Genomic DNA, 56,548 nt, shown 5'->3' on the forward strand with positions numbered 1-56,548 from the left:
GGGTGGGGAAGGGGTGACTGAGGATATTTTTTGCACCGACACCGGGTTACGCCATCGGCGGAAAAGTAAAGTGCACCTAACCGTCAAGCTCGAACTCGTCGAGCATCCTGTATCGCGCGCGGATTTGAAGAGCCTCTTGGCGCAGTTCCTCCCGTGAGGTGAACAGTGTCGACGGATTCAGCGACTTCGCTTCCAGAATACGAGCTCGCAACAACTCGTCTTGCACGGTTGCGGTCCCTGCCTTGGAAAGTTCGCGCAAAGCGCCATCAAAGTCCCTTTGATTCAGCATGATTCTGGCCTCGATGTTATGCGGTTTGAAGCGCTTATCGTGAGCCTGGAGAAAGTCACTGTCGGCACGGGCGGTATGAACGTCATTGGCACCAGCAGCCGCGATAGCGCGCAACCGGCGTACGATGAGGGGGGACGAACCCGCACCTTGCTGCAAGCGCTGGGTCAAGAGAGCTTGCGCGCCGGCATAGTCCTGATCTCGTCTCATCATGATGGTTGCGTTGCGTAGGTCGACAGTTGCCTCTTGCCACGGCAATGAGGAGAGCGTCCGGATCTCCTTCTCCGCCTCCTGAAACGAACCTTGGGCAATCAACATCCCGATACGGACGTTCAGCAAGACAGGGTTGCGACCAATATGTCGCGCCTCTTCCTGCACTAGCCTGTGGAGTTCCGTCCACATGCCAAGATGCTGAAAGCACGAAGCCAGTTCACCGACCACCCGGTGCATATACTTGCGCACCTTACGTGCTTCTAAGAGGAGGGGGATCGCTCCGCGAGTATCCGCTTTGTGAATGCGCAGGTAGAATGCTCGCAAATAGAAACGAGCCCGATAACCTTTGCTGTCCAAAAAATTCAGAAGCTTTTCAGCGCCCACTGCATCGGACAGCCGTGTCTGGGCGCGAACCACATAAGATAGTATCTCTTCTCTCGTTGTCTCGTCCATGCCCATATGCATGGCCGGCAACCCCCAGGACACGACCTGGCGCAGTGCTTCCGGGTTGTCGTGATTGCGATCGTAGGTATCTCTTATTATTTCTTGCAGTGTTGACGGAAGTATTATCGACCTGAACTCTGTCGGCAGGGTGCCGCCCTCAATGGCGGCCATATAGGCGAGCGCGTCGACGAGCTCCAGACTGATCTCTTCTCTCGTTTTAGCGCTCTCCCAAGTTCTTTTTAGCGTGCTTGAAAAGGCCGTCATAAGGTCCTTTGATCCGTATCCATGTAGTCGCCTGAAGAGCGCCCGGACAGGTGACGAGATTGCATAGTTAGATCCGGTGACCTCGACCAAGCAGGCCAGAATGAGTTCGGACAGGGTCTCAGCGAAAGCCTTTCCTGCTATGTTGTGCCGAAGCAGAAGTATTTCCTTGAGAAGGTCGCCTTGTAATTGCGGGACCCAGCTTAGGACAGATAGTGTGTCTTTCTGCAGATCGTCCAAATTTTCAAAGTTCAGGCTCTCGCTCAGAACATCCTCTTGAAGGGCAAACAGGTCGGAAGGGTCGTTGTCGATAACCGCGACACCTTTCCTAGCGATCAACGCTGCAGTGGATTTCGCAATACCGGGATGGCCGCCAATAGAGCGTATGACTTCGGCGCTCGGCAAATCGGGCTTTGCTCCGAGGGCGGTCGCAGAACCTACCATCAAGGTCTTAGTATCCGTGTCCGAGATCGGGGGCACTTGAAGCTGATATAAGTTCGGGTGGTTACGAGCCTCATTGTCGTGGACGAGCCTATTGGTTACCACCACTAGCTTCGTAGACTCCTGCTCCAGACGCCGAAATAGAACAGGCGCCCAAGCCTTAAGATACCCACGATCCTCATAAATTCCGTTTCCGGTTATCAAAGTAACGGCTTGCCCAAGACTCCCAAAGTGCGAAAGCTTAACCGCCACCTCCTCGGCTTGGTCGGCAATGGGCGCAGCGGCGAACCCGGTCACATCCTTTTCCAGTTCGGCGTGGGATACACCGTTTTCCAACTCTTGCCGAAGTGCTCGATATATATCCACAAGATCAGCGAACTGTGGAAGGGGGAGTTCGGGTCCGAAGCTCAAAGTAGGCGACGCAGGATAAGTTTCAACGAGAAACTTTCTAGCAAAAGTTCGGCGCCCAATCCCCCCGTTGCCCGCGAAAATGGTGATGTTAGGGGTGTTTTCGGTGGCAACGATGATACGCGCGATGTCTGCCCGTGCTTGGTCGATGAGCCCGCCGCGGCCGTAAACCTGACTGCCGGGTAGCTCGGCTAGCGGTCCGGAAATCAGAGCGCGCCGAATATACCGTGCAATGTCACGAGCACCAGTCCCTATACTACCCACCCAGTACTCCTGCATCCAGGAAGGCAGGTCTCTGTGGTTCAGATCTCGGTCGAGAAAGATCACCAAAAACCGGGTTTGGGGCTTTTTGATTTTAGCTATTTTTGTCCGATCGATCTCAAAATCAACCCAACAAGATTTCAGCGACTTCTTCGAGACAAAGAATACGAACATGCTGGATTCAGCGGTTCGCTCCTCCATGGCCGAAACCAAGTTTTCGCCATTCTTGAAACTCACTGGGTAGAAGTAGGCCAGCCCGTCTGGGAGGAGGTTATGAACTTGCTCCACCATGCGCTCGTCGCTTCCGTGCAGTGATAGAAACACGGTAGGCAGCTTCATAACAGTATCCTTTTGCTGGCAAACTCGGTCGTGAGGCCTCCCCCAAACGCGAGATGTATCGGATCTTCGACCTAGACAGTACTGGATAACTAGGTCGAAATGCTCCAAACGGGTAAAGCTAAGCGAGACACGTGTCCAACGATCTTTGACACGGTCACCCATTAGGCGTCGGCCATCCTCATCACCGCGTTCCGAAATAACTGATCGAACGAAACCTCAGCTTCAAAAAGGGACGTTCTCCGTCCGCTTTGTTTTCCTGATGCCTGATAGATGACTGACAGATCCCCGTCCCCAAAGTCCGATCTTGCGACACAATAAGCCCATCACGTGGATCGGTCATCCGTTTCGCTGCGGATAACCGATCCCCGATGAAGATTGATCGGGCGGACAGAGATCCTGGGATCGCTTGAACAGGTACGCTCGTTCATGATTCACAAGGGCGTCGGCGGGTACTGTGGTAACGGTTGGATCACTACAGAAACCCACTGCGGCACACTCGATGTCCGATTTCAGGGAAACGGCCGGACCGTCTCAACGTCGACTTCAGGCGCAAAGCGGCCGTCCACGGTAGAGTTTAGGCGTCTCACTCGGTCATTCGGGCCGCAGCAACTAACCGATGCCCACACCCCCTCACCCATAACACCCCCGCTCCACCGCCAGCCTCTTCACCAACGCCAGCACCCCATTGATCGCCGGCGTCGGCTTGCCCGTCAGTCGCCCAAGCTCCTGCACGGCGCCTACCAGCGCGTCGATCTCCATGGGCCTGCCGCGTTCCAGGTCCTGCAACATCGAGGTCTTGTGCTCGCCGACGTCGCCGGCGCCCTTGATGCGGCGGTCGACGTCTATGGGGAAGCGCACGCCGAGGCTTTCGCCGATCGCCTGCGCTTCCAGCATCATGGCGCGGGCGAGCATGCGGGTGCCCTCGTCGGCGACGATCGCGGCAAGCGTCGAGCCGGTCAGCGCCGAGATCGGGTTGAAGGAGAGATTGCCCCACAATTTTATCCATATCTCTGCGCGTATGTCCTCGCGCACCGGCGCCTGCAGGCCGGCCTTGACCATCTCCCCGGCCAGGAGCGTGACCCGTTCGCTCTTCTCGCCCGAGGGTTCGCCGAGCGAGAAGCGTTTTCCTTCGACATGGCGGATCAGGTCGGGCGCATCGACCTCGACGGCGGGGTAGACCACCGAGCCGATGACGCGCCGCGGGCCGAGCCGGTTCCAGATCGTGCCGCCGGGATCGACCTGCTGCAGCCTTGTGCCTTCGAGCGCGCCGCCGGTTTTATGGAAATACCACCAGGGAACGCCGTTCTGCATGGTGACGACCGATGTGTGGTCCCCAAGCAGCGGGGCGATCTGGTCGAGCGCGGGCGCGACGGAATGCGCCTTCAGCGCCAGCACGACATAATCCTGTTCGCCAAGCTCTTCCGCCTTGGCGGTGGCCCTGGCCGGGGCGGTCGTTTCGTGTCCGTCCTCGATCAGGCGCAGGCCATTGGCCTTGATCGCGTCGAGATGCGCGCCGCGGGCGACGATCGACAGCTCGGTGCGGCCGGCAATCGCCAGCTTGGCCGCGAGATAGCCGCCGATGGCGCCGGCGCCGAAGATGGTGATCTTCATGATCAGAGCCCGAGCTTGGCGGCGAGCCCGATGCGCTGCAGCTTGCCGGTCGCGCCTTTGGGGATCTCCTCCAGGATCAGCACCTTGCGCGGCACCTTGAAGTCGGCGAGCCGCATCGCCGCGTGGGCGCGGATATCGCCCTCGCTGGCGCTCATGCCTTCGCGCAGCACCACGGCCGCCGCCACCTCCTCGCCGAGCTTGTCATGCGGCATGGCGAAGGTGACGACCTGCGCCACCGCCGGATGATCCATCAGCACATTGTCGACCTCGAGCGGCGAGATCTTCTCGCCGCCGCGATTTATGATCTCCTTCAGCCGGCCGGTGACCCTGAGATAGCCGCCATCGTCGAGCACGCCCTGGTCGCCGGTGTGGAACCAGCCATGCGCGAAGGCCGTGGCGTTGGCGTCCGGGTTCTTCTCGTAACCTGAGGTGACATTGGGGCCGCGAATGACGATCTCGCCCGTTTCGCCGGCCTGCATTAGCCGGCCGTCCGGCGCCATCACGGCGACTTCGGGTCCGCCGGCGGCACCGACGCTGCCCGGCTTGCGCAGGCCGGGCGGCAGCCGGTTCGACGCCATCTGGTGCGCGGCCTCGGTCATCCCATAGGCTTCGATGACCGGGCAGCCGAAAGTCGCCTCGAGCTCGGCCATCACCTGCGCCGGCAGCGAGGCCGAGGACGAGCGGATGAAACGCAGGCGCGCCGCCGCCAATGCTTCCGGGTTACGCGCCGCGCGCGCCAGGATCGCCTGGTGCATGGTCGGCACGGCCGTGTACCAGCTCGGCCTGGCGTCACTCAGCCACTGGAAGAAGCGCAGCGCGTTGAAGCCTGGCGTGCAGTAGATGCTGCCGCCCGATGCCAGCGACGACAGCACCGCCGCGATCAGCCCATGGATATGGAACAGCGGCATGATGTTGAGGCAGCGATCGCTAGCCGTCAGGCCGAGCGTCGCGCCGATATGGCGGGCGGAGGCCGCGACATTGGCATGGCTGAGCGGCACCAGCTTGGGCCGCGACGTCGTGCCGGAGGTGTGCAGCAAAAGCGCGATGTCATCATCTCCAGCCATGGCGGGAGCCGCTTGCGGTCCGACCGCCGCGCCTTCGATGGTGAAGCTGCCGGCCGGCGCGTCCGGCGGCGCGATGAGCCGCAGCACGCCAATGCCGAGGCGCTCGGCCACAGTCACGGCAGGGCCAGTCTCGGTCTCGGCGACCAGGATCGCCTTGGCGCCGATGTCGGTCAGGTAGAAATCGAGCTCGTCCGCCCGGTAGGCGGGGTTGAGCGGCGCCGTCGAGGCTGTGGCGGCGACAGCGATGAAGGCCGTCGCCATCTCCGGCCCGTTGGGCAGCACAATCGCCACCCGGTCACCCCGGCCGATGCCCAGCGCGTGGAGCTGGGTGGCCGTGGTGGCGATCAGCGCGCGTAGTCCGCCATGGGTCAGCGTCGGCCTGTCGGGCGCCAGGATCGCCGACGCGTCGTCGGCGCCGGCGACGAGGCGGTGGGAAAGGTCTGTGTGGATTTGGGTCATGGTCACCAGCTATGTTTCAAGACTATGGCTTGCGAAAGTCCATCTGATGTCAGCGCCGCCCCTCATTGCCCTGCCGGGCATTTCTCCCCGTATAGGGACGGGGAGAAAGGGGCAGTTTCGGTCTCGGCGCCTGTTCAGCGTGGGCGATTGGCGAAACTGTCGATGACAGTGTCCCCTCTCCCCGTCACTATACGGGGAGAGGATGCCGGCAGGCAGGTGAGGGGCAGCGCCAGCGCCCGGTAGTTGCCCTGCCCATCCCCTCAATACCCCAGCGCCATCCCGTCCTTGCGCGGATCGGATGCCCCCGTCAGCGTTCCCTTTTCCCAGTCGATCAGCACCGCCTGGCCGCCGCCGAGCGGATGGTGCGGCTCGGTGATGGCGTGGCCGCGTCGCCGCAGGCCTTCGACCGCCTCGGCGGGCACGTTGCGCTCCGCCTCCACCATACCGTCATTGTAGAACACGCGCGGCGCGTCGAGCGCTTGCTGCGGGTCCATGCCGAAATCGATCATGTTGGTCAGAAGATGGACATGGCCGAAGGGCTGGTAGCCGCCGCCCATGACGCCGAACGGCATCACCACGCGGCCGTTTTTGGTCGCCATGCCGGGCATGATCGTGTGCATCGGCCGCTTGCTGGGCGCGATGGCGTTGGGGTGGGCCGGATCGAGGCGGAAGCTCGAGCCGCGGTTCTGCAGCACGACGCCGGTCTTGGGACCGACGACGCCGCTGCCGAACGAATAATAGGTCGAGTTGATGAAGGAGACCGCGTTGCGGTCGCGGTCGACGATCGAGATATAGACCGTGTCGCTGCCCGGCAGCTGCACGTCGGGCAAATGGGTCATGGCGCGCTCGCGGTCGATCTCGGCGCGCAGCCGGTCGGCATAGGCGGCCGAGAGAAGCTGCCTCACCGGCACCCGGACATGGTCCTGGTCGCCGACGAAACGGTCGCGGTCGCGATAGGCCAGCCGCCCGGCCTCGATCTCCAGGTGCAGGCGCTCGGCGCCGTTAGGGTCGAGCCCACCGAGCTTGAAGCCCGACAGCACGTTCAGCATCAAAAGCGCCGTCAGCCCCTGGTTGTTCGGCGGCATCTGGTGGATCTCGTGGCCGCCATAGCTGACGCTCACCGGCGCCACATAGTCGCCCCTGGTCGCGGCGAAATCGTCCGCCGTGTGCAGCCCGCCCAGCTCCTTGAGCCGGCGCACCATGTCGTCGGCGACCGCGCCTTCGTAGAACCCGGCGCGGCCCTGTTTGGCGATCACCCGGAGAGTGGCGGCCAACGCGGGCTGCTTGTGCACGTCGCCGGCCTTCGGCGCCATGCCGCCCGGCAGGAAGATGCGCGCGGCATGCTCGTCGGCGGAAAGATCGGTTTCGGGTTCGGCCCAGTCGAAGGCGACGCGGTCGTGCACGACATAGCCGTTCTCGGCGTAGTGGATCGCCGGCGCCAGCACCTCGGCCAGGCTCTTGCTGCCATGGTCCTCCAGCAGCCGGCACCAGGCGTCGATGGCGCCCGGCACGGTCACCGCATGCGGCCCCTGTTTGGGAAGCTCGCTAAAACCCTTGTCGCGATACCAGTCGACGGTCGCGGCCGCCGGCGCACGCCCCGAGCCGTTGAAAGCCAGCACTTCGCTTTGCCCCTTGGGGCAGTAGAGGACAAAGCAATCGCCGCCTATCCCCGTCGATTGCGGCTCGACCACGCCCTGCACGGCGGCGGCGCAGATGGCGGCATCCATGGCATTGCCGCCGGCGCGCAGTATCTCGATGGCCGCAAGCGTCGAGAGCGGATGCGATGTCGCGGCAATCGCTTCCGTGGCACGAACCGGCGAGCGGCCGGGAAACTGGAAATCACGCATCTGGTCTGGGTATCCCCCGGTGTCTTGAAGAAAATGGGCACTTGAAGCGAATGGGTCCGATGAAATCAATGCCGGCGGCCGAAGATCTGCGCCAGCGATAACAGCAGGACAGACAGCGCGATCAGGCAGGTCGAGATGGCGGCGATGGTCGGGTCGATCTGGTCGCGCAGCGCGTTGAACATGCGGCGTGTCAGTGTCGTGGTCTCCCCGCCCGAGATGAACAGCGAGACGACAACTTCGTCGAAGGAGGTGATGAAGGCAAACAGCGCACCCGAGACGATCGAGAAGCGGATCTGCGGCATCGTCACTTGCCAGAAGGCGGCGATGCGCCCCGCACCCAGGCTGCGCGCCACCCGCTCCTGGTTCATGTCGTAGGAGCGCAGGCCCGACAGCACCGTCAGCACCACCAGCGGCAGCGCCTGCACCGTATGCGCGATGACCAGGCCGATCAGCGTGTTGTTGAGGCCGATGCGCGCATAGAGGAAGAAGGTGCCGATGCCGACCAGGATCACCGGGATGATCAGCGACGCCGTCAGCAGCGCGTTGATGGTGCCGTTGAAGCGCAGCGTGCCCCGGTTGATAGCATAGGCGGCGGCAGTGCCGAGCGGCGTCGCCACCAGCGCGGTCATGACCGCGACCTTCATCGACACGATGGTGGCGTCGCGCCATTCCAGCGACTGGAAATAGCTTTCATACCAGCGCAGCGACCATTGCCGCGGCGGGAACTGCAGCAGCGTCGAATCCGAGAACGACATGATGACGATGATGACCGACGGCGCGATCAGGAACAACAGCACGAGGCCGCCGAAGGCGTAGAGCCACAGCCGTTGCCGGTGCGAGATCGGCAATCCGATATCTCCACTCATCGCGAACTCCATACGCCGGTGGCGCGCGCGCCGAGCAGCCACTGGAACAGGCCGAGAAGCGCCAGCGTGACCACCAGCAGCACCACGCCGAGCGCCGCACCGGCGCCCCAGTTGGAATAGAGGCTGGTGGTCTGTTCCATGCGCATCGCCCACATCACCACCTTGCCGCCACCCATCAGCGCCGGCGTCACGAAGAAACCGAGGCACAGCACGAAGACGATGACCACGCCCGAGGCGAGGCCCGGCACCGACAGCGGAAAGAAGATCTGCCGGAAGGTGGCGGCCGGGCCGGCGCCGAGGTTCATGCCGGCGCGCAGGCAGTCGGTGTCGATCGTCTTCATCGAGGCATAGAGCGGCAAAACCAGAAACGGCAGCAATATATGCGTCATGCCGATGACGACGCCCGAAAAATTGTTGGCCAGCGACAGCGGCTGGCTGATCACGCCGAGATCGATCAGCCAGCTGTTGATCAGGCCCTTCCGCTGCAGGATCACCAGCCAGGCATAGGTGCGCACCAGCACCGATGTCCAGAACGGCAGGATGACGAAGATCAGGCAGATCGATGCGGCCCGGCGCGGCAGCTGCGACAACATGTAGGCCAGGGGATAGCCTGTTAGCACGCAGGCGCCGGTGACGATGAAGGCGACCTCGAAGGTGGTGATGAAGGTCCTGATGTAGGAGGCCTGCTCGAAGAAACGCGCATAGTTGGCGGCGCTCAAGGCGCCGGTCTCGTCGAACAGCGACAGCCAGAACAGCCAGCCGATCGGCACGATGATGATCGCGCAGACAAGGAACAGGCTCGGCGCCAGCAGCGCCAGCAGCCGCAATGACTCGCGCCGCGCATCGGCGCGCAGGGCCTGCGCGTTCAGGTCCTGCCCCGCCGGACTGGCGGTCTCCGTCAGGAAGGCGGACTGCGCGCTCATCCCTCGGCCGCCACCAGGATCGTGTCCTTGGCATCGAGGCCGAGCGTGATCGGCTGGCCGGGCGCCGGCAGCCTTGCCAGCACATCGCTGCGGCAATAGTCGCGCAGCGTCAGCTGGCGGCCGTCGCGCAGGCTGGCATAGCAGACGAAACTGTCGCCCTGGTAGATGATGTCGCTGACCGTCGCATCGAGCACATTGACGCCGGTCGACGGGTCGGATGCCGTGACCAGCCGCAGCTTCTCCGGCCGCACCACCATCAGATGCGGACCGGCCGGCGGCGTCGGTGCGCCGGTCTGGATCAGCCTGTCCTCATACCAGACCGAGCCATTGCGGCTTTCGACCGGGATGAAGTTCGATTCGCCGATGAAGCCGGCTACGAATTGCGTCTTCGGCGCGGCATAAAGCGTTTCGGGCCTGTCGAGCTGTTCGATGCGGCCGCCATTCATCACCGCGATACGGTCCGACATGGTGATGGCTTCGCGCTGGTCGTGCGTGACATAGACCGTCGTCATGCCGAGACGGCGATGAAGCGCACGCAATTCGATCTGCATATGCTCGCGCAAACCCTTGTCGAGCGCCGACAGCGGTTCGTCCATCAAGACGATGCGCGGCTCGAAGACGATGGCGCGCGCCAGGGCCACGCGCTGGCGCTGGCCGCCGGAAAGCTGGTCCACCCGGCGCTCGCCCAGGCCCTGCAGCTTCACCAGCTCCAGCGCCTTCTCCACCCGCTGCGCCGTCTCTGTCACGCCGACGCCGCGCTGCTTCAGCGGAAAGGCGATGTTGTGGAAGACGTTCATATGCGGAAACAGCGCATAGTTCTGGAACACCATGCCGATATTGCGCCGGTGCGGCGGCGTGGTGATGATCTCGTCGCCGCCGACCTTGATCGATCCGCCATTGGCTCGCACGAAACCGGCCAGGATCATCAGCAGCGTCGTCTTCCCCGAGCCCGAAGGCCCAAGCAGCGTCAGGAACTCGCCGGCCTCGACATCGAGGTTCAGGTCGCGCAGCACCGGCACGCTGCCAAATCGTTTCTCGATCGCGCGCATGCCGATCGGCAGCGCGGATGGTGCAATGGACAAGATCGTTATCTCCGAGGCAGAGACTGAAGGAGCGGGGCGGCGCTGCTGCCGTCCCGCAATGTCAGGATTCCGGCCTATTGCTGGATCAGGTTGTTGAACTTTTCCGTCGCCTCGACGAGGTTGTCGCGCCAGAACGCGGCATCCTGCGATACCTGCTTCTTGACGTTTTCGGGCGCCGAATTGATGTCCTTGATCCGCTCCGGCGGGATCTTGCCGGTCTCGAAGGCCTTCTCGTTCACCGGTCCATTGTCGACATAGAGCGGCAGGTTGGCCTGCAATTGCGGGCTGACGAACATGGCCAGCGCCTTCATCGCCGCGTCCTTGTTCTTGGCGCCCTTGGGGATGACCATGCAATCGGCGGTGAGCACGCCCTGGTCGAAGGAGAAGCTGACCGGCGCGCCCTCCTTCTTCAAAGTGCCGGCGCGGCCGTTCCAGATGCTCGCCATGTCGACTTCGCCATCCTTCACCAGTTGCATGGCCTGGGCGCCGGAGGTCCACCAGGCGTCGACATGGCCACGGATCTTGTCGACCGATTTCAGCGCGCCGTCGATGTCGACGGGATAGACCTTGTCGATCGGCAGGCCGGAGGCAAGTGCTGCGACGCTCAGCGTCTCCGTCGCCTGGCTGCTGCTCAGCGCACGCCGTCCCGGAAACTTTTCCACGTTCCAGAAGTCGGCCCATGTCTTCGGGCCCTTGTCGCCGAAGACGTCGGTCCGGTAGATCAGCACGACGGACGTGTAGGAAATGCCGACCCAGTCGTCATGCACCAGCTTGGGGTTGATGCCGCTCTTGTCGATGATGCCGTAATCCAGCTTTTCGAACAGCCCTTCCTTCGAGCCGCGCGCGCATTCGTCGGCGCCGAGTTCGGTGATGTCCCATTTCACCGCATTGCCGGTCACCTGCAGGCGTACGTCATCGAGGCCGTTGGTCGTGTCTTCCTTGATGGTGATGCCGAGCGCATCGGCGGTCGGCTTGAAGAAGGCCTTGGTCTGCGCCTCCTGATAGGTGCCGCCCCATGAGGCGACGGTGATCGTGTCGGCGGCGACGGCGGGCACTGCCACGGAGGCAATGAGCCCGGCTGTCGCTAGAGTTCTAAAGCTGGTGGTCCTGTTCATTTCGGTTCTCCGACCGGTGTTCCCGTTTGTTTTTGATTTGGCATGCGATTTTGTATACAATTTAGAATGTAGCCGAGAGATCGGTGTTGTCAACTGCGGCGGGCGCGATCGGTTGGACGGTGGGGACGGCGCCGCGGGGGCGTGGCAAATTACGCCGACTGCGACTACAAACGAGGCGATGTCCGGCTAAAGCGGCCGGAGAACTGGAAACGGACCTTGGCCAAGGAACCAAAAAACACGCTGCGCGACTCGGTCTATTCCGCGCTCAAGGCGATGATCGTGACCGGCCAGATTCCGCCGGGTTCACGCGTCACCGAAAGCGACATCGCGGCGAAACTCAATGTCAGCCGCACCCCCGTGCGCGAAGCCTTCAATCGCCTGGAGCGCGACGGGCTGGTCACCGGCCGGCCGCGCCAGGGCTATGCCGTCACCGAGTTCGACATCAACATGTTCCGCGAGGCCTTCGCCATCCGCGAACTGCTCGACGGTCACGCGACCGAACTGGCGGCGGCCGCTGCGACCGAGAAGGACAAGGCGCGGCTGCGCGCCATGCTGGCCGAATGCGAGCGGCTGGCCGCCATTCCCGACCGCACGACGCGGGAAAAATTCCAGGAGCTGGAGGTCGGCATCGATCTCCACCGCGTCATTGCCGAGATCAGCGGCAATGTCATGCTGCATGGCATGCTGTGCGGCATCCTCGACAAGTGCCAGCATTATGTCTGGACCGAACTCTTGTGGCTCGATGAATGGAAGATCGCCCGCGACGAACACGCCGAGATCGTCGAGGCGATCTGCGCAAATGATATCAGCCGCGCCGGCGCGCTGGCCCGCGCGCATGTGCGCGGTTCGCGCGAGAACGTGCTGCGCCTGCTGCAGGCGAAATCTGATTATCAGAGCTTCCTGGCCAAGGCGTCCTGAGCGGGGCAGCCATTCGTCCTACCAGGTTAAGCCGCCCTTTCCGAGCGTGGCCACCGCGTCGACGATCCGGGTGAAGCTCGCGCGGGCGCGGCCAACGGTATGCCGAGCCCTGAGATAGCCGTGCACCAGGCCGGGCTCCTCGAACCAGGTGGCGCGCCCGCCTGCCGCGACGATGCGATCGCGATAAGCCTCGCCATCGGATGACAGCGGGTCGCACTGGGCGGTGATCAGCATGGTCTGCGGCAGATTGGCGAAATCGGCATCGGCCAGCGGATACAGCGTGATGTCACCGGTCTGGTCCACGCCGCCGGTACGGATGTTCTTGTAGAATTCAAGGTCGCGTACCGTCAGCATCGGCGCCTCGGCATGCGTCACATAGGAGCCGCGCGCGCGATCGCCGCCGAGGCCGGGATAGATCAGCACCTGGCCGATCGGCTTTTTCGCGTGGCCACGTGTCGCGTGCGCAACGGCGGCGCAAAGATTGCCGCCGGCGCTGTCACCGCACAGCAAGACCGGGCGGTCGTAGGTCCCGGCGGCCCATTCGAAGGCGCTCATCGCATCGTCGAAAGCGGCCGGATGCAGATGCTCCGGCGCCAGCCGGTAGTCGACCGAGACCACCTCATAACCGGTGCGGCCGCAAAGCTCGGCGCAGACGTCGTCATGGCTGTCCAGCCCGCCGAGGATGAACCCCCCGCCATGGAGGTAGAGCACCATGGCGGCACGGTCCGGCTTTGCGTTGCGGTAGATGCGGATCGGGATATCGCATGCCGGCCCGGCAATAGCGGTGGTCTCCGCAGTCACCCCCTCGGGATAGCCGGCAAAGAACTCACGGCACATGCGATCGTAGATCTCGCGCTGCTGCGCGATCGTGTAATCGATCGTGTCGGGCGGATAATAGGAATTCGTCCGCTCGATGAAGGCCCAGGTCTCGGTGTCGATGAGTTTGATGTAGTCGGTCATGCTGCTTGGACCGACTTCGAAGATCGAGCCCAGGCACCCCCCTCTGTCCTGCCGGACATCTCCCCCGCAAGGGGGGAGATCGGATGGCGTTTCCGCTTTCGCCAATCGCCAGCACCGCGACAAAAGCACCGCAGGCGAAGCTGCCGATCTCCCCCCTTGCGGGGGAGATGGCCGGCAGGCCAGAGGGGGGTGTGACGGAACATCATCGTCGGCGAGCTATCTCCCCTTCCAAACCGGCTCCCGCTTCTCCGCAAACGCGCGGAAACCCTCCATGCCGTCCTCCGACCCGTACAGCGCATCGACCGTCGGCAGCTGCCGGCGCGTCACCTTGTTCATCGCCTCCTGGAAGGTCAGCGATTCCGCCACCCGCGCGGTCTCCTTGATCGCTGCGAACACCAGCGGCGGGCCGCTGGCGAGCAGCCGGGCGATCTCCCAGACGCGGTCCTCGAGCTTCTCCTTGGGCAGCACCTCGTTGACCAGGCCCCAGCGATGCGCCTCGGCGACATCCATCCAGCGGCCGGTGAGCAAAAGGTCCATGGCGACATGATAGGGGATGCGCTTCGGCAGCTTGATCGTCGCCGCGTCGGCCAGCGTGCCGGCGCGGATTTCGGGCAGCGCGAAGGAGGAGTGGTCGGAGGCGTAGATGAGGTCGCAGGACAGCGCCAGCTCGAAGCCGCCGCCCACCGCCATGCCGTTGACGCAGGCGATGACCGGCTTGTTCAGGTCGCGCAATTCCTGCAGCCCGGCGAAACCGCCGACGCCATAGTCGCCGTCCACCGCGTCGCCGCTCGCGGCGGCCTTGAGGTCCCAGCCGGCGCTGAAGAACTTGTCGCCGGCGGTCTTGACGATGGCGACGCGCAGGTCGGGATCGTCGCGGAACGCCTTGAAGGTTTCGCCCATCAGCCGCGATGTTTTCAGGTCGATGGCATTGGCCTTGGGGCGGTCGAGCGTGACCTCGAGGATCAAGCCTTCGCGGCGGGTCGAAATGACGTCAGACATTCTTGTTTTCTCCCAGTACCAGCAATGCATCGGCGATCCAGGCGCCCTTGCCCTCGGAGCAGACGATCAGTGGATTGATGTCGAGTTCCTCGATCTCGCCGGCATTCTCCTGCACGAAACCGGCAATGCCCGCGATGGCGTCGATGGCGGCCTGGACGTCGGCCTTCGGCCGGCCGCGATAGCCCTGGAGCAGCGGGAACAGTTTCAGGCCGCGCAGTGCGGCCTCGATGTCGTCGCGCGTTGCCGGCAGCATCAGCGTGACGCTGTCGCGCAGCAATTCGACCAGCACGCCGCCAGTGCCCAGTGTCATCACGGCGCCGAACATCGGGTCGCGGGTGAAGCCGACGATCAGTTCGGCGACGCCGTCGCGCACCATGCGCTCGACATAGAGCCCGGTGCCGAGCGGCAACAGGTCATGCGCCGCGGTGCTGACCGATTCGGCGTCCTTGAGGTTCAGCCTGACGGCGCCGACCTCGGACTTGTGGGTGACGCCAAGGGCCTTCAGGGCGACGGGGAAGCCGAGCGCCATGGACGAGATCACCGCTTCGACCGCATTGCCGGCGCGTTCGCCTTTTGGCACTGGAAGCCCGGCCTTGATCAGCCGCGCCTTGGCTTGCGCCTCGTCGGGCGTAACATGATCGCCACCGGCCGCGCCCGACGCCGATGTATCCACCGGCTGCGCCTGCGGCTCGCGCCAGGCCCAGCCGATGAAGGCCGCGGCTTGGGCCGCATCCATCGCTTCGGAAATGCCGAACAGCGGCACCATGCCGCGCGCCATCAGCTCGGCGGTGTATTCCTCCGGCAGGTTCTCCGGCAGCGAGGAGACGATGGCGCCATGCGCCTTGTTGGTCTTCAGCGCCGATTCGAAAGCGCGCAGCGTCGCCCACCAGTCGGTCACCGAGCAGCGATCGGGACGCGGGAAGTCGAGCACCAGCATGTTGAGGTCGAAGCCGCCCGACACCATGGCGGTGAAGGTGGCGGTCATCGCCGGCTCGTTGTTCCAGATGAAGGTGTGATAGTCCAGGGGATTGGCCACCGCGACCAGCGGCCCGAGCGTCGATTTGACATGGGCGCGATGGGTGTCGTTCAGGACCGGGAAGTTGACCCATCGGCCTTCGGCGCTGTCGGCCATGACCGATGCCTCGCCGCCCGAACAACTCAGCGACGACAAGGTATATCCAGGCAGCGGGCCGGTGATGTGCAGCAGCTTCAGCGCCTCGATGAAGGAGGGGATGGAATCGACGCGAGCGATGCCAAGCCGCTTCAGGAAGGCGCCGGAAGCAGCGTCCGAGCCGGCAAGCGAAGCGGTGTGCGAGACGGTTGCCTGCCGCGCCTGTTCGGAGCGGCCGACCTTCATGGCGATGATCGGCTTCTTGAGCTCACGTGCCCTTGCCGCCAAGCGCTCGAAGCCGGCTACCGAATCGAACGCCTCGATGTGCAGGCCAAGCGAGGTGACGCGCTCGTCCTCGATCAGGCCGAGCGCCATTTCGGACAGGCCGGTCTGCGCCTGATTGCCTGCGGTCATCAGGAAGGCGATCGGTAGGCCGCGCTTCTGCATCGTCATGTTGATGGCGATGTTGGACGATTGGGTGATGATGGCGACACCCTTGCCGCCCTCTTCCAACCTGATGCCGCCATGCTGGTCTGGCCACAAAAGCGCGCCGTCGGCATAGTTGATCAGGCCGTAGCAGTTCGGTCCGATGATCGGCATCTGGCCGGCGGCGGCCACCAGTTCGGCCTGCAGCCGCTCGCCGTCCTCGTCATAGGCCTCGGTCTCGAGGAAGCCGGCGGCAAAGCAGACGGCGCCGCCGGCGCCGCGTTCGGCCAGCGCCTTGATCACCTCGATGGTGAGGTGCCGGTTGACGCCGACAAAGGCCGCGTCCGGCGCGCCGGGCAAATCGGCGACGGATCGGTAGGCCTTGCGTCCGGCAACTTCGTCCTTGGTTGGGTGCACCGGCCAGATCTCGCCGGCAAAGCCCATCTTGATCGATTGCGCGACGACGGCGGCGGCCTGCACGCCGCCGAACACGGCGATCGATTTGGGGCGCAGGAGGCGTTCAAGTTTATGCATCGATCAAGCCCCGAACGGGCGCAGCAGCGCCCGCGAAATAATATGTCGCTGAATCTCCGACGTGCCTTCCCAGATGCGTTCGACGCGGGCGTCGCGCCAGATGCGCTCCAGCGGCAGGTCATCCATCAGCCCCATGCCACCATGGATCTGGATGGCCTCGTCGGCAACGAAGGCGAGCATTTCGGTGGCCTTCAGCTTGGCCATGGCCATGTCCTGGTCGGTGACGGTTCCCTGATCGTACTTCCAGCCGGCTTCGAACACCATCAGGTCGGCGGCCTTGAGTTCCGTCGCCATGTCGGCGAGCTTGAACGACACGCCCTGGAATTTGCCGATCTGCTGGCCGAACTGCTGGCGCTGCGCGGCATATTCGACCGCATGCCCAAGCGCCCGCTCGGCACGGCCGAGGCAGGTGGCGCCGACCTGCAGGCGCGTGGCGCCGAGCCAGGAATTGGCGACGTCGAAGCCCTTGTGCACCTCGCCCAGAACCTGGGATGCCGGCAGCCGGCAGTCGTCGAATTCGAGAATGGCGTTGGTGTAGCCGCGATGCGAGACGTTGCGATAGCCGTCGCGCACCGTGAATCCCTTGGTGCCCTTGTCGACGAAGAAGGCGGTGATCTTCTTGCGCTTTCCGCGCGGTGAATCCTCTTCGCCCGAGGCCATGAAGACGATGGCGAAATCGGCGAGATCGGCGTGGGAGATAAAATGCTTGGTGCCGTTCAGCACCCAGTCGTCGCCATCCTGCACGGCGGTCGCCTTCATGCCGCGCAGGTCGGAGCCGGCGCCCGGCTCGGTCATCGCCAGGCAGTCCCATTTCTCGCCGCGGATGCAGGGGAAAAGATACTTTTCGCGCTGCTCCGGCGTGCCGGCGAGCAGGATGTTGGAAGGGCGCGCCACGCAGGTCCAGTGCAGCGCGTAATTGGCGCGGCCGAGTTCCTTCTCGTAGAGCAGCCAGGTCACCGTATCGAGCCCCGCGCCGCCGACATCGGCAGGCATGTTGGCGGCATAGAGGCCCGCCTCGATCGCCTTCGCCTTGATCTCCTCGATCAGCTCGCGGCGCAGCACGCCAGTGCGCTCGACCTCGCGCTCGTGCGGATAAAGCTCGTTCTCGACGAAGGCGCGCGTCGTCTCGACAATGAGTTTCTGCTCTTCCGAAAGACCGAAATCCATGGTGTCAGCCCTTCTTCTTTTTCTTCGGCTTTTCGGCTTTCTTCACTGGCTTGGCGGCCCTGGCCCTTTCCGCTGCCTTTGAGGCCACGGGCTTCTTCGCCGCCAGCTTGGCGAGCTGTCTTGTGTAATCCTTGTGCAGCGCGCCGGCGCCCCAGCCCTTGCCCTTGTTCTGCTTCGACAGCGCATCCATGATCGCGACCAGATTGTCGTCGCGGATCTTTTCCAGTTCGCGGATCGACAGGCCGTGCGCCTGGTCGTCAGACTGGGTGGCGATCAGGTCGACCAGCTCATCGTTGAACTCCGGCACGTCCATCAGCTTGGTCCACGGCCATTTCAGGCAGGGCCCGAACTGCGCCATGAAGTGGCGCATGCCGGCCTCGCCGCCGGCAACGCGATAGACCTGGAACATGCCCATCTGCGCCCAGCGCAGGCCGAAGCCGTAGCGCATGATGTCGTCGAGTTCCTCGACCGTGCAGATGCCGTCCTTGATCAGCCACAGCGCCTCGCGCCAGGCGGCTTCGAGCAGGCGGTCGCCGACGAAAGCCTCGATCTCCTTGCGGATGACGACCGGCTTCATGCCGATCGAGGCATAGATTTCCTTGGCGACTTCGATGGCTTCCGGGAAAGTCTGGTCGCCGCCGACGATCTCGACCAGCGGCAGCAGATAGACCGGATTGAACGGATGGCCGACGACCAGCCGTTCCGGGTGCTTCTTCATCGCCACCTGCATGTCGGTCGGCTTGATGCCCGAGGTGGACGAACCGACGATGGCGTTGGCCGGCGCGTGGGTGTCGATCTCGGCCAGCACCTTGTGCTTGAGGTCGAGCCGTTCCGGCACGCTTTCCTGGACGAAGTCGGCATCCGCGACCGCCTCCGCGATCGTCTTGGCGAAGGTCAGCTTGCCCTCTTTCGGCAGGCCGCCGGGCACCATCTGCTTGTAGGCGCGGCGCGCGCCCTTCATCACTTCCGAGACCTTGCGCGAAGCTTCGGGATCGGGATCGAAGATCGACACGTCGATGCCGTTGAGCAGGAGCCGCGCCACCCAGCCGGCGCCGATGACCCCGCCGCCGATGGCGGCCGCCTTGTTGATGATGCTCATTGAGAGGCTCCGGTTCTTGTCCTGGCGGTTTCGGGATCGGTGAGAGGCACGCGCTCGCCGGCGCGGATGACCGAGGGGTCGTAGGCTTTGCGGGCGAAGACTTCGAGCACGAACGGCCGGAAGAAGTCGATCGGTAGCGTCTCATAGTCAGGGTCGAAGCTCGACTGGTCCCAGCGTTCGCAAAACTGGTCGCAATCGTCGAAATAGGCATGGCCGGCGAAACGGTCGCGCGCATGGCGATCGCCGCCGAGATGGTGGGCGTAATAGAGGCGCTGGAAGTCGCCATGCTTTTCCACCACCCAGGTGCATTGCTCGCGCACGAAAGGTTTCAGGATCGAAGCGGCGTATTCGTCGTGATTGTAGGGCGCGTAGATGTCGCCGATGTCGTGCAGCACGGCGCAGGCGATCCAGTCGGTGTCGGCGCCGTCGCGCCAGGCCCGCGTCGCCGCCTGCAGCGAATGACCCAGCCGGGTGATCTTGTAGCCGGACAGGCCTTCGTCGAGCTGCACCAGCGCGTCCAGCAGCCGCTCGCCGGTCCTGGCCGCGTAGTCAATCTCGTGCGCGGTCAGGAACTCGTAGTCTTGCCTGTCGCCATCCTTCATGGCGGTGAATTTTACAGTAGCCATATCGACCCTCCCTGCGAATAATTTATGCCGCGATCGGCGCTCGCTTGGTCAGGTTGAGCTTCTTGCGCACTTCTTCCGGCCCCAGGATCCGGGCGCCGAGATTGGTGACGATCGAGGCGGCACGCTCGACCAATTGCGCATTGGTCGCCAGCACGCCCTTGTCCAGCCACAGATTGTCCTCGAGGCCGACGCGGACGTTGCCGCCGGCGAGCACGGCGGCAGCGGCGTAGGCCATCTGGTTGCGGCCGATGGCGAAAGCCGACCAGTTCCATGTCGACGGCACGTTGTTGACCATCGCCATGAAGGTATTGAGATCGTCGGGCGCCCCCCACGGCACGCCCATGCAGAGCTGCACCAGCGCGTCCGGATCGAGCACCCTTTCCTCGACCAGTTGCTTGGCGAACCAGAGATGTCCGGTGTCGAAGGCCTCGATCTCGGGCTTGACGCCGAGCGCCGTCATCATGCCGCCCATGGCGCGCAGCATGCCGGGCGTGTTGGTCATGACATAGTCGGCCTCGGCGAAATTCATGGTGCCGCAGTCGAGCGTGCAGATTTCCGGCAGGCACTGGCGCACATGTTCCATGCGGTTGGTGGCGCCGCCCATGTCGGTGCCCTTTTCGTTGAGCGGCAGCGGCGCCTCGGGCGAGCCGAACACCATGTCGCCGCCCATGCCGGCGGTGAGGTTCAGGATGACGTCGACATCCGCCGCGCGGATGCGCTCGGTCACCTCGCGGTAGAGATGCACGTCGCGCCTGGGCTTGCCGGTTTCGGGGTCGCGCACATGGCAATGGACGATGGCAGCGCCGGCCTTGGCCGCGTCGATGGCCGAATCGGCGATCTGCTTGGGCGAGCGCGGTACGTGGGGTGAGCGATCCTGCGAGCCGCCGGACCCGGTCACGGCACAGGTAATGAAGACCTCACGGTTCATCGCGAGCGGCATCGAAACTCTCCTCCCATTCGAAACAGTCCCTACCATCGCTCGACTTGATCAAAGCTGCTTTGCGTTTTACGAAGGCCACATGATCAAAAGCGAAAAATCTGTCTTTCGCGCCGAACGTGAGACCCTCAAGGTAACGCTCCTGGTGTTTTCCGGCTCCTCGATCATGTGCGTCGCCTCCGCCGTCGACCCGCTGCGGGCCGCCAATCGCATTTCCGGCGAAACCCTGTTCGATTTCAAGCTGGTCTCGGTGACAGGCGAGGCGCCGGTTACCACCTGCGGCCTGCCGGTGGCGGTCAGCGGCCGTTTCGACGCCAAGGAGACGACCGACGTTCTCGTCGTCGTCGCCGGTTTCGGCACCCAGAATTACGCGACGTCGGCTCTGCTTTCAGGCTTGCGGAGGGCGGCGCGGGCGGCCCGCGCGTGCGGCGGCGTCGAGGCCGGCACCTGGCTGGTGGCGCGCGCCGGCCTGCTGGAGGGCCGCAGCGCAACCACCCATTGGGAAGACATGGAGGATTTTTCGTCGGCTTTTCCCGGCGTCGATGTCCGGCCGGACCGCTATGTAATCGATGGGCCGGTGTTCACCTCGGGCGGCGCCTCGCCGACCTTCGACCTGATGCTGCACTTGATTCGCACGCGACTCGGCATGGCGGTGGCGCTCGATGTCGCCAGCGTCTTCATCTACGACCAGGCGCGTGCCGCGACCGATGCCCAGCCGCTGGTCTCGCTCGGCCGGCTCGACGGCTACGATCCGCGGCTGGCGCAAGCGATCCGCTTGATGGAAGCGCATGTCGACCAGCCGCTGACCATCGACGCGGTGGCCAGGCGCGCCGGGGTGACGGCGCGCACCCTGGAAAGCATCTTTCGCAAGTCGATCGGCGAGACGCCGGGCGCCTACTATCTCAGGCTGCGCCTGGGCGCCGCGCGCCGGCTCGTTGTCGACACCCGGATCGCCATGGCGGACATCGCCGGGCGGACGGGGTTCTCGTCTGCCGCGGCCTTTTCGAGAGCATTTTCAAGGGCTTTTGGCGAAGCCCCTGTCAGGCTTCGCCGAGGTTGAATCCAGGCGGCTCAGGCGGCGTTTTGCCGGTCGCTGCCGCCATCGATCTGCGAGCGCATCTGTCTGGCCAGATGGGTCTCGAAACGGCTGGCAACAGCACGATCCCATTCGTTGGACCGGCGCGCGCCATCCCTGGGATGCGGCATTGCCATCAACCGGTCGATGATCGATCCGGCCTCGCCAGGTGAGAGCAGGGCGTCGATTTCACGTTCGTTCTGCATATCGGTTCGCCTCCTTCTTCCTCTCCCGCCACGAGCCGTATCTATACGAGATTCGTGACGGCAGTTTGAAGGCAAGAGCGAGGTCATTGAGAGGCGGCAAGGGGCAAAACCTTGTCGTCGATTTCAGCATGGCGCGCAGAAAGTTTCCGCGCGCCAAGCTTTCGAATCGCCGGCTTGGATTGCCGACGGTCAGGCAGCGTCAGACGTAGCGGTTGACGATGTTTTCGAGCAGTTCCTGGCGGCCGGAGCGCGGCTGCGGCTCGATCTTCTTCTTCACCACGCGCTCGGCGATCTCTTCCAGCGTCCGCTTGCCCGACAGCATCGCCTTGGCCTCGGCGCTGTTCCAGCCGGCATAGCGCTCGGCGAGCGGACCCGACAGCGCCTTGTCCTCTACCATCTTCGCTGCCGCCTTGAGGCCGCGCGCGCAGGAATCCATGCCGCCGATATGGCCGATCAGCAGGTCCTGCGGGTCGAGCGACTGGCGGCGCAGCTTGGCGTCGAAATTGGTGCCGCCGGTCTTAAAACCGCCGGCCTGGAGCACCTGGTAATATGCCAGCGCCATTTCCGGCACGTTGTTGGGGAACTGGTCGGTGTCCCAGCCCGACTGGTAGTCGTTGCGGTTCATGTCGATCGAGCCGAAGACGCCGAGCGCATTGGCCAGCGCCAGTTCGTGCTCGAAGGAGTGGCCGGCCAGGATGGCGTGGCCCTGCTCGATGTTGAGCTTGACCTCCTTCTCCAGGCCGAAGCGCTTGAGGAAGCCGTATACGGTCGCGACGTCGTAGTCATACTGGTGTTTTGTCGGCTCCTGCGGCTTCGGCTCGATCAGGATCGTGCCCTTGAAGCCGATCTTGTGCTTGTAGTCGACGACGAGGTTCAGGAAACGGCCGGCCTGCTCCTGCTCGCGGGAAAGGTCGGTGTTGAGCAACGTCTCATAACCCTCGCGCCCGCCCCACAGCACGTAGTTCTCGCCCTTCAGCCGCTTGGTGACGTCGATGCAGCTCTTCACCGTCGCGGCCGCGTAGGCGAACACATCCGGATCGGGATTGGTCGCCGCGCCCGACATGAAGCGGCGGTTTGAGAACAGGTTCGCCGTGCCCCACAAAAGCTTGACGCCGGTCTGCTTCATCTTGCCGGCGAAATAATCGGCGATCTCATCGAGGCGGGCCGCACTTTCGGAGAAATCCTTGCCCTCGGGCCGCACATCGGCGTCGTGGAAGCAGAAATAGGGAGCGCCGAGCAGCGAGAACATCTCGAAGGCGACATCGGCTTTGAGTTTCGCCAGTTCCATCGTGTCGATCCCGCCGGCCTTGGGGAACCAGGGACGGTCGAAGGTCTGGCCGCCGAACGGGTCGCCGCCCGGCCAGGCGAAGGAATGCCAGTAGGCGACGGCAAAGCGCAGATGGTCTTCCAGCCGCTTGCCGGCCACCACTTCGTCGGGATTGTAGAAACGGTAGGCCAGCGGATTGGTCGAATCCGGTCCTTCATATTTGATTGTCTGGATATCGCCGAAAAAGCCGCTGCTCATGGTTCTCTTCCTCTCCAAGATAGGTTTGCCCGATTACCTCAGGCGTAATTGGTTTCACGCCGGCGCTGGTCGAAAACAGTCCTGTCCAAACCGTCAAACGAAGGAGACAGACCATGACCGACCTCAACACGATCGCCCTGAACTACATCACCGCCTGGAACGAAAGCGATGCCGACCGCCGGGCGGCCTTGCTCAAGGCTGTCTTCACCGAGGACGTCAGCTATCGCGATCCGCTCATGCAGGGCGACGGCCATGAAGGCGTCGCGGCGCTGATCGGCGGCGTCCAGCAGCGCTTTGCCGGCTTCCGCTTCTCGCTGAAGGGCACGCCGGACGGCTTTGCCGACAAGATCCGCTTCTCCTGGAATCTCGGGCCCGAGGGCACTGCTTCCGTCATCGAAGGCACCGACATCGGCATCATCGAGAACGGCCGCCTGAAGAGCGTCACCGGCTTCCTCGACAAGGTGCCGGCGCAGTGAGGTCTTGCTGGCAAGTTGAGTGGCTCCCACGCTTACAGTAGTTGCTTGTCCAATCTGTAGAGGGGACCGATTGGCGAAGTCGGCGCCGCCCCTCATCGCCCTGCCGGGCACTTCTCCCCGTATAGTGACGGGGAGAAGGGGGCCGGCGGCAATCTCGACGCCTTTCCTGCGACGTTGGTGATTGGCGAAACCAGCAATGACAGCGCCCCTCTCCCCGTCTCTATACGGGGAGAGGATGCCGGCAGGCAGGTGAGGGGCAGCGCCAGCGCCCGGACGAAAGGAATGGGACAAGCGCCAACTCACGCGGTTACGGCCTTGATCGCCGGATAGAGCGCGCGGTATCGGTGATAGGCATCGGCGAAGGCGCCGCCAAGAGCCGCATCCGGCTCGATCGTGGCATCTGTCCTCGGCGCGGAGCACACGGCCAGCGGATCGGCGCCGGTCGCGGCGATCAGGCCAAGTCTGGCCGCTCCAAACGCAGCGCCGAAATCGCCATCAGCCGGAATATCCACCGGCAATTGCAGCGCGGTGGCGATCGCCTTCAGCCAGTACCGCGAGCGCGAGCCGCCGCCGATCGCGGTCACGCGCGTCAAGGTTGTGCCGGCGGTTTTCAATGCCTCCAGGCTGTCGCGGAAGGCAAAGGCGACGCCTTCGAGCACGGCCTGTGTCAGCACTGCGCGGCCCGATTCATGCGCCAGGCCGGTGAACGAGCCGCGAATGGCCGAATCATTGTGTGGTGTCCGCTCGCCCGAGAGATAGGGCAGGAAGGATACGCCTGTCGGCGCCTTCAGCATCTCGCCAAGTTCCGATGTCAGTTCGCCCGCGCCCTTGCCCGTGATCTCCGACAGCCAGTTGAGCGAATCGGTTGCCGACAGGATGACGCCCATCTGGTGCCAGGTGTTGGGCAGCGCATGGCAGAAGGTGTGCACCGCGCTGGCCGGGTTGGGCAGATAGGCGGCGTTGGCGGCAAACAGCACACCCGATGTGCCGAGCGAGACAAAAGCGTGGCCGGCGCCGACCGTGCCCATGCCGCAGGCGGAAGCCGCATTGTCGCCGGCCCCGCCAGCCACCGGAGTGCCGGCCGCGATGCCCCACCGCGACGCGAGTTCGGCGCGCAGGGCGCCGGCTTTTTCCGTGCCCTCGACCAGCGACGGCATCTGCTTTTCCTCAAGCGAGGTCGCAGCGAGCAGTTCCGCCGACCAGCGCCGCTTGCCGACATCGAGCCAGGATGTGCCGGCCGAATCCGACATTTCCGAAATGTAGTCGCCGGTCAGCCAGAGCCGCAGGAAATCCTTGGGCAAAAGCACCTTTGCCACCTTGGCGAAGACAGCGGGTTCGTTGTTCTTCACCCAGGCGAGCTTGGGCGCGGTGAAGCCGGGAAAGACGATGTTGCCGGTGAGCGCGCGGAAGCGCGGATCGGCGTCCAGTGCCGCCGCCTCGACATGGCTGCGCGTATCGTTCCACAGGATACAGGGGCGCAACACCTGATCGGCCGCATCGAGCAAGGTCGCGCCATGCATCTGGCCCGACAGGCCGATGCCCTTGACTGCCGCGAACTGCCCGGGATGTGCCGCCTTCAGGTCGGCGATCGCATCTTCGCAGGCGCGTATCCAGTGCAGGGGATCCTGCTCGGACCAGCCCGGATGAGGCCGAGAAACATCAAGCGTACCATGGCCGGAGCCGATGACGCCCTGTCCGGCATCGATCAGCAGCGCCTTGACGCCCGATGTGCCCAGGTCGAGGCCGAGATACATGGTTTCCTCCCACGTTCTTATTTTTTTCGGAACCCGAAAAATATGTTTGAGCCAGTTTTTAAGGCAAGATCCGCTCCGGGTCAATTCTCTGACAAATCGGCGGCACGTCTCGAAAACAGCGCCGACAGCGGACTGTCCGGGCGTGCGGTCGAGCGCTCCGTCGTCAGCGCCCTGGCCAGTGCACCGTCGCCGGCGCGCAGGGCGGCTTCTATCAGCGTCAGATCGATGACGTCGCGCTGCGCGTGGCTGCCGCCAAAGCGATGGGCGATGGCCCGGATCGGCCGGATCAGTCGGATGGTTTCGGCGTAGTTGCCCTCTCCGAACGCCTTGATCGCAAGCGTCAGGGGATGGCCGACATCCCGCGTGAAAGCGGCATTGTCGTCACCGCCCCGCATCGCTTCGCGCTGTGCCTCGAGCAAGGTCCGGGCCGGAGCATCGAGCCCGGCGCCGACAAAGGCCATCATCGCATGGGCGTCGTTGAAGGCATAGTTGGAGGCAGCGGCCTTGGGCACCCAATTGGCGGCAAGCGCCGTCCAGCGGTCGCCGACATCGATGCCGCCGAGATGAAGCCGCCACAGGATCGCCGATGCGTCGACCATGTTGAGCGCCAGCGTCGATCTGCTGCCGTAGATCGGCCCGTCATGGAGCGCCAGCACCTCGCCGGTCTCGCCGAGATCGTAGTGGAACAGCGCCAGGTGCCACCAATTGTGGACCTGGAGGAAGCTCTCCTTCGTCCAGGCTTCGGGATCGGTACGCATCCAGGCGATCCCGTCCCTTTGCCGGCTTTGCATCTCCATCACATGCGCGACCGCATGTTGCGCCCAGCCATCGCGCGGTTCGATCTCGACCGCCGTACGGCCGAGCCTTTCGGCCTGCGCATACTCAGCCATCTCTTCGAGCCCGAAGGCCTGCATGCCGAGAATGGCGTGATACCCCGGCATGTCCGCCTGCCATAATGGCAAAGCGCGGGCGATGCGGTCGCGCAGCATGCGGGCGTTGCCGGTGAAGAAATCGACCTGGTGTCCGACCTGAAGCGCCACGGCGTCGAGCGGAAAATCGATCGCTATGTCCTGCAGAATGCCGGAGGCCTGATGCCAGCGCCCGTTGGCGAGGTGGCCGAGGGCCGAGACATGCGCCCGCTCACGCGTTGTCGCGGCAAGCGGCAGCGCCGCCTCGTGGCAGATCCTGGCCACGGCCGTCGCCTCCGGTTCGGTGGCAAGGCCGAAAAGGTAGCCCTTGAAGACATGCGCCATGACAAAACCGGGGTCCTGCGCGATGGCGCGATCGACGGATTTCACGGGATCGCCAATGAAACACTGCAATTCGCGCACGGCCTGGCCGTAGGGCGCGAATCCAGCTTCCGTCGCGCCCGAAAATGCCAGGCCAAATGCGTCCCTGATGGCCATGCGAGAGTCCCTGGTCGAGGTCCGATGGGCATGATGCCCACGGTCCAGCGTGATCTTAAAGCATAGGCCACGGCTACGCCATTTCACGAGTCGCGCCGCGGCATGTCAGACATTTTTGCAGTTCATCAACCATGGGAGACAGAATAGGCTTTGTAAAACTGGACGAATTGTGGCTTGATTGCGGCGCGGGTAAGGGGCTTGAAATCGCGATCTGAGAGGGGACGCGATGCGGCATTTTGAAATACAGGTTCCGAACAGCGGTTCGGAGCACATTGGCAGGGCTGTTTCTTTGCCGCAGCGAAAGCCCAGACGGATCAATGCTGGGTTTATTAGCTTACTTGCAACTACGACCCTTATGTTGCTGCCGAACTCCGCGGCCCTGGCGGCATGCCTGCTGGTTCCGTCTCCGGGCAATGACGTCTTCACTTGCGATAGTGGCGATTCGGGCGGCAGCCTCAACGACACCATCGGCAACAACACGCTGAACTTTCCCGCCGGCGGCACCGGCCAGGTGAGCGGTAACGTCACCTTCGGCCCGGGCACGGACCGCATCAACATGCAGTCCGGCACCATCACCGGCACGGTCGATCAGGGCGACGGCACGGATTTCTTCACCATCGGCGGCGGCACCGTCGCCGGCAATGTCCAGCAGGGCGCAGGCATTGACGACTTCAACATGAGCGGCGGCCAGATTGGTTCCCTGAACCAGGGCGACGGGTTGGACACCTTCACCATGAGCGGCGGGCGCATCGTCGATTTCTTCGACGACGGCGACCGTGCCGTGATGACCGACGGCCGCATCGGCCGCGTCAACATGAAGCTCGACAAGAACTATTTCAATATGTCGGGCGGCATCATCGACCGCAACCTGGTCACCGGCTTCGACCAGGACACCATCATTCTCTCCGGCGGCACGATCGGCGGCAACATCAGCGTCAGCGGCGGTAACGACAGCGTGACGATCACGGGCGGCACCGTCGGCGGCGATGTGCTGATGAGCTTCGGAGCCGACAGTTTCGTCTGGAATGGCGGCGGCATCATCTATGGCGCCGTCGACCTCGGCGGCGACAACGATACGGCAAAGCTGAGCAACCTGACCAATGCCAATCTGGGCGGCGCCGACGCGCTGAATGGCGGTCTCGGCACCGACACGCTGACCTTCGACAACGTCAAGCTCGACGGCATCAGCCGGGTCCAGAACTGGGAAACTATCGACGCCACCAACGACACCGAACTCACGCTGGACGGCAATCTGGTGCTTGGAGACAGCGGCACCGGCACGGGATCGCTCAATGTCGATGCCGCGAGCACGCTCTATGGCGGCGGCTTCAACGCATCGATCCAGGCCTTTACGTCGGGCCAGCTTGCGGACGTCGTCAATGCCGGCCGCATCGACCTAACCAATGGCAGTACCGGCGCGACGGACCGGCTGACGATTTCGGGCAATTACACCGGGCTCGGCGGCCTGCTGCTCATCCAGACCGAGCTCGGCGATGATTCGTCGGCGTCGGACAGGCTGGTGCTTTCGGGCGGCACGGCTTCCGGCTCGACCGGCATCGCGGTGGTCAATGTCGGCGGCGCGGGGGCCGAAACGATGCAGGACGGCATCATGGTCGTCCAGGCGGTCAACGGCGCCACCTCCACCTCAAGCGCCTTCGCGCTCGACGTGCCGGTCGCGGCAGGCGCCTTCGAATATTATCTGTTCAAGGGTGGCGTCACCGCAGGCAGCGCGGAGAACTGGTATCTGCGCTCGTCGCTGATAACCCCGACATCGCCGGCCGCGGCGCCGCCGGCGGCAGAACCAACACCCGCGCCGGAACCGGTGCCGCCCGAGACCGAACCTCCGCCGCCGCCATCCGCGCTGCCGCCGGTGCCGGCGCCGACCGAGGGCGACATCAACACTCCGCCGGCCGACCCGACGCCGCCCGTGCAGGCTAGCGATCCGGTGCCCGTGCCGCCGCCACCGCCGCCGCCGGCGCCGGCGGCTGATCCACCGCCACCGCCCCCGCCGGTCCCGACCGCCGTGCCCGATCTTCCGATGCCCGCGGCAGGGGAGGAAATCCTGCTCTATCGCGTCGAGGTGCCGGTCTATTCCGCGGTGCCGCCTGTGGCCGAGCATCTGGCGATGACGACACTTGGCACCTTCCATGAGCGGCGCGGCGAACAGAGCCTGTTGTCGAACACGGAGCTGTCGCCGGTCTGGGGCCGCATCTACGGCCAGGACGCGAAGATGGGCTGGTCGGGAACGGTGTCGCCGTCCTTCGACGGCACCTTGTTCGGCCTGCAGGCGGGCTTCGACGTCTTCGGACGCGAAACCGCGTCGGGCGGGATCGATCGCGCCGGCCTGTTCGTCGCCTATGCCAGCATGAAGGGCGATGTGCGCGGCCAGGCGCTGGGGCGGAATGATCTGTCCGTCGGCGGCATCGATGTCAGCGGCGCCAGCGTCGGCGGTTACTGGACCCGCATCGGCCAAGGCGGCTGGTACCTCGACGGCGTCCTCATGGCCACCTTCTTCGGCGGCGACGCGACGTCGTCGCGCAACGTCGGCATCGACATTGGCGGAACAGGTGTCACCGCCTCGCTGGAGGGCGGCTACCCCATTGCGCTGGCGCAGGGCTGGACGCTCGAACCGCAGGCGCAACTGATCTGGCAGCATCTGTCGCTCGACGATGCCAAGGATCGTTTCTCGTCGGTTTCCTTCGATAGCGAGGGCAGCGTCACCGGCCGGATCGGGGCTCGGCTGCAGGGCGAGTCCGTTGTCAATGGAATAGCGCTGCAGCCCTACCTCAAGGCCAATATCTGGCATGATTTTGGCGGCACCGATCGTGTCAGTTTCGACACCACCGACATCTCGACGGAGGGCAGGTCGACCTCGTTCGAGTTCGGCGGCGGTATCGTCGCCAAGGTGACGGACAAGGTCAGCATCTTTGCCACCGGCGACTACACCACCAATCTCGGCGGCGACAAACGCCGCATCCTCGAGGGCAATCTGGGCTTCAGCGTAAAATGGTGAGGCCCTCCGGGCCTCACCCGCGTCGGGACATCAACTGCCGGAACGCATCGCCACCGTGGCGATGCCGGCGCCGACCAGGAGCGTGCCGCCGGTACGGTTGAAGATGCGGATCGCCTTGGGATTGCGGACCACGTTGCGGGCGCGTGCCGCGATCAGCGCGTAACCGAAAGCGTTGGCGAAGGCGAGCGCCAGGAAGGTCGTCTCGAAGATCAGCATCTGCGTCCGGAAGTCGGCATGCCGGTCGAGGAACTGCGGCAGGAAGGCGACGAAGAAGGTGATGCTTTTCGGGTTGAGCGCGGTGACCAGCCAGGCATGCGCCATCATCTTGGCCGACGACACCGCGTCGGTGCGGGGTTCGGCCTTCAGCGCGCCGCCGGCGCGGAACAGTTTCACGCCGAGATAAATCAGATAGCCGGCGCCGATCAGTTTCAGGGTGGTGAAGACACCAGCCGAAGCGGCAAGCAGCGCGCCGATGCCCAGCATCGACAAGGTCATGGCGGTGAAGTCGCCGAGCGCCACGCCGACCGCCATCGGCAAAGCGGTGCGCCAGCCCTGGCCCAGCGCATAGGAGACGACCAGAAGGATCGTCGGGCCCGGGATGATGAGGAGGATGGTCGACGCGGCAGCGAAGGCGGCCCAGTTTTCGAAGGACATGCTCGTCTCCTTTGAGCTCAAGGAAGAGGATAAATCCTTGGGTCCCGAAGAATGTAAAGGGTCCAATCCTAGTTTTCGCGTATTCCGGCCGGGCAACCGGCACGACTCTTACGGGACCGCGACGTCAATTGCGCCAGCGGCAAAAAGCTTGATGACGGTTTCAACGTCTTGCAGATGTTTAATGGCGACCGCGCGGGAGGGCGGAGCGGCGCCTCGGCAAAGCGCAAACGCAAGCAGCGCAAGGCATTCACGCTTTATCAACCATGAATGATGAAAATGCCCACTATCCGGCCGGACCGTGCTTCCCGCCGACAGCGTAGGGTTGGGTATATGGGTGAGTTGCCGCAAGGTCCGACGCCGCCACGAAACGGCGACGCAGTCGAAACCGATCTTCTTCTTTCCCGCCGCGCCGTCCTGTCCGGGGCGGGCGCTTTGGCCTTGCTCGGCGTCGCCGGCTGCTCGACCTCGGGTGGTGGCGATCTGCCGGCGCTGCAGCTCGACGATACGGTCACCGGTTCGGTGCCGATCCGGCCCTCGATCAGTGTCGACAAGAACATCACCAGCCCCGACGTCATGTATGCCTCCTTGACGGATAACGGCTTCAACGTGCCCGAGGTGCCTTATCTCAAGGTCAAGCCGGAGTTCCGTCGCCAGATCGTCGTCGATACGACCGGCGAGGCGCCCGGCACCATCGTCGTGCATCTCAAGGAACGCATGCTCTATCTCGTCCAGCCGGGTGGCGACGCCATCCGCTACGGCGTCGGCATCGGCAAGGACGGTTTCCGCTGGTCCGGCCGCGCCAACATCCAGTACGGCAGGGAGTGGCCGACCTGGACGCCGCCGCCCGAAATGATCCAGCGCAAGCCGGAACTGGTGAAGTGGCAGGGCGGCCAGCCCGGCGGCCTGACCAATCCGCTCGGTGCGCGCGCGCTCTACATCTACCAGGACGGCAAGGACACCGGCTACCGCATCCATGGCTCGCCCGAATGGTGGAGCATCGGCCAGGCGATGTCGTCGGGCTGCGTGCGCCTGATCAACCAGGACATCATCGACCTCTACAGCCGGGTGTCGAAGAAAAACCCCGTCGTCGTCATGTGATCGTCCAGCCCTCCGTTTCTCCCGTTGCGCGATGCGGCAAGACAGGCCAAGGTGACCTGAAAACCATCGCCTAGAGCCGGATGATTTCAGGTCCGTTCGACCTGAAATCCGAATCCGTCTCTTTCGGCGTCATGCCCTAGGGAGACATCAAGCATGGCTGGAACTTTCGTCATCGCGCAGGGCGGCGGCCCGACCGCCGTCATCAACCAGACGGTCGTGGGCGCCGCGCTGGAGATCCGCAGGCGCCATCCCGGTGCCAAGGTGCTGGGCTCCCTGCACGGCGTGCGCGGCATCCGTGACGGCAACTATGTCGACCTCTCCGCCATCCCGGAGGACCGGCTGCGGCTGATCGCCGGAACGCCGAGCGCCGCCCTCGGGTCGACGCGCGACAAGCCGGATGCCGCCTATTGCGAGGTCATCTTGAAGGGCCTGCAGAAGGCGGGCGCCGACGCTTTCATCTATATCGGCGGCAACGACACCTCGGGCACGCAGCAGATCCTGACCGATGCCGCCGGCGGCAAGATCGCTTTCGTCCATGCGCCGAAGACCATCGACAACGATCTCGAGGAAAACGACCATACGCCGGGCTTCATGTCCGCGGCCGAATTCGTCGCTGGCGCCTTCCTGTCCGTCGATCTCGATTTTCGCGCGCTTCCCGGCATCTATGTCGGCATCGTCATGGGCCGCCATGCCGGCTTCCTGACCGCGGCGTCGGCGGCCTGGCAGCTCGATTCCGACAGCGGCCCGCATCTGGTCTACGTCCCGGAGCGGCCGTTCTCCGCCGCCGGCTTCATCGACGACGTGCGCGCCACGCTCGACCGCCACAAGCGCTGCATCGTCGCCGTGTCGGAAGGCGTCAGCACCGCCGACGGCAAGGCACTGGTCGAAAGCCTGGTGCCGGCGGACAAGCTCGAGCGCGACCAGCACGGCAACGTCAAACTCTCGGGCAGCGACCTGCCGGCGGCGCTCGAACGGGCATTGGCCGAGGGGCTGCCGGGCAAGCGTGCCCGCGTCGACGCACTCGGCTACATGCCGCGCGGCTATGTCGGCTCCATCAGCCCGGTCGATGCGCAGGAGGCCTTCGATGCCGGCGCTTTTGCCGTCGGCGTCGCCGAACAGGGCGGCGGCTCGGTGGCGCTGCAATATGATGGCAGCAAGATAGTGCTGAAGAAGGTGCCGCTGAAGAACGTCGCCGGCAAGACCCGCCACATGCCCGACGATTTCATGAAGCCCGACGCCAACCAGCTGTCCGAGGCCGGAATGGCCTATCTCAAGCGGCTGGTGCCGGAAAAATACAAGGTCGGAAAGCCGTTCGTCTGATGCCCGGTCCGCTTGATGCCCGGCTCACACCCGATGCCCGGCTCACACTTGATGAATAGCTGGTTCTCCAGGCGCATCGTCGACGGCAGGACGACGATGCTGACCGAGCCGTTCGTGCACGACTATGTGCGCGCCAATATCTGGCATTTCACCGGCCGCGACGCCGACCTTCTGGTCGACACCGGGATGGGCATCTGTCCGCTGGCGCCGGAGATAAGGACGCCCGAAGGCAAGCCGCTTCTGGTCGTCGCCACCCATATCCACCTCGACCATGTCGGCTCGCTGCACGAATTTCCGCTGCGGGCCGGGCCAAGGATGAGCGCAGCGCAATTCGAGAGCATGGATGAGGCCGCGACTTACGCCTACATGTTCCACGATCTCGAGGGCGCCGTTTCGAAATTGCCGGCGCCTGGCTGGAAGTCGGCCGACTATGCGATAGCGCCGGCACCGTTGACGCGTATGCTCGACGAAGGCGACGTGGTCGATCTAGGAGACCGCCGGTTTCGGGTGCTGCATCTCCCCGGACATTCGCCGGATTCGATCGCGCTTTTCGATGAGGCCGACGGCCTGTTTTTCAGCGGCGACGCCATCTATGACGACACGCTGATCGACGATTTGCCGGATTCCGACCGGGAGGCCTATCGCAACACGATGCGCCGGCTGCTCGACCTGCCGATCAGGATCGGCCATGGCGGCCACGGCCCGAGCTTCGACGGCGGGCGCATGCGCGAAATCGCGTCGGCCTATCTGCGATCCGTAAGCGCACTCTGAATTAAATCTTCGTAAGGTCGGGCTAAAACCCTAAATCGCGCAGATCGGCGCCCTAGATAGTTGTTGTCGATCCGGCCGGCTGCCATGCGTGGCGAGGCAGGCAACCCGGGCCGTCGGCACGCTGACGGGCACTTCTCCCAGGAAGACCCGCGGCGCGGATCAACCCCTCGCCCGGACAGAACGACCATGTCAAACCTGAGCATTCTTCGTAGGCATCGCATCGCCGCCCTGCTGGGCGCCGCGCTGCTGGTTTCTCCCTTTGTCGTCTCATTCGCCGACAGCGCGAACGGCGTCGGCACGGGCAACACGGTTGCAACGACGCAGACCCCCGTTGCCGGGACCACGGCCCCCAGCGGTTCGTTGGCGCCGATCGTGGCCACGACCAAGCCGGCCGTCGTGACCGTGACCACGGTCATGAAAGGACAGCCGGAAGCAATGAACGAAGCGTCGCCCTTCGATGGCGCCTCGCCCTTCGACGACTATTTCCGCCAGTTCTTCGGCGATCAGGGCATGCCCGCTCCCAAGACGCCTCCGCAACAGCGGTTGCCGCGGGCCGAAGCGCTCGGTTCGGGCTTCATCGTCGGTGCCGACGGCACCATCGTCACCAACAACCATGTCGTCGACGGCGCTTCCTCGATAAAGGTCACGCTCGACGACGGCACGGAGCTCCCGGCCAAGCTGGTCGGTCACGATGCCAAGAACGACCTCGCCGTGCTGAAGATCAACGCCGGCAAGTCGTTGCCAACCGTGAAGTGGGGCGACTCCGACAAGCTCATGACAGGCGACCAGGTGCTGGCGATCGGCAATCCGTTCGGCATCGGCACCACGGTAACGGCCGGTATCGTCTCGGCGCGTGGCCGCGACCTGCATAGCGGGCCCTTCGACGATTTCATCCAGATAGACGCGCCGATCAATCACGGCAATTCCGGCGGCCCGCTGGTGGACGTCAACGGGAATGTCGTCGGCATCAACACGGCGATCTATTCGCCCAATGGCGGCAGCGTCGGTGTCGGTTTCGCCATTCCGTCGGACCAGGCCGAGAAGGTGGTCGCCAAGCTGATGAAGGGCGGCAACATCGAATACGGCTATCTCGGCGTCGAGATCCAGCCCGTCACCCCGGATGTGGCAAGCGCCATCGGGCTGGACCGTCCCAGCGGTGCCTTGGTCTCGCAGGTCAATGACGGCTCGCCCGCGGCCAAGGCCGGCGTCGAGACCGGTGACGTCATCACCGGCTTCGCTGGCCAGGACGTCAAGGATCCCAAGGACCTGTCACGAGCCGTCGCCGACGTCGCGCCGGGTGCCAAGGAGAGACTGGATGTCTGGCGCAAGGGCAAGGCCATGCAGATCTCGGTGGAGGTCGGGCGCAACAGCGACGATGTGAAAACGGCATCGACGGATGACTCGAGCGCGCCGGGCACCGGGCAGGGTTCCCGCGTGCCGGCCGTCGGCCTCGGCTTGATGGATATCACGCCGGACATCCGCCAGCAGATGAACCTCCCCGAGAACGAGCACGGCGCGGTGGTTGCGAGCGTCAATCCCGACAAGCCGGCAGCGACTGCCGGCATCCAGCCGGGCGATGTCATCGTCGCCGTCAACCAGGCTCCGGTGAAGAGCGCCAGGCAGGTGACCCAAGCGATTGCCCAAGCCGGCAAATCCGGACGCAAATCGGTGCTGCTTCTGGTCGAGCGTGGTGACACCCAGATCTATGTCGCCGTGCCGTTCGCCAATGGCTGACACATAAACAGCGGCGTGGCGGGCTTGTGGAGCGCCCGCTACGCCCAGTCTATCGGCTACAACTTGCGCAGCGCCACTTCCTCGATCAGGTGGTCGGCGCCCTTGCGCAGGATCAAGTCGGCGCGGGCACGCGTCGGCAGGATGTTTTCGCGCAGGTTCTTCAGGTTGATGTTGGTCCACAGGCCCTCGGCGATCGCCTTGGCCGCATCCTCCGACAGCTGCGAATAGCGGTGGAAGAAGGAGTCCGGATCGCGGAAGGCGGTTTCGCGCAGCCGCATGAAGCGGGAAATATACCAATTGTGAATCAGCTTCTCGTCGGCATCGATATAGATGGCGAAGTCGAAGAAGTCCGACAGGAAGGGCACGATCTTGCCGTCCTGCGGCAGCTTGCCCGGCTGCAGCACGTTGATGCCTTCGAAGATCAGGATGTCGGGCCGGTCGATGGTGACGAACTCGCCGGGGATGACGTCATAGGTAAGGTGCGAATAGACCGGCGCGCGGACATCGGGCAACGCCGACTTGATACCGGAGAGGAAACGCAGCAGCGCGCCGACATCGTAGCTGTCGGGGAAACCCTTGCGCTCCATCAGGTTTTCGCGGCGCAGCACCTCGTTGGGCAGCAGGAAGCCGTCCGTGGTGATGAGGTCGACCTTGGGGCTCGACGGCCATCGCGCCAGCAATTCCTTCAGCACGCGCGCCGTGGTCGATTTGCCGACCGCGACAGAACCGGCAATGCCGATGATGAAAGGCGTTTTGGCCACGTCGGCGGCGTTGAAGAAAGCCTGGCGCTGCCGGAACAGAAGCTGGCTCGCCTCGACATGCGCCGACAAAAGCCGCGACAAGGACAGATAGATGCGCTTGACCTCTTCGAGGTCGACCGGGTCATTGAGCGAACGCAGGCGGCGGAACTCGTCCTCGCTCAGCGTCAGCGGCGTATCGGCGCGGAACCGCGACCATTGCTCGGCCGAGAAGAAGCGAAACGGAGAGTATTTCTCGGTTGGCGCGAGCTGATCCATCGAGATACCTGCCCTCCCTCCCGATCAGCCCTTGGGCCGCGACGCCTTCTCGGCGATGCCCGAACGCCCGGTACGGGCTTCAAGCTCCTTGAGCACGTCGTTCAACGGGACACCCGAGATGCCGAGAACGACAAGCCAATGATATATAAGATCGGCGCTTTCGGAAACGAGGCCCTGTTTGTCGCCCTTGACTGCGGCGATCACGGTCTCGACCGCCTCCTCGCCGAGCTTTTGCGCCGCCTTGTCGATGCCCCGGGCGTAAAGCTTGGCCGTCCACGAATCCGGATCGCCGGAATGGGCGCGGTCGCTGACGATTTTTTCCAGGTCGGAGAGCGAAAACTCGGCCATGTCGATCTATCTTCTTGTTTAAGCCGGGTTTTTCCCGAAAGCCGGCTTCGGGAGCATGCTCTAGGACCTGTTGCCCAGCGAGTCCAGCCGCATCGGCAGGCCGGCCTTGGCCATATGCGCCTTGGCTTCGGCGATGGTGTAGGTGCCGAAATGGAAGATGGAGGCCGCCAGCACAGCACCCGCATGGCCGTCGCGAATGCCTTCGACCATGTGGTCGAGCGTGCCGACGCCACCCGAAGCGATGACCGGCGCGCGCACCGCGTCCGACACCGCGCGGGTCAGCGCGATGTCGTAGCCGGCCTTGGTGCCGTCGCGGTTCATCGAGGTCAACAGGATCTCGCCGGCGCCGCGATCGACCATTTTCCGCGCGAATTCCACGGCGTCGATGCCGGTCTTCTCGCGCCCGCCATGGGTGAAGATCTCCCAGCGGTCGGCCTCGCCGGGGCCGGAGACTTTCTTGGCGTCGATGGCGACGACGATGCATTGGTTGCCGAACTTGTCGGCGGCTTCGGCGACGAAATCCGGGTTCTTCACCGCCGCCGTGTTGATCGACACCTTGTCGGCCCCCGCCAGCAGCAATTTTCGGATGTCGGCCACCTGGCGCACGCCGCCGCCGACGGTCAGCGGCATGAAGCATTGTTCCGCGGTGCGGGCGATGACGTCGAAGATGGTCTCGCGATTGTCCGACGAAGCGGTGATGTCGAGAAAGCAAAGTTCGTCGGCGCCGGCGGCATCATAGGCCTTGGCGGCCTCCACGGGATCGCCGGCGTCGATGAGGTCGACGAAATTGACGCCCTTGACGACACGGCCGTCCTTGACGTCGAGGCAAGGGATGACGCGGGCCTTCAGCATCAGCGGCCCTCTATCGTGGCAAGCAGATCGTTGAGCAGCTGGCCGACCAGCGGCGGCACATCGGCCTGCGCATCGAAGGCCGGATCGTAAGCGGAAACGGTGATGCCGACGACCGGTACCGCAAGCGCCATGGCGCAGGCCGCGTCGCGCAGCTGCTCCGGGTTCGGTCCGCCTGCGGTGACGTAGCGGTTGGCCTGCAGCGCCTTGGGGTCGTGCACGTCGAGATCGAGATGCATGTGCACGCTGTTGGCGCCGGCGGCCTTCAGTTTTTCCGTCGCTTGCGCCACGCCTGGACATTCCGTCCGGATGACTGGCAATGTTTCGAGAAGGTTTTCCTCCGCCGGATCGAGATCGCGGGCGTTGAGGAGCACGCAGCGCGCGGGATCGATCGGCCTGAAGCCGGGAATGGCGGCCGCCATCGGACGCCAGCACAGGCCGAGCACCGTCGACAGCGCCATGCCGTCGAGAAAGCCGTAGACGGACGTCTCGGGCGTGTTGAGGTCGCCATGCTGGTCTGCCCAGATGATCGCGTCGGCGCCTTCGCCGGCGACCGCGCCGGCTGACGTCAGGCAGTTTCCGGCCAGCACGATGGGAAACCGGCCCCTGTCGCGGGCCATGCGGACCTCGCCCGAGACGGCGTTGCAGACGGCAAAACCCGTGGCGATCTCGCGCTCCTGGCCGTCGCCGACCCTGCCGATATCCTCGACCGTGACGTCGTGGCCGGCAAGGGTCAGGGCATCGACAAGCCCGCCCGATATCAGCGCGTCGGGCCCCTGGCCCATGCCGCCATGATAGTGGCCGCTGTCATAGGAGGCCAGGATGAGCGAAACCTTCACGACCGCGTCTCCATCGCCGGCCGGCCCCGCAGGATGGCCAGCGCCTCTGTGGGATCGATGCGGCCGTCATAGAGGGCACGGCCCGAGATCGCGCCTTCGAGTTTTTTCGCATCGGGCATGGTCATGCGCACGATGTCGGCGATCGAGGCCAGTCCGCCCGAGGCGATGACCGGGATCGACACGGCGTCGGCAAGGTCGATGGTGGCGTCCCAGTTGATGCCGGTCAGCACGCCGTCGCGGTCGATGTCGGTATAGATGATGGCGGCGACGCCCGCGCCTTCGAATTTCCTCGCCAGTTCGATGACGCCGAGGCTCGAGGCTTCCGCCCAGCCTTCGACCGCCACCTTGCCGCCCTTGGCGTCGATGCCGACGGCGACCTTGCCCGGAAATGCCTTGCAGGCCTGCCTTACCAGATCGGGATCGCGCACCGCCACCGTGCCGAGAATGACGCGGGCCAGCCCACGGTCGAGCCAATCCTCGATCTGCTCCAGCGTGCGAATGCCGCCGCCGAGCTGCACCGGGTTCCTGGTCGCCTTCAGGATGGCTCCGACCGCGGCGCTGTTTACGCTCTGGCCCTGGAAGGCGCCGTTCAAGTCGACGACATGCAGCCACTCGAAGCCCTGCTCTTCAAAGGCTTTTGCCTGCGCGGCGGGGTCATCATTGTAGATCGTCGCGGTCGCCATATCGCCGTGCTTCAGCCGCACGCATTGGCCGTCCTTGAGGTCGATGGCTGGAAACAGGATCACTCAGGCACCCTCGACGATCGCGAAATGTCCGGTCGAAGCCACCAGCCTGTTCTGCAACGCTGTCTGGTAGGCTGGCGATCGATAGCAGCTGAGCGCGGTTTCATAAGAGTCGAACTCGACCACCACCTGCCTGTCAAATTCCGATCCTTCGGGATTGGTCACTTGTCCGCCGCGCACAAGATAGCGGCCTCCGAAAGACGAAACCGCGTCGCCGATGGCGTCGCGGTAACGCTGATATCCTTCCGGGTCTGTCACCGTCAGCATTACCAGCCAATAGCCCTTCTTGCTCATGGTTCAGGGCCTCCAGCGCAGGAAATTGGTGATCAGCGCCAGGCCCAGCGCCTGGCTCTTCTCAGGATGGAACTGCGTGCCGGCGAGATTGTCACGCGCGACCGTGGCCGTCACCGGGCCCCCATAGTCGGCGACCGCGAGGATCTCGTCCGACTTTTTTGCGTCGAGATGGTAGGAGTGGACGAAATAGGCATGCAGTCCGGCCGCGCCGGTCGGAATGCCGGAGAACAATGGGTGCTTATGCCTCAATTCGATCGTGTTCCAGCCGATCTGCGGGATCTTCAGCGCCGGATCGGAAGGCGTGATCTCCTTGACGTCGCCCGATATCCAGCCGAACCCGTTGGTGACGGTCTTTTCGAGGCCGCGCTCGGACATCAGCTGCATGCCGACGCAAATTCCCAGGAAAGGCCGGCCCTTGGCGATGGCGACGTCCTCGACCGCCTCCCACATGCCGTCCACGGCACGCAGGCCGGCCGCGCAATCGGCGTAAGCGCCGACGCCGGGCAGGACGATGCGGTCGGCCGTCCGCACCCGGTCGGCATCGGCCGTCAGGTCGATCTCGGCCGCGATGCCGGCCTCGCGCGCGGCGCGCTCGAAGGCCTTGGTGGCCGAGCGCAGATTGCCCGAACCGTAATCGATGATCGCAACCCGCATCTCAGCGCCGTCCCGGAATGTGGGTCAGCCCCAGCGCCATGCCTGGCTGTGCCGGGCGCGCCAAAGCGGCATCTGGGACGATGCGCGGCGCGGGTGCCGCTTCATCCGAAAGCCCTTCCACCTCAAGGGCATAGCGCATGTCGGCATCGCTGAGCCAGCCGGCCTCGACGACGCCCCACTCATGCCAGCCGCGGCGGCGCAGTGCCGCGATGCGCAAGCCCTGTCCTTCCAGTCCGACATAGAGCGAGACGAGCAGCGACAAAAGCGAGCCGGCCACACCGAGCCCAAGTCTCTCGCCAAGCATCGACAGCACGCCCATGACGACAAAGGCGAGCGCCGCTTCGACCCACATCCGGTGCCAGGCAAGCCACAGCGGCGGCACAAGCAGGCCGAGCCAGATGAAGCCGTCGCGGACTAAGGTCGTCGTGTCGACTTTCTCGCTGCGGCCAGGTGGCTCCATCACGACATAGGCGGTCATGAGGCTATCCCTTCAAAGAACCCTTGGTGGAGGGAACCGCGTCAGGCTGGCGCGGATCGCGCTCGAGCGCGGCGCGCAGCGCGCGCGCCACCGCCTTGAAGCAGGTCTCGGCGACATGATGGTTGTTGGCGCCATAATGGTTGGTGACATGCAGCGTGATGCCGGCGTTCTGCGCCAGCGCCTGGAAGAATTCGCGCACCAGTTCGGTGTCGAAGGTGCCGATCTTCGGCGACGAGAACGACACGTTCCAGACCAGGAAGGGGCGGCCCGACACGTCGATCGCCGCGCGCGTCAGCGTCTCGTCCATGGCAAGGTCGATCGAGGCGTAGCGCATGATGCCGCGCCGCTCGCCCAGCGCCTTGGTCAAGGCCTGCCCGAGCGCGATGCCGGTGTCCTCGACCGTGTGGTGGTCGTCTATATGCAGGTCGCCCGTTCCCCTGACGGTCATGTCGATCAGGGAATGGCGGGAAAGCTGGTCCAGCATATGGTCGAAGAAGCCGACGCCGGTGGCGATGTCCGATTTGCCGGAGCCGTCGACATGGATCGACACGGAGATATCGGTTTCCCCAGTCTTGCGGCTTGCATCGGCGGAACGAGGCGCCATCACTCTATCCTTGTGCCAGTGGTTCAGATCGTGACCGGTTCACGGGTCTCAAGCGCTCGCTGGCTTGAAAACGAGAGCCTTCTAGCAGCATGATCCGGCGATTGCCAGTTGCGATCCCGGCCGCTATCGAGCGGTTTGCAATCATTGGCCCCGTGCATACATATGGCCGATCAAAGTCACTCGTACCGCGCCAAATCGCCTTTTGAAGGGATGGTGCGAATCGGAGCCAAGAAATGTCCAATGAATTGACCATGCACGCCACGACCATCGTGACGGTGCGCAAGGGCAACAAGGTGGTGATCGCCGGCGACGGCCAGGTCAGCCTGGGCCAGACCATCATGAAGGGCAATGCCCGCAAAGTGCGCCGCATCGGCAAGGGCGGCAATGTGATTGCCGGTTTCGCGGGCGCTACCGCCGACGCCTTTACGCTGCTGGAACGCCTCGAAGCCAAGCTCGAACAATATCCCGACCAACTGACGCGCGCCTGCGTCGAGCTCGCCAAGGACTGGCGCACCGATCGCTATCTGCGCCGGCTGGAGGCGATGATGCTGGTCGCCGACAAATCGGTCTCGCTGGCGCTGACCGGCAATGGCGATGTGCTGGAACCCGAACATGGCGTCATGGCCATCGGTTCGGGCGGCAATTACGCGCTGGCCGCGGCACGCGCGCTGATGGATACGGACAAGGATGCCGAGGAGATCGCCCGCAGGGCGATGCAGATCGCGTCCGATATCTGCGTCTACACCAACAACAATTTCGTCGTCGAAACGCTCGATGCCGCCTGAACCAGCCATGACCCCGCAAGGTGGGAACCGGTTTTCGGAAAAGATCATGGTCAAACAAGAAAGTAGCTACGATTTTCGGCCGGTGACCAAAAAGGACCTGCCGATGATCGCCGGCTGGCTCGCCGAGCCGCATGTCGCAGAGTGGTGGGACGATCCCAAGACGGAAATCGCGGAGATTGCCGATCACATAGACTCGATTTCCGTCGAGCCGCTGATCGTTGAGCTCGACGGAAAGCCGATCGCCTATCTGCAGAGCTATGACCCGCATATGGAAGACGGCCATCCCTATGCCGATCAGCCGTTCGGCACGCTGGGCATCGATGTCTCGATCGGCCGGCCGGAACTGGTGGGCATCGGCCATGGCTCGGCCATCGTGCGTCAGTTCGTCGAAGACCTGTTCGAGGAAGGCGTGCCGCGTGTCATCATCGATCCCGACCCCGCCAATCTCAGGGCCATCCGCGCCTATGAAAAGGCGGGTTTCCGGGCCATTGATCGCAGGCAGTCGATCCATGGCGACGTCGTGCTGATGGCGATCGATGCCGAAGACGCGCAAGAGGGGTAATCCAGGGCATGGTCACATCCAGCGAGGACAAGGGCCTTTCGGCCTACGAGGACAGCTGGCGGATGGGGCTGCTGATCATCGCCGGCCTGCTCGTCGCCCAGGCTGTCACGCTCTATCTGATGGGCCATCCGCCGATCTGCACCTGCGGCTATGTCAAGCTGTGGCACGGCGTGGTGAACAGTTCGGAGAATTCCCAGCACATTTCGGACTGGTACACCTTCTCGCACATCATCCACGGCTTCCTGTTCTATGCGCTGGCCCGGTTCCTGTTCCCGCGCTCGCCGATCGGCTTGCGGCTGGCATTCGCCGTCCTCGTCGAGGGTGGCTGGGAAATCCTCGAAAACAGCCCGTTCATCATCGAGCGCTACCGCGCCGGCACCATTTCGCTCGATTATTACGGCGACTCGATCATCAATTCGGTGTCCGACACACTGGCCATGGTGCTGGGATTTGTGATGGCGCGAAGGCTACCTATATGGGTGATCGTCAGCCTCGCCATCCTCTTCGAACTGGGTACCGGCTACCTTATCCGGGACAATCTTACACTCAACGTGATCATGCTGCTGCATCCGTTAGAGGCCATCAAGCAGTGGCAAAGTGGAATTTAGTGATATGAGCACCTTTTCTCCCCGCGAAATCGTTTCGGAACTCGACCGCTTCATCATCGGCCAGAAGGACGCCAAGCGCGCCGTGGCCATTGCCTTGCGCAACCGCTGGCGCCGCCAGCAGCTCGAAGGCCAGATGCGCGAAGAGGTGATGCCGAAGAACATCCTGATGATCGGCCCGACCGGCGTCGGCAAGACCGAGATCTCGCGCCGCCTGGCGCGGCTGGCCGGCGCGCCGTTCGTCAAGGTCGAGGCGACCAAGTTCACCGAAGTCGGCTATGTCGGCCGCGACGTCGAGCAGATCATCCGTGACCTGGTCGAAATCGCCATCGGGCTGGTGCGCGAAAAGATGCGCGAGGACGTGAAGGCACGCGCCCATGTCAACGCCGAGGAACGCGTGCTGGAAGCGCTGGTCGGCAAGACGGCGAGCCCGGCGACGCGCGATAGTTTCCGCAAGAAGCTGCGCGACGGCGAACTCGACGACAAGGAAATCGAAATCGAGGTGGCCGACACCGGCAATGGCGGCATGCCCGGCTTCGAAATTCCCGGCATGCCGGGCGCCAATATCGGCGTGCTCAACATCAACGACATGCTGTCGAAGGCAATGGGCGGCAAGAAGACCAAGCTGCGCAAGACGACGGTGAAGGAATCCTACGACCTGCTGGTCAGCGACGAGTCCGACAAGTTGCTCGACCAGGACGAGGTGGTGCGCCGGGCTCTGGACGCAGCGGAAAATGACGGCATCGTCTTCCTCGACGAGATCGACAAGATTGCCGCCAGGTCGGACATTTCGGGCGGCCCGTCGCGCGAAGGCGTGCAGCGCGACCTGCTGCCGCTGGTCGAGGGCACCACGGTGGCGACCAAATACGGGCCGTTGAAGACGGACCATATCCTGTTCATCGCCTCGGGCGCGTTTCACGTCTCGAAACCGTCGGACCTGTTGCCGGAATTGCAGGGCCGCCTGCCAATCCGCGTCGAACTGCGTGCGCTGGAGAAGGACGATTTCGTCCGCATCCTGACCGAGACCGAGGCGAGCCTGATCAAGCAGTATATCGCGCTGATGAAAACCGAGGGCGTCGAGCTGACCTTCACCGACGACGCCATCGATTCGCTGGCCGGCGTCGCCGTCGACCTCAATGCCAGCATCGAGAATATCGGCGCGCGGCGGCTGCAGACGGTGATGGAGCGGGTGCTGGACGAGATCTCCTACGATGCGCCCGACCGCAACGGCACGGCCGTCACCATCGACGCCGCCTATGTGCAGAAGCATGTCGGAGACCTCTCCAGAAACACCGATCTGTCGCGGTTCATCCTCTGAACGAAGACGCCGGAGCAGTCCGGCGCGGCATCGAGTAACAACTCCGGCAGGAGCCATGTGTGGCCAGATGGTACCATCTGGCCACCTTTCGTCTCGCCGGATGAAGAGGCGCTCTCGACTCGACCAGGTGCTTTACCTAGTTTGCGCGGCAATTCTCTAGGCGGCGGCGCATGAAAAAACTCATCCTGGTCATTCTCGGCTTGACGCTGGCGGCGACGCTGTTCGCCGCCGACGCGGCGACATTGGTGCCGCCGGGAAACCGCAATGCCGAGCAGCCCGACATTCCCGGCGCCTCCAGCCGCCGCACCCAGGCGACCAACACCAGCTTCCAGGCGAAGTATCGCAAGGTCTACGCGCTGTTGCAGAACGACCCCGACCTGCGCGGCAAGATCAAGAAGGCGGCAAGCGCCTATGGCATCGACCCGATGCACATCGTCGGCGCCATCGTTGGCGAGCACACCTACAATGTCGACGCCTATGACCGGCTGCAGACCTATTATGTCAAGGCGATCTCCTACCTCTCGAGCAAGCTCTCCTTCGCCTATGATGGCGAGGACATTACCGATTTCGTGCAGCGGCCGGAATTCAGGAAGTGCGCCGCGATTTCGGACAGCTACGATCTGTGGGAATGCCGTGAACAGGTTTGGAACCGCTCGTTTCGCGGCAAGACCGTCGGCGGCGAGGATTTCCCCGACAACCGGTTCGGCGCCACCTTCTTCCAGCCCTATTATGCCGGCCAGACCTTCGGCCTCGGCCAGCTCAACCCGCTGACCGCCCTGCAGATGAGCGATCTCGTGCACAAGGTGTCGGGCTTGCCGAAGCTCGACGTCTCCGATCCCAATTCGGTCTACAAGACCATCATGGATCCGGACCTGACGCTTCCTTACGTCGCCGCGACGATCAGGAAGTCGATCGACGCCTATAAGAGCATCGCCGGCTTCGACATTTCGGGCAATCCGGGCCTGACCGCCACGCTCTACAATGTCGGCAATCCGGAACAGCGCGCCTATGCGCTGAAGGCGGAAAACGAAAAACGCCGCGCCACCGGCGAGCCGGAGAAGCTGCCGGAAGAGAATTATTACGGCTGGCTAGTCAACGACAAATTGCCGGAGCTGAAGGCGCTGTTTTAGGGCGGACCCGGCGCGCTGACGTTGATTTGCCAAAGCCGCGCCGCCCCTCATTGTCCTGCCGGACATTTCTCCCCGTGTAGTGACGGGGAGAAAGACGCTGTCATCAATGATTTCGCCAATCGGTGCATGAATTGCGGCGAGGTTGCCATAGCCCCCTTCTCCCCGTTCTACGGGGAGAAGATGCCGGCAGGCAGATGAGGGGCGGCGCCGACATCCACAAGGTGCACGACCCCTATGCCGCCAGCAACCCCTTCAGCTTGACTTCAGGCGATCCCAGCGCGTCCGCCGACGGTTTTGCCCGCTTCGCGATCAGCATCTCGGCCAGCCTGATGTCGCGCGCCACCGCATTGCCCGGGCCGATGCCGCTGGCCGCCACCAGCCTGCCGTCCTCGGCCAGATGAAAGAGGATGAAGGCGCCGTCACCGAGATCGCGGCGCACGGTGCTACGGCCTTCGTCGGATAATCCCGCGATCTGCAGGGACAGGCCATACTGATCCGACCAGAACCACGGCACCGCGGCATGCGGCTCGCCGGCGCCCAGCATGTTCCTGGCCGCCAGTGCGCCCTGTTCCTGCGCGTTGCGCCAGGCTTCCAGCCGCACGCGGCGGCCGCCATAGATGGCAAGCGGGAACGAGCAGCAGTCGCCGGCGGCGAAGATGTCGGGATCGCTGCTGCGCAGTTCTGCGTCGACCGCGATGCCGTTTTCGATGGCCAGGCCGGCCCCCGCCGCGAGCCCGGTCACCGGCACGGCGCCGATGCCGATCACGGCGAGGTCGGCAATGATCTCGCGCCCGCCGGCAAGCGTCACCCGCACCTCCTTGCCGTCGTCGGCGATGGCGGAGATGCCTTCCCCGCAGATCACGTCGACACCCTCGGCGACATGCGCGTCATGGATGATTTCGGCGATCTCGGCCGGAACGCCGCGCATCAGGATGCGCGACTGCGCCTCGATGACGGTGACATCTGCGCCGAGCTTGCGTGCCGCCGCGGCAAGCTCGAGGCCGATGAAGCCGCCGCCGATGACGGCGATGCGATTGCCGGCGCTGAGATGAGCGCGGATGGCCAGCGCATCGGCGAAGGTCCTGAGATAGACACAGCGTCCGCCAAGGCCAGGCATCGGCAGCTTGCGTGGGGTCGAGCCAGTGGCCAGCAGCAGCTTGTCGTAGGGCAGCACCGAGCCGTCGGACAGGCGCACCGTGTGCGCCGCGCGATCGATCGCGATCGCCTGAACGGAATGGATATGCCGGATCGCTTTTCCCGCCAGGATTTCGTCGCTGGCGATCGCCTTGATTGCAGGCGCGTCGCTGGCCATCGCCTCCTTGGACAGAGGTGGCCTCTCATAGGGCAGATGCGGCTCGTCGCCGACCAGCGTCAACGGCCCGTCATAGCCGAGATCGCGCAGCGTCAGTGCTGCCCGTCCGCCGCATTCGCCGGCCCCGATGATCACCATTCCCGGCGCCATGCCCTTTACCCGATCTGAACCAGCACTTTGCCGGCGTCGACCTTGACCGGATAGGTCCTGAGGTTGACGCAGACCGGCGCGCCCCTGGCCGCGCCCGTCTTGTAGTTGAAGCGGCCATTGTGCTTGGGGCATTCGATGATGTCGTCCATCACCAGCCCGTCGGCGAGATGCACCTTCTCATGCGTGCAAAGTCCGTCGGTGGCGAAATAATCGTCGTCAGGGCTGCGATAGATGGCGAAGGTACGCCCGCCATGATCGAAGCGCATCACATCTTCTTCGTCGATGTCACCGGCGGCACAGGCCTCGACCCAATCGCTCATTCAGTCCTCCCCTGGAGTTGTCGGATGTCATTCCGCCGCCGCGGCGACGATGTCGTTGTGGAATTCCTCGCGGTACGGCCTGGCGGTCGGCGGCAGCTCGCGCTTGAGGAAATAATCCTCGTTGCGCAGCTGGCGGCGGAAGGCCGGGATCATCTCGCGGTAACCGGCCAGGATCGAGGGCGTCGGCGCCGGCAAATCGTGCTTGATCAGCGCGTGCAGCCTGGGCAGCGCATGGTAGGGCACCATCGGGAACATGTGATGCTCGACATGGTAATTCATGTTCCAGTAGATGAAGCGGCTGATCGGGTTCATGTAGACGGTACGGCTGTTCAGCCGATGATCGGTGACGTTGTCGGCAAGGCCGCCATGCTGCAGCAGGCCGACCATCACATGATGCCAGGCGCCGTAGAGCCGGGGCAGGCCGACCAGCATCAAAGGCAGGAACGACCCGGTATAGAGTGCCAGCGCGATAGTCGCTGCATAGATCGCCGTCCAGATGCGGGCAATATGGATCGCCTTGGGCTGCTCCTGTTCGGGAATGAAGGTTTTTTCCGCAGCGCTGATGTTGCCTGCGGCGTTGCGCAGCATGTCCGACATCGCGTGCCAGGCGTCGAGCACGCCGACAAAACCGAGGACGAGGCGCGCCAGGTCCGGCGGCCGCATCACCGAGATCTCGGGATCGCGGCCGACGATGATGGTGTCGGTGTGATGGCGCGTGTGGCTCCAGCGCCAGGTCACCGGGTTGCGCATGATCATGAAACAGGCGATCTGATAGACCGCGTCATTCATCCACTGTGTGCGGAACGCGGTTCCGTGGCCGCATTCGTGCCAGCGTGAATCGGTCGACGAGCCGTAGAGCACGCCATAGACGAAGAAGAAGGGCACGCACCACCAGCTACCCCAGAACCAGGCACCGCCGGCGCCGCTGACGATGAGGGCGGCCAGCCAGATCGCGGTGTCGCGGATCGCCGGGCCATCGGAGCGCTGCATCAACTCCTTCATCTGCTTGCGGGGAATGTCGGTGTGATACCACTCGGCCGCCGACAGGCCGTTCTCGACGGCAAGCCGGGCGTCGCGGCCGATCAGGCTGTAGTCACGCCGGGACGGCGCTGCGGTCATGATTGCCTCCCAAGGCAACGGGCTCGATACCCAGAAATAACGCCGCGCCATGATAGACTCAACATCACAAAGATAGTTTCTATCATTTCCTATCAAAGTAAGGTATCGATATCAGGCAATCGAGCGAGGGCGATCATGGCGAAACGGCCGACCATCACTGATCTGGCGCGCATCTCCGGCGTCAGTGTCGCCACGGTGGACCGCGTGCTCAACAATCGCTTGCCGGTGCGCGAGGAAACGGCGCGCCGCGTCTACGAGACCGCGACCGAGATCGGCTATCATGCCGCCGGCCTGATCAAGCAGAGGATGCGCCACGAGCTGCCGGAATACCGGCTGGGCTTCCTGCTTTTGAGAGGCAACGACGTCTTCTACACGGAGTTCGCGCGGCAGCTCGAACTCGCGGTGTCGCAATCGCAGCGCTTCCGCGGCGTCGCCATCATCGACTTCGCCAGTTCGCTGACGCCGGATGAAATCGTCGAGCGCACGCGCAAGCTGGCGGCCAAATGCAGGGCGGTCGCCCTGGTCGGGCCCGATCATCCGGCGCTGACGGTCACCGTCGAGGAGATGAAGGCCAAGGGATTGCCGGTCTTTTCCCTGCTGTCCGACTTCGCGGCCGGCATTCGCGAGGGCTATGTCGGCCTTGACAACCGCAAGGTCGGCCGCACCGCGGCCTGGATGATCTCCAAGGCGGCGAAGCGGCCGGGCAAGGTTGCGCTCTTCGTCGGCAGCCACCGCTTCCACGGCCATGAACTGCGCGAGATCGGCTTCCGCTCCTTCTTCCGCGAGCAGGCGCCGGACTTCACCTTGCTGGAAACGCTGGTCAATCTCGAGGCCAACCAGATCACGCAGGACACGCTGCTCGACCTGCTCGGCCGCCACCCGGACCTCGTCGGCTGCTACGTCGCGGGCGGCGGCATGGAAGGCGCGGTCGCGGCGCTGCGGCAGGCTAGGCCCGCCGAGATGCCGGCGGTCGTCTGCAACGAGATATCGGCGGTCTCGCGGTCCGCCCTGGCGGACGGGGTGCTGACCATGGTGATCTCCACGCCGCTGGCTGCCTTGTGCCGCGAACTGCTCGGCCTCATGGCGCATGCCATCGAGACGGGCGCGGCCAACGCACCCGGCCAGACCTTCCTGCCGTTCGACATCTACCTGCCCGAGAACATCTAGCGAGCTTTGGCCTAAAGCATAGCGCCCGACCTGCATCCAAATTGACGCATTACCGATCGCTAATATATACATACCCAATGGACGGGGATGGGTTTGGGTACATCGCTTTTGGGAGCGACGAGCTCTATGCGCGTGGCGCGCTCTTCAGCGCGCTTCGCTTGCTTCACTATTGCCCGGGTGCCAGGATCACGGTGCTGACCGACCGACCCTCCATTTTCGACGGCTATCCCATCGAAGCCATCGAGCTCACGGCCCAGAGACAGACCGAGATGTCCTTCGGCAATCGATACAGATTTGGCATCAAGGCCGCCGGCATCATCGATCTGCTTCAACGTTGCGAGCGCCTGTTCTTCATGGATGCGGACATGTATCCGACCGGCGACATATCGCGCTGTTTCAACCGAATTTCAGCCTTGTCCTCGATAATGTGGCGGTGCGAAGGGCGCCCAAAGGCTCCCTATCGCTCGCTCGAAGGCGAGGGGCTCTCCATTGGAGGCCGCATCCTGATCGGAGATGAAACGATGTGGGCGAGCGGCGTCCTTGGCGTTCATCATCACAACATTCCGGCGCTGGAGCGAGCATACGCGGCCAGCGAGAAAGTCAGTGAAATCGTGCATTTGCACACCCCGGAACAATTCTGTACCGGCGTCGCGCTATCCCAGGATGGGCGAACGATCAGCCGCCACTGGCTGCCGATCCGCAACTACAGTACCAGGGGAAAGAAGCTCCATGCCCGAAGGCGAATTGGAGCTTTCTTCGATCTCAACGGCAAGCTCAGTGTCGAACGGCAGGTGAAGCAGGCGGCGTCGTGCAGGGTCTGGAGAGCGCCGCTCGACCTCTTGTTGCAGAGAGACATCTGGCATTTCTGAACGCCTGCCATCGCCCGCCGACGGCATCCAAGGAATGGACCCGGCGCGCAGACGCCGTCGGCTCCGCACCGCATTCCCGTGTCCGCCAAAATCGCACATCCGGTTCTGGAATCTCCCTTGACGCCTCCCGAGCAAATGGAATAAATATTTCACCAGTCACGTATTTTGGTTCTTTCGTTCCGGAACATCTGTTTCATCAAGAGGCCTTGGCGTTCCAGCAAACGGCAGGCGCAACCCGGGGAGAGAGACGGTAATCGGGAGAGATTCCCCAGGCAGAACGGGGATTCCGGAGAGATCGGTGCAACCGGACACCAAAAGTGGAGGAGAAATACAATGAAGAAACTGCTTTTGGGCGTCGCCTTCGCGGCGCTGATGAGTTCATCGGCCATGGCCGCCAAGATCGGCGTGTCGATGGCCAAGTTCGACGACAATTTCCTCACCGTGCTGCGCAACGGCATGATCGAGCAGGCCAAGGGCATGAGCGGCGTCGAGTTGCAGGTCGAGGACGCGCAGAACGACGTCGCCAAGCAACTCGACCAGATCAAGAACTTCGCCGCTTCGGGCGTCGACGCCATCATCGTCAACCCGGTCGACACCTCGGCCACGCAGGCGATGTCGGATGCGGCGGCCGCGGCCAAGATCCCGCTGGTCTATGTCAACCGCCAGCCGGTCAATGTCGACACGCTGCCCGACAACCAGGCCTTCGTCGCCTCGAACGAGGCCGATTCCGGCACGCTCGAAACCAAGGAAGTCTGCCGCCTGTTCAAGGAAGCCGGCAAGAAGGAAGCCAATGTCTATGTGATCATGGGCGAGCTTTCCAACCAGGCCGCCGTGCAGCGCACCAAGGACATCGACGATGTCATCGCCACACCGGACTGCAGCTTCATCAAGATCATCGACAAGCAGACCTCGAACTGGGATCGCGACCAGGCGCAGAACCTGATGACCAACTGGCTGTCGACCGGCAAGAAGTTCGACGGCGTCATTGCCAACAATGACGAAAGCGCCATCGGCGCCATCCAGGCGATGAAGGCCGCCAACATCGACATGAAGTCGGTTGTCGTCGGCGGCGTCGACGCCACCCAGGACGCGCTTGCCGCCATGCAGGCGGGCGACCTTGATGCCACCGTCTTCCAGGACGCCGCCGGCCAGGGCGCGGGGGCGCTGGATGCCGCGCTGAAGCTCGCCAAGGGCGAGAAGGTCGAGCACAAGGTCTATGTCCCGTTCCAGCTGGTCACGCCGGCCAACATCGACAAGTTCCTGAAGAAGAACTGAGCCGCGGACATACGGAGCGGCGCTCTCGCGCAGCGACAGCGCCGCTCCGCTTCCCTCGGCACCCGAAGATGCTCGGGGAACGACCGCGGCTGACGGAGGATAGAAGAATTGGCACAGACATCTCACGGCGTCGGCGGGGTCAGCTATGACGCCAGGAAGCGCACATGGCCGGCCGAGTTCAACGTCTTCCTGGCGCTCGTCATCCTCGTCGTCGTCTTCGAACTGATCGGCCGGGTCTTTCTCGGCGACAGCTTCCTGTTCAACACCCGCAGCGACGTCTCCGGCCTCTTCAACGAGGCGCGCCTGCAGATCATCATCCTGCAGGTGTCGATCGTCGGCATCATCGCCATCGGCGTCACGCAGGTGATCATTACGGGTGGCATCGACCTGTCCTCCGGCTCGATCGTCGGCGCGACGGCCATGATCGCCATGAGCTTTGCCCAGGTCGCGACCGTGAACGGCAATCCCAACCCCAAGGCGATGTTTCTGGCCCAGGGCTGGACCGACCTGCCCGTGATCGTCCCGGTGCTGGTGGCGATCGGCTGCGGCCTGCTCGCCGGCCTCGTCAACGGCGCGCTGATCGCCTACACGCGCATCCCGCCCTTCATCGCCACGCTCGGCATGATGGTGACCGCGCGGGGCATCGCCAAATGGTGGTCCAAGGGCCAGCCGATCTCGTTCCCGACGGACAGTTTCGCTGGTATCGGCAAGGGCTTGATGCCCGTCATCATCTTCCTGTCGCTGGCCGTGCTGTTCCAGCTGATCATGACCTACACCAGATATGGCAAGCACTGCTACGCGATCGGCTCCAACGAGGACGCAGCGCGCATGTCTGGCATCAAGATCGCCAACCACAAGATCCTCGTCTATGTCATCGCCGGCATTCTTGCAGCACTCGCCGCCGTCGTGCTCTCCTCCAAGAACCTCACCGCCCAGGCCGGCATGGGCGTCATGTACGAACTCGATGCCATCGCCATGGCGGTCATCGGCGGGGTCTCGCTGTCGGGCGGCCGCGGCTCCATCATCGGCACGGTGATCGGCGCGCTGATCTTCGGCGTCATCATCTCCGGCTTCACCTTCCTGCGCCTCGACGCCTACTATCAGGAGATGGTCAAGGGCGTGATCATCGTCGGCGCGGTCGTTCTCGACCAGTGGCGCCAACGCATGCGGGCAATGAGGGCTTGACCATGCCAGATATCTCCACGACAGACATCGTCCTGAAGACCGAAAACCTGACCAAGCGCTATGGCGGCGTGCATGCGCTTGAAGGCGCCAATTTCGAGCTGCGCAAGGGCGAGCATGTCGCCATCATGGGCGACAACGGCGCCGGCAAGTCGACCTTCGTGCGCCAGATCACCGCCGTCGAGCAGCGGACCAGCGGCCAAGTCTGGTTCGATGGCAAGGAAGTGAATTTCGCCGGACCGATCGAGGCCCGCGAGGCGGGCATCGAGACGGTGTTCCAGAACCTGGCGCTGGCCGACGACCTCGACGTGCCGTCGAACCTGTTCCTCGGCCGTGAAAAGGTGCTGTTCAATCTCGGGCCATTCTCGATCCTCGACCGCAAATACATGCGCAAGGCAACCGAGGCGGCGCTGGTCCGCACCGCGGTCAAGATCCCCAATCTCTCCAACACCATCCGCCATATGTCGGGCGGCCAGCGGCAGTGCGTGGCGATTGCCAGGACGGCGACCTTTGCCTCCAAGCTGATCATCATGGACGAGCCCACGGCGGCCCTCGGCGTGCAGGAGACGGCGCAGGTCGAAAACATCATCCGCACGCTGAAGGACAATGGCGAGCCGCTGATCCTGATCAGCCACAACATGCGCCAGGTGTTCGACCTTTGCGACCGCATCGTGGTGTTCCGGCGCGGCCGCATCGTCGCCAATCTGCGCAAGGAAAATACCGACGGGCAGGACATCGTATCCTATATCACCGGCGCCAAGACCGGCGAGGCGGAACTCGCGGCCTAAGGGCCGGGCTCGGAGGCGATGGTCATCGCCTTCCCGTCGATTTGTCTTGACCGGAAAATCATTCAGCGCCCATGACCGGCGCCCCGCTTCGAACCATCCCCAGAGGAAAATACCCATGACTGTTCGCTTCGCCCTCCTTGGTGCCGGCCGCATCGGCAAGGTCCACGCCCGCGCCGTGGGTTCCAACCCCCAGGCAAAACTGGTCGCCGTGGCCGATGCCTTCGAGAAGGCGGCGAGCGAATTGGCTGTTGCCTATGGCGCCGAGGTGCGCAGCATCGACGAAATCGAGAAGTCCAAGGACATCGACGCGGTCGTCATCTGCACGCCGACCGACACCCATGCCGATCTGATCGAGCGCTTCGCCAAGGCCGGCAAGGCGATCTTCTGCGAGAAGCCGATCGACCTCGACGTCAAGCGGGTCGAGCAGTGCCTGGCCGTTGTCGACAAGGCCAAGGCGACCCTGATGGTCGGCTTCAACAGGCGTTTCGACCCGCATTTCGCCGCCGTGCGCAAGGCGATCGACGATGGCGCCATCGGCACGGTGGAGATGGTCACCATCACCTCGCGCGACCCCGGCGCTCCGCCGCTCGATTATATCAAGCGCTCGGGCGGCATTTTCCGCGACATGACCATCCATGATTTCGACATGGCGCGCTTCCTGCTCGGCGAGGAGCCTGTCGCGGTCAGCGCGCACGCCTCGGTGCTGGTCGACAAGAAAATCGGCGAAGCCGGCGATTTCGACTCGGTCAGCGTCATCCTCGAAACGGCTTCGGGCAAGCAGGCAGTCATCTCCAATTCGCGCCGCGCCACCTATGGCTACGACCAGCGCATAGAGGTGCACGGCTCGAAGGGCATGGTGGCGGCCGAGAACCAGCGGCCGGTGTCGATCGAGCTCGCCAACGAGAAGGGCTACACGCGCCCGCCGCTGCACGACTTCTTCATGACCCGCTACCTCGACGCCTATGCCCTCGAGATCGCCGCCTTCATCGCTGCGGCAACGTCCGGCAAGAAGGCGGCGCCGAGCGGCGCTGATGGCCTCGTGGCGCTGAAGCTGGCCGATGCGGCGCTGAAGTCGGCGACCACGGGCAAGACCATTCGTCTCGACAAGTAAGAACCGGACCCAACGCACAGGAGCAGAGCGATGAGCGCATCCGCCGATCGCAATTCGAACACACGCGCCATCGTCACCGGCGGTGCGCAAGGCATAGGATTCGCGGTCGCCGAAGCGCTGGCCGACGAAGGCTGCCGGGCGCTGGCGCTCATCGGCCGCTCGCAGGAGAAGGGCGACAAGGCTGTCGCTCATTTCAGGAAATCAGGCGTCGACGCCATCTTCATCAGCGCCGATGTCTCCAAGGTTGCCGACTGCAAGCGCGCGGTCGCCACCGCGCTCTCGCATTTCGGTACGATCAACGCCCTGGTCAACGCCGCCGCCACCTCGGCGCGCGGCTCGCTGGTCGAGACCTCAGAAGAGCTGTTCGACCAGATCTTCGACACCAATGTGCGCGGCCCGTTTTTTCTGATGCAGGGCGTGGTGGCGCATCTCTTGGAGAAAAAGGCGCCCGGATCGATCGTCAACGTGCTGTCGATGTCGGCGCATACCGGGCAGTCTTTCCTGACGCCCTATTCGACCAGCAAGGGCGCGCTGATGACGCTGACCAAGAACGTCGCCAACGCCTATCGCTTCAACCGCATCCGCTGCAACGCCGTGCTGCCCGGCTGGATGGACACCGAGGGCGAGGACATCGTGCAGAAGAAATGGCACGATGCGCCCGACGACTGGCTGGCGAAGGCCGAAGCCGCGCAGCCGATGGGCCAATTGGTCAAGCCGGACCAGCTCGCGCGGCTGATCAGCTACATGGTCAGCCCGCAATCGGGCGTCATGACCGGATCGCTGGTCGACTACGATCAGAGTGTCGCCGGGTCGTCGCCGGAGTAGGTTCATGCGAGCGATCTGCGTGGCGCACCTTGAACCTATCCTATGTCTGTCTTTGTGAAATCCTGGCCGGTGTAGAGCAAAGCCAAATGATATGCCTTGCAACAGGCGTAGGAAAAGCAATCGCCCATGTTGAGCTGCGCCGGCGAATCGACACCCTTGCCGTAACTGCGTGCGGCTTCGATGGCGAGCCGCCCGACTTCGGCCGAAATGAGGACCTCGCTGATTCCCAAATCCTGCACGAAACGGTCCACGGCCGCATTCGCCTTTGCGACTGCCGCCGGTTGGATGGGTGAAGGCAGGGGGGTCTTTGAACGCGCCAAGGCCATTGCGGTCTCGAAACGAACGATCGCCGAAATGAAGAAAGGCCCGCCATGGGCGTCCATCCGGGCGGCGAGTTCTCCTGCCGTGGGCTCCGGGCGCAACAGAGCGACGACCGCCGAAGCGTCAATGAACAAGCTCATAGCCCCCCTGAAAGCTCGTCCGAATAGGCTCTCATGTCGAAGTCAGGATTATCCGCTCCGATTTCGCCAGCCATTCTGACTGCCTCCGCCAAGCGTTCCGATACAGTTTGGACACTGCGGGCGCGCTCAATTTCATGCGTCAGGGCCCGGCGAACCGCCTCGGCTTTGCTCGGCGCCTTCGTGAGGCGCTGCACCTCAAGTACCAGCCGGTCGACTTCCCGGTCCTTCACATAAAGCGGCATTGGAGCATATCCTCTTTGGAATATCCAACATATACCTTCTTACATATTCAAACAAGACGCCAATCAGGTGCGT

54 protein-coding genes are annotated in these 56,548 nt (G+C 63.8%); 20 read left to right on the forward strand and 34 right to left on the reverse strand.

The window, feature by feature from the left end:
• Positions 1-76: 76 nt before the first annotated feature.
• From LB571_RS21330 to LB571_RS21365, 8 genes are all read right to left on the reverse strand, one after another.
• On the reverse strand, positions 77-2,653 hold the full coding sequence (locus LB571_RS21330; RefSeq protein ID WP_224597731.1) for a toll/interleukin-1 receptor domain-containing protein: 2,577 nt from the start codon (positions 2,651-2,653) through the stop codon (positions 77-79).
• A gap of 630 nt (positions 2,654-3,283) precedes the next feature.
• On the reverse strand, positions 3,284-4,264 hold the full coding sequence (locus LB571_RS21335) for a 2-dehydropantoate 2-reductase (protein ID WP_224597733.1): 981 nt from the start codon (positions 4,262-4,264) through the stop codon (positions 3,284-3,286).
• 2 nt (positions 4,265-4,266) lie between these two features.
• Positions 4,267-5,787, reverse strand: a complete 1,521-nt coding sequence (locus tag LB571_RS21340; protein WP_224598092.1) for an acyl--CoA ligase — start codon at positions 5,785-5,787, stop codon at positions 4,267-4,269.
• Positions 5,788-6,047: 260 nt separating this feature from the next.
• Positions 6,048-7,634, reverse strand: coding sequence for a gamma-glutamyltransferase (ggt, locus tag LB571_RS21345; RefSeq protein ID WP_224597737.1), 1,587 nt, complete (start codon positions 7,632-7,634; stop codon positions 6,048-6,050).
• A gap of 65 nt (positions 7,635-7,699) precedes the next feature.
• Positions 7,700-8,500 (reverse strand): ABC transporter permease, encoded by an 801-nt coding sequence (locus tag LB571_RS21350; RefSeq protein ID WP_224597740.1) that lies wholly within the window; start codon positions 8,498-8,500, stop codon positions 7,700-7,702.
• Positions 8,497-9,423, reverse strand: a complete 927-nt coding sequence (locus tag LB571_RS21355) for an ABC transporter permease (RefSeq protein ID WP_015314612.1) — start codon at positions 9,421-9,423, stop codon at positions 8,497-8,499. Before LB571_RS21355 ends, LB571_RS21350 begins: the two co-directional genes overlap by 4 nt.
• Positions 9,420-10,505 (reverse strand): ABC transporter ATP-binding protein, encoded by a 1,086-nt coding sequence (locus LB571_RS21360; RefSeq protein ID WP_224597743.1) that lies wholly within the window; start codon positions 10,503-10,505, stop codon positions 9,420-9,422. Before LB571_RS21360 ends, LB571_RS21355 begins: the two co-directional genes overlap by 4 nt.
• 74 nt (positions 10,506-10,579) lie before the next feature.
• A complete protein-coding gene (locus tag LB571_RS21365) occupies positions 10,580-11,620 on the reverse strand; it encodes an ABC transporter substrate-binding protein (RefSeq protein ID WP_224597746.1) in 1,041 nt (346 codons plus the stop codon).
• 216 nt (positions 11,621-11,836) lie between these two features.
• Here LB571_RS21365 and LB571_RS21370 point away from each other — a divergent pair, with 216 nt between their 5' ends.
• The gene (locus tag LB571_RS21370) at positions 11,837-12,538 is read left to right on the forward strand and encodes a GntR family transcriptional regulator (RefSeq protein WP_181173986.1); all 702 of its coding nucleotides are present in this window, start codon (positions 11,837-11,839) and stop codon (positions 12,536-12,538) included.
• An 18-nt stretch (positions 12,539-12,556) separates the two neighbouring features.
• On the opposite strand, the gene LB571_RS21375 is transcribed toward LB571_RS21370, so the two are convergent.
• The 7 genes from LB571_RS21375 to LB571_RS21405 form a co-directional block, all read right to left on the reverse strand.
• Complete coding sequence (locus tag LB571_RS21375) at positions 12,557-13,498, reverse strand: alpha/beta hydrolase (RefSeq protein WP_224597749.1); 942 nt, start codon at positions 13,496-13,498, stop codon at positions 12,557-12,559.
• A gap of 216 nt (positions 13,499-13,714) precedes the next feature.
• A complete protein-coding gene (locus LB571_RS21380) occupies positions 13,715-14,497 on the reverse strand; it encodes a carnitinyl-CoA dehydratase (protein WP_140620564.1) in 783 nt (260 codons plus the stop codon).
• Positions 14,490-16,568, reverse strand: a complete 2,079-nt coding sequence (locus LB571_RS21385) for an acetate--CoA ligase family protein (RefSeq protein ID WP_224597750.1) — start codon at positions 16,566-16,568, stop codon at positions 14,490-14,492. Before LB571_RS21385 ends, LB571_RS21380 begins: the two co-directional genes overlap by 8 nt.
• A 3-nt stretch (positions 16,569-16,571) precedes the next feature.
• The gene (locus LB571_RS21390; protein WP_023772121.1) at positions 16,572-17,735 is read right to left on the reverse strand and encodes an acyl-CoA dehydrogenase family protein; all 1,164 of its coding nucleotides are present in this window, start codon (positions 17,733-17,735) and stop codon (positions 16,572-16,574) included.
• A 4-nt stretch (positions 17,736-17,739) separates the two neighbouring features.
• Positions 17,740-18,834 carry a carnitine 3-dehydrogenase gene (locus LB571_RS21395; protein ID WP_140660234.1) on the reverse strand — a complete coding sequence of 365 codons (1,095 nt, stop codon included), beginning with the start codon at positions 18,832-18,834 and terminating at the stop codon, positions 17,740-17,742.
• On the reverse strand, positions 18,831-19,460 hold the full coding sequence (locus LB571_RS21400) for an HD domain-containing protein (RefSeq protein WP_140660233.1): 630 nt from the start codon (positions 19,458-19,460) through the stop codon (positions 18,831-18,833). The genes LB571_RS21395 and LB571_RS21400 overlap by 4 nt, the downstream gene beginning before the upstream one ends.
• Positions 19,461-19,482: 22 nt before the next feature.
• The gene (locus LB571_RS21405) at positions 19,483-20,400 is read right to left on the reverse strand and encodes a 3-keto-5-aminohexanoate cleavage protein (protein WP_140875929.1); all 918 of its coding nucleotides are present in this window, start codon (positions 20,398-20,400) and stop codon (positions 19,483-19,485) included.
• A gap of 79 nt (positions 20,401-20,479) precedes the next feature.
• On the opposite strand from LB571_RS21405, the gene LB571_RS21410 reads away from it, so the two are divergent.
• Positions 20,480-21,457 carry a GlxA family transcriptional regulator gene (locus LB571_RS21410; RefSeq protein WP_224597752.1) on the forward strand — a complete coding sequence of 326 codons (978 nt, stop codon included), beginning with the start codon at positions 20,480-20,482 and terminating at the stop codon, positions 21,455-21,457.
• A gap of 11 nt (positions 21,458-21,468) precedes the next feature.
• On the opposite strand, the gene LB571_RS21415 is transcribed toward LB571_RS21410, so the two are convergent.
• Both LB571_RS21415 and xylA read right to left on the reverse strand, forming a co-directional pair.
• Positions 21,469-21,678 (reverse strand): hypothetical protein, encoded by a 210-nt coding sequence (locus LB571_RS21415; protein ID WP_015314600.1) that lies wholly within the window; start codon positions 21,676-21,678, stop codon positions 21,469-21,471.
• A 199-nt stretch (positions 21,679-21,877) separates the two neighbouring features.
• Positions 21,878-23,203 carry a xylose isomerase gene (gene xylA / locus LB571_RS21420; protein ID WP_224597755.1) on the reverse strand — a complete coding sequence of 442 codons (1,326 nt, stop codon included), beginning with the start codon at positions 23,201-23,203 and terminating at the stop codon, positions 21,878-21,880.
• A 113-nt stretch (positions 23,204-23,316) separates the two neighbouring features.
• Here xylA and LB571_RS21425 point away from each other — a divergent pair, with 113 nt between their 5' ends.
• Positions 23,317-23,679: a nuclear transport factor 2 family protein gene (locus LB571_RS21425; protein ID WP_140620574.1), complete on the forward strand. Its 363-nt coding sequence runs from the start codon at positions 23,317-23,319 to the stop codon at positions 23,677-23,679.
• A 299-nt stretch (positions 23,680-23,978) separates the two neighbouring features.
• On the opposite strand, the gene xylB is transcribed toward LB571_RS21425, so the two are convergent.
• Both xylB and LB571_RS21435 read right to left on the reverse strand, forming a co-directional pair.
• The gene (xylB, locus tag LB571_RS21430) at positions 23,979-25,433 is read right to left on the reverse strand and encodes a xylulokinase (protein WP_140620576.1); all 1,455 of its coding nucleotides are present in this window, start codon (positions 25,431-25,433) and stop codon (positions 23,979-23,981) included.
• 80 nt (positions 25,434-25,513) lie between these two features.
• The gene (locus LB571_RS21435; RefSeq protein WP_224597757.1) at positions 25,514-26,839 is read right to left on the reverse strand and encodes a tetratricopeptide repeat protein; all 1,326 of its coding nucleotides are present in this window, start codon (positions 26,837-26,839) and stop codon (positions 25,514-25,516) included.
• 355 nt (positions 26,840-27,194) lie between these two features.
• On the opposite strand from LB571_RS21435, the gene LB571_RS21440 reads away from it, so the two are divergent.
• Entirely contained in the window at positions 27,195-29,852 is a 2,658-nt protein-coding gene (locus LB571_RS21440; RefSeq protein WP_411969725.1) for an autotransporter outer membrane beta-barrel domain-containing protein, read from the forward strand.
• Positions 29,853-29,882: 30 nt separating this feature from the next.
• Here LB571_RS21440 and LB571_RS21445 read toward each other — a convergent pair whose 3' ends face one another.
• Entirely contained in the window at positions 29,883-30,506 is a 624-nt protein-coding gene (locus LB571_RS21445; RefSeq protein ID WP_224597761.1) for a LysE family translocator, read from the reverse strand.
• Positions 30,507-30,836: 330 nt separating this feature from the next.
• Between LB571_RS21445 and LB571_RS21450 the strand changes: the two genes are divergently transcribed.
• The 4 genes from LB571_RS21450 to LB571_RS21465 all read left to right on the forward strand — a co-directional run bounded on the left by LB571_RS21450 (position 30,837) and on the right by LB571_RS21465 (position 35,429).
• Positions 30,837-31,604, forward strand: a complete 768-nt coding sequence (locus LB571_RS21450; protein ID WP_224597763.1) for a L,D-transpeptidase — start codon at positions 30,837-30,839, stop codon at positions 31,602-31,604.
• A gap of 153 nt (positions 31,605-31,757) precedes the next feature.
• On the forward strand, positions 31,758-32,924 hold the full coding sequence (locus LB571_RS21455) for a diphosphate--fructose-6-phosphate 1-phosphotransferase (protein ID WP_015314592.1): 1,167 nt from the start codon (positions 31,758-31,760) through the stop codon (positions 32,922-32,924).
• Between the two features lie 51 nt (positions 32,925-32,975).
• Positions 32,976-33,695: an MBL fold metallo-hydrolase gene (locus tag LB571_RS21460; RefSeq protein WP_140711860.1), complete on the forward strand. Its 720-nt coding sequence runs from the start codon at positions 32,976-32,978 to the stop codon at positions 33,693-33,695.
• 186 nt (positions 33,696-33,881) lie between these two features.
• The gene (locus LB571_RS21465; protein ID WP_224597766.1) at positions 33,882-35,429 is read left to right on the forward strand and encodes a DegQ family serine endoprotease; all 1,548 of its coding nucleotides are present in this window, start codon (positions 33,882-33,884) and stop codon (positions 35,427-35,429) included.
• A gap of 56 nt (positions 35,430-35,485) precedes the next feature.
• Here the strand turns inward: LB571_RS21465 and coaA are convergent, their stop codons facing one another.
• From coaA to hisB, 9 genes are read right to left on the reverse strand one after another with little or no spacing between them, the layout of a single operon-like run.
• Positions 35,486-36,445: a type I pantothenate kinase gene (gene coaA, locus LB571_RS21470; protein ID WP_140660227.1), complete on the reverse strand. Its 960-nt coding sequence runs from the start codon at positions 36,443-36,445 to the stop codon at positions 35,486-35,488.
• 24 nt (positions 36,446-36,469) lie between these two features.
• Positions 36,470-36,793: a phosphoribosyl-ATP diphosphatase gene (locus LB571_RS21475; RefSeq protein WP_015314588.1), complete on the reverse strand. Its 324-nt coding sequence runs from the start codon at positions 36,791-36,793 to the stop codon at positions 36,470-36,472.
• A 60-nt stretch (positions 36,794-36,853) separates the two neighbouring features.
• Positions 36,854-37,648, reverse strand: coding sequence for an imidazole glycerol phosphate synthase subunit HisF (hisF, locus tag LB571_RS21480; RefSeq protein ID WP_041163598.1), 795 nt, complete (start codon positions 37,646-37,648; stop codon positions 36,854-36,856).
• Positions 37,645-38,481, reverse strand: a complete 837-nt coding sequence (locus LB571_RS21485) for an arginase family protein (protein ID WP_224597767.1) — start codon at positions 38,479-38,481, stop codon at positions 37,645-37,647. Before LB571_RS21485 ends, hisF begins: the two co-directional genes overlap by 4 nt.
• Entirely contained in the window at positions 38,478-39,227 is a 750-nt protein-coding gene (gene hisA / locus LB571_RS21490; protein ID WP_224597784.1) for a 1-(5-phosphoribosyl)-5-[(5-phosphoribosylamino)methylideneamino]imidazole-4-carboxamide isomerase, read from the reverse strand. The genes LB571_RS21485 and hisA overlap by 4 nt, the downstream gene beginning before the upstream one ends.
• Positions 39,228-39,518 carry a DUF1330 domain-containing protein gene (locus tag LB571_RS21495; protein ID WP_224597787.1) on the reverse strand — a complete coding sequence of 97 codons (291 nt, stop codon included), beginning with the start codon at positions 39,516-39,518 and terminating at the stop codon, positions 39,228-39,230. It abuts the gene before it with no gap.
• Positions 39,519-39,521: 3 nt separating this feature from the next.
• Positions 39,522-40,172 carry an imidazole glycerol phosphate synthase subunit HisH gene (hisH, locus tag LB571_RS21500; RefSeq protein ID WP_140660222.1) on the reverse strand — a complete coding sequence of 217 codons (651 nt, stop codon included), beginning with the start codon at positions 40,170-40,172 and terminating at the stop codon, positions 39,522-39,524.
• 1 nt (position 40,173) lies between these two features.
• Positions 40,174-40,650, reverse strand: coding sequence for a DUF2628 domain-containing protein (locus LB571_RS21505; protein WP_224597790.1), 477 nt, complete (start codon positions 40,648-40,650; stop codon positions 40,174-40,176).
• A 4-nt stretch (positions 40,651-40,654) separates the two neighbouring features.
• Positions 40,655-41,254 (reverse strand): imidazoleglycerol-phosphate dehydratase HisB, encoded by a 600-nt coding sequence (hisB, locus tag LB571_RS21510; protein ID WP_224597792.1) that lies wholly within the window; start codon positions 41,252-41,254, stop codon positions 40,655-40,657.
• A 233-nt stretch (positions 41,255-41,487) separates the two neighbouring features.
• Between hisB and hslV the strand changes: the two genes are divergently transcribed.
• From hslV to LB571_RS21535, 5 genes are all read left to right on the forward strand, one after another.
• Positions 41,488-42,039, forward strand: coding sequence for an ATP-dependent protease subunit HslV (gene hslV, locus LB571_RS21515; protein WP_015314580.1), 552 nt, complete (start codon positions 41,488-41,490; stop codon positions 42,037-42,039).
• Positions 42,040-42,085: 46 nt separating this feature from the next.
• The gene (locus LB571_RS21520) at positions 42,086-42,601 is read left to right on the forward strand and encodes a GNAT family N-acetyltransferase (protein ID WP_224597796.1); all 516 of its coding nucleotides are present in this window, start codon (positions 42,086-42,088) and stop codon (positions 42,599-42,601) included.
• Between the two features lie 8 nt (positions 42,602-42,609).
• Positions 42,610-43,209 carry a DUF2585 domain-containing protein gene (locus LB571_RS21525; RefSeq protein ID WP_224597799.1) on the forward strand — a complete coding sequence of 200 codons (600 nt, stop codon included), beginning with the start codon at positions 42,610-42,612 and terminating at the stop codon, positions 43,207-43,209.
• A gap of 4 nt (positions 43,210-43,213) precedes the next feature.
• On the forward strand, positions 43,214-44,524 hold the full coding sequence (gene hslU / locus LB571_RS21530; RefSeq protein ID WP_015314577.1) for an ATP-dependent protease ATPase subunit HslU: 1,311 nt from the start codon (positions 43,214-43,216) through the stop codon (positions 44,522-44,524).
• Positions 44,525-44,694: 170 nt separating this feature from the next.
• Positions 44,695-45,654 carry a DUF1402 family protein gene (locus LB571_RS21535; RefSeq protein WP_140660217.1) on the forward strand — a complete coding sequence of 320 codons (960 nt, stop codon included), beginning with the start codon at positions 44,695-44,697 and terminating at the stop codon, positions 45,652-45,654.
• Between the two features lie 232 nt (positions 45,655-45,886).
• On the opposite strand, the gene LB571_RS21540 is transcribed toward LB571_RS21535, so the two are convergent.
• The 3 genes from LB571_RS21540 to LB571_RS21550 are packed head-to-tail and all read right to left on the reverse strand — an operon-like array spanning position 45,887 to position 48,555.
• Positions 45,887-47,116: an NAD(P)/FAD-dependent oxidoreductase gene (locus LB571_RS21540; RefSeq protein WP_224597802.1), complete on the reverse strand. Its 1,230-nt coding sequence runs from the start codon at positions 47,114-47,116 to the stop codon at positions 45,887-45,889.
• Between the two features lie 5 nt (positions 47,117-47,121).
• Positions 47,122-47,436 (reverse strand): MocE family 2Fe-2S type ferredoxin, encoded by a 315-nt coding sequence (locus tag LB571_RS21545; RefSeq protein WP_015314574.1) that lies wholly within the window; start codon positions 47,434-47,436, stop codon positions 47,122-47,124.
• Between the two features lie 27 nt (positions 47,437-47,463).
• On the reverse strand, positions 47,464-48,555 hold the full coding sequence (locus LB571_RS21550) for a fatty acid desaturase family protein (RefSeq protein WP_015314573.1): 1,092 nt from the start codon (positions 48,553-48,555) through the stop codon (positions 47,464-47,466).
• Positions 48,556-48,690: 135 nt separating this feature from the next.
• Between LB571_RS21550 and LB571_RS21555 the strand changes: the two genes are divergently transcribed.
• The 7 genes from LB571_RS21555 to LB571_RS21585 all read left to right on the forward strand — a co-directional run bounded on the left by LB571_RS21555 (position 48,691) and on the right by LB571_RS21585 (position 55,772).
• Positions 48,691-49,722 (forward strand): LacI family DNA-binding transcriptional regulator, encoded by a 1,032-nt coding sequence (locus LB571_RS21555; RefSeq protein WP_224597805.1) that lies wholly within the window; start codon positions 48,691-48,693, stop codon positions 49,720-49,722.
• Between the two features lie 77 nt (positions 49,723-49,799).
• Positions 49,800-50,591 carry a hypothetical protein gene (locus LB571_RS21560; RefSeq protein ID WP_015314571.1) on the forward strand — a complete coding sequence of 264 codons (792 nt, stop codon included), beginning with the start codon at positions 49,800-49,802 and terminating at the stop codon, positions 50,589-50,591.
• A 333-nt stretch (positions 50,592-50,924) separates the two neighbouring features.
• A complete protein-coding gene (locus LB571_RS21565; protein ID WP_015314570.1) occupies positions 50,925-51,866 on the forward strand; it encodes a sugar ABC transporter substrate-binding protein in 942 nt (313 codons plus the stop codon).
• Between the two features lie 108 nt (positions 51,867-51,974).
• Entirely contained in the window at positions 51,975-53,051 is a 1,077-nt protein-coding gene (locus LB571_RS21570) for an ABC transporter permease (RefSeq protein WP_224597808.1), read from the forward strand.
• Positions 53,052-53,053: 2 nt separating this feature from the next.
• Complete coding sequence (locus tag LB571_RS21575) at positions 53,054-53,836, forward strand: ATP-binding cassette domain-containing protein (protein ID WP_015314568.1); 783 nt, start codon at positions 53,054-53,056, stop codon at positions 53,834-53,836.
• A 115-nt stretch (positions 53,837-53,951) separates the two neighbouring features.
• Positions 53,952-54,947, forward strand: coding sequence for an inositol 2-dehydrogenase (gene iolG, locus LB571_RS21580; RefSeq protein ID WP_140791873.1), 996 nt, complete (start codon positions 53,952-53,954; stop codon positions 54,945-54,947).
• A 30-nt stretch (positions 54,948-54,977) separates the two neighbouring features.
• The gene (locus LB571_RS21585) at positions 54,978-55,772 is read left to right on the forward strand and encodes an SDR family oxidoreductase (RefSeq protein ID WP_015314566.1); all 795 of its coding nucleotides are present in this window, start codon (positions 54,978-54,980) and stop codon (positions 55,770-55,772) included.
• 35 nt (positions 55,773-55,807) lie between these two features.
• Here LB571_RS21585 and LB571_RS21590 read toward each other — a convergent pair whose 3' ends face one another.
• Together LB571_RS21590 and LB571_RS21595 are read right to left on the reverse strand one after the other, a co-directional pair.
• Positions 55,808-56,233, reverse strand: a complete 426-nt coding sequence (locus tag LB571_RS21590; protein WP_224597810.1) for a type II toxin-antitoxin system VapC family toxin — start codon at positions 56,231-56,233, stop codon at positions 55,808-55,810.
• Positions 56,230-56,475, reverse strand: a complete 246-nt coding sequence (locus LB571_RS21595) for a type II toxin-antitoxin system VapB family antitoxin (protein ID WP_140615375.1) — start codon at positions 56,473-56,475, stop codon at positions 56,230-56,232. The genes LB571_RS21590 and LB571_RS21595 overlap by 4 nt, the downstream gene beginning before the upstream one ends.
• Positions 56,476-56,548 lie beyond the last annotated feature (73 nt).

The organism is Mesorhizobium sp. BR1-1-4, from assembly GCF_020165375.1.
Taxonomy (GTDB): Bacteria; Pseudomonadota; Alphaproteobacteria; order Rhizobiales; family Rhizobiaceae; genus Mesorhizobium; species Mesorhizobium australicum.

Coding starts and splice junctions, on each gene's coding strand:
- LB571_RS21330 (WP_224597731.1), bottom strand. CDS start 2,653: ATGAAGCTGCCTACCGTGTTTCTATCACTGCACGGAAGCGACGAGCGC.
- LB571_RS21335 (WP_224597733.1), bottom strand. CDS start 4,264: ATGAAGATCACCATCTTCGGCGCCGGCGCCATCGGCGGCTATCTCGCG.
- LB571_RS21340 (WP_224598092.1), bottom strand. CDS start 5,787: ATGACCCAAATCCACACAGACCTTTCCCACCGCCTCGTCGCCGGCGCC.
- ggt (WP_224597737.1), bottom strand. CDS start 7,634: ATGCGTGATTTCCAGTTTCCCGGCCGCTCGCCGGTTCGTGCCACGGAA.
- LB571_RS21350 (WP_224597740.1), bottom strand. CDS start 8,500: ATGAGTGGAGATATCGGATTGCCGATCTCGCACCGGCAACGGCTGTGG.
- LB571_RS21355 (WP_015314612.1), bottom strand. CDS start 9,423: ATGAGCGCGCAGTCCGCCTTCCTGACGGAGACCGCCAGTCCGGCGGGG.
- LB571_RS21365 (WP_224597746.1), bottom strand. CDS start 11,620: ATGAACAGGACCACCAGCTTTAGAACTCTAGCGACAGCCGGGCTCATT.
- LB571_RS21375 (WP_224597749.1), bottom strand. CDS start 13,498: ATGACCGACTACATCAAACTCATCGACACCGAGACCTGGGCCTTCATC.
- LB571_RS21380 (WP_140620564.1), bottom strand. CDS start 14,497: ATGTCTGACGTCATTTCGACCCGCCGCGAAGGCTTGATCCTCGAGGTC.
- LB571_RS21385 (WP_224597750.1), bottom strand. CDS start 16,568: ATGCATAAACTTGAACGCCTCCTGCGCCCCAAATCGATCGCCGTGTTC.
- LB571_RS21390 (WP_023772121.1), bottom strand. CDS start 17,735: ATGGATTTCGGTCTTTCGGAAGAGCAGAAACTCATTGTCGAGACGACG.
- LB571_RS21395 (WP_140660234.1), bottom strand. CDS start 18,834: ATGAGCATCATCAACAAGGCGGCCGCCATCGGCGGCGGGGTCATCGGC.
- LB571_RS21400 (WP_140660233.1), bottom strand. CDS start 19,460: ATGGCTACTGTAAAATTCACCGCCATGAAGGATGGCGACAGGCAAGAC.
- LB571_RS21405 (WP_140875929.1), bottom strand. CDS start 20,400: ATGCCGCTCGCGATGAACCGTGAGGTCTTCATTACCTGTGCCGTGACC.
- LB571_RS21410 (WP_224597752.1), top strand. CDS start 20,480: ATGATCAAAAGCGAAAAATCTGTCTTTCGCGCCGAACGTGAGACCCTC.
- LB571_RS21415 (WP_015314600.1), bottom strand. CDS start 21,678: ATGCAGAACGAACGTGAAATCGACGCCCTGCTCTCACCTGGCGAGGCC.
- xylA (WP_224597755.1), bottom strand. CDS start 23,203: ATGAGCAGCGGCTTTTTCGGCGATATCCAGACAATCAAATATGAAGGA.
- LB571_RS21425 (WP_140620574.1), top strand. CDS start 23,317: ATGACCGACCTCAACACGATCGCCCTGAACTACATCACCGCCTGGAAC.
- xylB (WP_140620576.1), bottom strand. CDS start 25,433: ATGTATCTCGGCCTCGACCTGGGCACATCGGGCGTCAAGGCGCTGCTG.
- LB571_RS21435 (WP_224597757.1), bottom strand. CDS start 26,839: ATGGCCATCAGGGACGCATTTGGCCTGGCATTTTCGGGCGCGACGGAA.
- LB571_RS21440 (WP_411969725.1), top strand. CDS start 27,195: ATGTTGCTGCCGAACTCCGCGGCCCTGGCGGCATGCCTGCTGGTTCCG.
- LB571_RS21445 (WP_224597761.1), bottom strand. CDS start 30,506: ATGTCCTTCGAAAACTGGGCCGCCTTCGCTGCCGCGTCGACCATCCTC.
- LB571_RS21450 (WP_224597763.1), top strand. CDS start 30,837: ATGGGTGAGTTGCCGCAAGGTCCGACGCCGCCACGAAACGGCGACGCA.
- LB571_RS21455 (WP_015314592.1), top strand. CDS start 31,758: ATGGCTGGAACTTTCGTCATCGCGCAGGGCGGCGGCCCGACCGCCGTC.
- LB571_RS21460 (WP_140711860.1), top strand. CDS start 32,976: ATGAATAGCTGGTTCTCCAGGCGCATCGTCGACGGCAGGACGACGATG.
- LB571_RS21465 (WP_224597766.1), top strand. CDS start 33,882: ATGTCAAACCTGAGCATTCTTCGTAGGCATCGCATCGCCGCCCTGCTG.
- coaA (WP_140660227.1), bottom strand. CDS start 36,445: ATGGATCAGCTCGCGCCAACCGAGAAATACTCTCCGTTTCGCTTCTTC.
- LB571_RS21475 (WP_015314588.1), bottom strand. CDS start 36,793: ATGGCCGAGTTTTCGCTCTCCGACCTGGAAAAAATCGTCAGCGACCGC.
- LB571_RS21495 (WP_224597787.1), bottom strand. CDS start 39,518: ATGAGCAAGAAGGGCTATTGGCTGGTAATGCTGACGGTGACAGACCCG.
- hisH (WP_140660222.1), bottom strand. CDS start 40,172: ATGCGGGTTGCGATCATCGATTACGGTTCGGGCAATCTGCGCTCGGCC.
- LB571_RS21505 (WP_224597790.1), bottom strand. CDS start 40,650: ATGACCGCCTATGTCGTGATGGAGCCACCTGGCCGCAGCGAGAAAGTC.
- hisB (WP_224597792.1), bottom strand. CDS start 41,254: ATGGCGCCTCGTTCCGCCGATGCAAGCCGCAAGACTGGGGAAACCGAT.
- hslV (WP_015314580.1), top strand. CDS start 41,488: ATGTCCAATGAATTGACCATGCACGCCACGACCATCGTGACGGTGCGC.
- LB571_RS21520 (WP_224597796.1), top strand. CDS start 42,086: ATGGTCAAACAAGAAAGTAGCTACGATTTTCGGCCGGTGACCAAAAAG.
- LB571_RS21525 (WP_224597799.1), top strand. CDS start 42,610: ATGGTCACATCCAGCGAGGACAAGGGCCTTTCGGCCTACGAGGACAGC.
- hslU (WP_015314577.1), top strand. CDS start 43,214: ATGAGCACCTTTTCTCCCCGCGAAATCGTTTCGGAACTCGACCGCTTC.
- LB571_RS21535 (WP_140660217.1), top strand. CDS start 44,695: ATGAAAAAACTCATCCTGGTCATTCTCGGCTTGACGCTGGCGGCGACG.
- LB571_RS21540 (WP_224597802.1), bottom strand. CDS start 47,116: ATGGCGCCGGGAATGGTGATCATCGGGGCCGGCGAATGCGGCGGACGG.
- LB571_RS21545 (WP_015314574.1), bottom strand. CDS start 47,436: ATGAGCGATTGGGTCGAGGCCTGTGCCGCCGGTGACATCGACGAAGAA.
- LB571_RS21550 (WP_015314573.1), bottom strand. CDS start 48,555: ATGACCGCAGCGCCGTCCCGGCGTGACTACAGCCTGATCGGCCGCGAC.
- LB571_RS21555 (WP_224597805.1), top strand. CDS start 48,691: ATGGCGAAACGGCCGACCATCACTGATCTGGCGCGCATCTCCGGCGTC.
- LB571_RS21560 (WP_015314571.1), top strand. CDS start 49,800: ATGGACGGGGATGGGTTTGGGTACATCGCTTTTGGGAGCGACGAGCTC.
- LB571_RS21565 (WP_015314570.1), top strand. CDS start 50,925: ATGAAGAAACTGCTTTTGGGCGTCGCCTTCGCGGCGCTGATGAGTTCA.
- LB571_RS21575 (WP_015314568.1), top strand. CDS start 53,054: ATGCCAGATATCTCCACGACAGACATCGTCCTGAAGACCGAAAACCTG.
- iolG (WP_140791873.1), top strand. CDS start 53,952: ATGACTGTTCGCTTCGCCCTCCTTGGTGCCGGCCGCATCGGCAAGGTC.
- LB571_RS21585 (WP_015314566.1), top strand. CDS start 54,978: ATGAGCGCATCCGCCGATCGCAATTCGAACACACGCGCCATCGTCACC.
- LB571_RS21590 (WP_224597810.1), bottom strand. CDS start 56,233: ATGAGCTTGTTCATTGACGCTTCGGCGGTCGTCGCTCTGTTGCGCCCG.
- LB571_RS21595 (WP_140615375.1), bottom strand. CDS start 56,475: ATGCCGCTTTATGTGAAGGACCGGGAAGTCGACCGGCTGGTACTTGAG.